General features: G+C 70.8%; 43 protein-coding genes and 4 pseudogenes. 22 read left to right on the top strand and 25 right to left on the bottom strand.

Going from position 1 to position 44,975, the window contains the following annotated elements; all coding sequences use genetic code 11:
* Window positions 1–221 precede the first annotated feature (221 nt).
* From NBZ85_RS01075 to NBZ85_RS01065, 3 genes are all read right to left on the bottom strand, one after another.
* Window positions 222–1,787 (bottom strand): FtsK/SpoIIIE domain-containing protein, encoded by a 1,566-nt coding sequence (locus NBZ85_RS01075; protein WP_261561378.1) that lies wholly within the window; start codon window positions 1,785–1,787, stop codon window positions 222–224.
* A gap of 133 nt (window positions 1,788–1,920) precedes the next feature.
* Window positions 1,921–2,220: a hypothetical protein gene (locus NBZ85_RS01070; RefSeq protein WP_261561377.1), complete on the bottom strand. Its 300-nt coding sequence runs from the start codon at window positions 2,218–2,220 to the stop codon at window positions 1,921–1,923.
* Complete coding sequence (locus NBZ85_RS01065) at window positions 2,217–2,621, bottom strand: plasmid replication, integration and excision activator (RefSeq protein ID WP_261561376.1); 405 nt, start codon at window positions 2,619–2,621, stop codon at window positions 2,217–2,219. The genes NBZ85_RS01070 and NBZ85_RS01065 overlap by 4 nt, the downstream gene beginning before the upstream one ends.
* 216 nt (window positions 2,622–2,837) lie before the next feature.
* On the opposite strand from NBZ85_RS01065, the gene NBZ85_RS01060 reads away from it, so the two are divergent.
* Entirely contained in the window at window positions 2,838–3,257 is a 420-nt protein-coding gene (locus tag NBZ85_RS01060) for a helix-turn-helix domain-containing protein (RefSeq protein ID WP_261561375.1), read from the top strand.
* Between the two features lie 182 nt (window positions 3,258–3,439).
* Here NBZ85_RS01060 and NBZ85_RS01055 read toward each other — a convergent pair whose 3' ends face one another.
* On the bottom strand, window positions 3,440–4,276 hold the full coding sequence (locus tag NBZ85_RS01055) for an SAM-dependent methyltransferase (protein WP_261561374.1): 837 nt from the start codon (window positions 4,274–4,276) through the stop codon (window positions 3,440–3,442).
* Entirely contained in the window at window positions 4,273–4,584 is a 312-nt protein-coding gene (locus tag NBZ85_RS01050; protein ID WP_261561373.1) for a hypothetical protein, read from the bottom strand. Before NBZ85_RS01050 ends, NBZ85_RS01055 begins: the two co-directional genes overlap by 4 nt.
* A gap of 330 nt (window positions 4,585–4,914) precedes the next feature.
* Between NBZ85_RS01050 and NBZ85_RS01045 the strand changes: the two genes are divergently transcribed.
* The 3 genes from NBZ85_RS01045 to NBZ85_RS01035 all read left to right on the top strand — a co-directional run bounded on the left by NBZ85_RS01045 (window position 4,915) and on the right by NBZ85_RS01035 (window position 8,551).
* On the top strand, window positions 4,915–5,901 hold the full coding sequence (locus NBZ85_RS01045) for a helix-turn-helix domain-containing protein (protein ID WP_261561372.1): 987 nt from the start codon (window positions 4,915–4,917) through the stop codon (window positions 5,899–5,901).
* Window positions 5,888–7,054, top strand: coding sequence for a hypothetical protein (locus NBZ85_RS01040; protein ID WP_261561371.1), 1,167 nt, complete (start codon window positions 5,888–5,890; stop codon window positions 7,052–7,054). Before NBZ85_RS01045 ends, NBZ85_RS01040 begins: the two co-directional genes overlap by 14 nt.
* A gap of 102 nt (window positions 7,055–7,156) precedes the next feature.
* Entirely contained in the window at window positions 7,157–8,551 is a 1,395-nt protein-coding gene (locus NBZ85_RS01035; RefSeq protein WP_261561370.1) for a hypothetical protein, read from the top strand.
* A gap of 280 nt (window positions 8,552–8,831) precedes the next feature.
* On the opposite strand, the pseudogene NBZ85_RS01030 reads toward NBZ85_RS01035, so the two are convergent.
* Window positions 8,832–9,102: pseudogene (locus NBZ85_RS01030) on the bottom strand (FtsK/SpoIIIE domain-containing protein); the annotation flags it as partial.
* 62 nt (window positions 9,103–9,164) lie between these two features.
* Between NBZ85_RS01030 and NBZ85_RS01025 the strand changes: the two are divergent.
* Window positions 9,165–9,602 (top strand): annotated as a pseudogene (locus NBZ85_RS01025) (anti-sigma factor); the annotation flags it as partial.
* Between the two features lie 417 nt (window positions 9,603–10,019).
* A complete protein-coding gene (locus tag NBZ85_RS01020) occupies window positions 10,020–10,376 on the top strand; it encodes a type II toxin-antitoxin system PemK/MazF family toxin (protein WP_261559451.1) in 357 nt (118 codons plus the stop codon).
* Between the two features lie 120 nt (window positions 10,377–10,496).
* Here NBZ85_RS01020 and NBZ85_RS01015 read toward each other — a convergent pair whose 3' ends face one another.
* Window positions 10,497–10,646: a hypothetical protein gene (locus NBZ85_RS01015; RefSeq protein ID WP_261561369.1), complete on the bottom strand. Its 150-nt coding sequence runs from the start codon at window positions 10,644–10,646 to the stop codon at window positions 10,497–10,499.
* Between the two features lie 6 nt (window positions 10,647–10,652).
* Entirely contained in the window at window positions 10,653–11,675 is a 1,023-nt protein-coding gene (locus tag NBZ85_RS01010; RefSeq protein WP_261561368.1) for an MFS transporter, read from the bottom strand.
* A 115-nt stretch (window positions 11,676–11,790) separates the two neighbouring features.
* Between NBZ85_RS01010 and NBZ85_RS01005 the strand changes: the two genes are divergently transcribed.
* A complete protein-coding gene (locus tag NBZ85_RS01005; protein ID WP_261561367.1) occupies window positions 11,791–12,420 on the top strand; it encodes a TetR/AcrR family transcriptional regulator in 630 nt (209 codons plus the stop codon).
* 146 nt (window positions 12,421–12,566) lie between these two features.
* Here NBZ85_RS01005 and NBZ85_RS01000 read toward each other — a convergent pair whose 3' ends face one another.
* Window positions 12,567–13,055, bottom strand: a complete 489-nt coding sequence (locus tag NBZ85_RS01000; RefSeq protein ID WP_261559447.1) for a universal stress protein — start codon at window positions 13,053–13,055, stop codon at window positions 12,567–12,569.
* Window position 13,056: 1 nt separating this feature from the next.
* Window positions 13,057–14,514, bottom strand: a complete 1,458-nt coding sequence (locus NBZ85_RS00995) for an MFS transporter (protein WP_261559446.1) — start codon at window positions 14,512–14,514, stop codon at window positions 13,057–13,059.
* Window positions 14,515–15,174: 660 nt separating this feature from the next.
* Between NBZ85_RS00995 and NBZ85_RS00990 the strand changes: the two are divergent.
* Window positions 15,175–15,339 (top strand): annotated as a pseudogene (locus tag NBZ85_RS00990) (transposase); the annotation flags it as partial.
* Between the two features lie 151 nt (window positions 15,340–15,490).
* Here the strand turns inward: NBZ85_RS00990 and NBZ85_RS00985 are convergent.
* Window positions 15,491–16,105, bottom strand: coding sequence for a class I SAM-dependent methyltransferase (locus NBZ85_RS00985; RefSeq protein WP_261556484.1), 615 nt, complete (start codon window positions 16,103–16,105; stop codon window positions 15,491–15,493).
* Window positions 16,105–16,743 carry a TetR/AcrR family transcriptional regulator gene (locus NBZ85_RS00980; RefSeq protein WP_261556483.1) on the bottom strand — a complete coding sequence of 213 codons (639 nt, stop codon included), beginning with the start codon at window positions 16,741–16,743 and terminating at the stop codon, window positions 16,105–16,107. The genes NBZ85_RS00985 and NBZ85_RS00980 overlap by 1 nt, the downstream gene beginning before the upstream one ends.
* 97 nt (window positions 16,744–16,840) lie before the next feature.
* On the opposite strand from NBZ85_RS00980, the gene NBZ85_RS00975 reads away from it, so the two are divergent.
* Together NBZ85_RS00975 and NBZ85_RS00970 are read left to right on the top strand one after the other, a co-directional pair.
* On the top strand, window positions 16,841–17,206 hold the full coding sequence (locus NBZ85_RS00975; protein ID WP_261561366.1) for a DsrE family protein: 366 nt from the start codon (window positions 16,841–16,843) through the stop codon (window positions 17,204–17,206).
* 114 nt (window positions 17,207–17,320) lie between these two features.
* A complete protein-coding gene (locus tag NBZ85_RS00970) occupies window positions 17,321–17,701 on the top strand; it encodes a nuclear transport factor 2 family protein (protein ID WP_261556481.1) in 381 nt (126 codons plus the stop codon).
* 125 nt (window positions 17,702–17,826) lie between these two features.
* Here NBZ85_RS00970 and NBZ85_RS32485 read toward each other — a convergent pair.
* The 3 genes and pseudogenes from NBZ85_RS32485 to NBZ85_RS00955 all read right to left on the bottom strand — a co-directional run.
* Window positions 17,827–18,103, bottom strand: a pseudogene (locus NBZ85_RS32485) (integrase core domain-containing protein); the annotation flags it as partial.
* Between the two features lie 336 nt (window positions 18,104–18,439).
* Window positions 18,440–18,730, bottom strand: coding sequence for a hypothetical protein (locus tag NBZ85_RS00960; protein WP_261556479.1), 291 nt, complete (start codon window positions 18,728–18,730; stop codon window positions 18,440–18,442).
* 340 nt (window positions 18,731–19,070) lie between these two features.
* Window positions 19,071–19,985: a hypothetical protein gene (locus NBZ85_RS00955; RefSeq protein ID WP_261556478.1), complete on the bottom strand. Its 915-nt coding sequence runs from the start codon at window positions 19,983–19,985 to the stop codon at window positions 19,071–19,073.
* Between the two features lie 160 nt (window positions 19,986–20,145).
* On the opposite strand from NBZ85_RS00955, the gene NBZ85_RS00950 reads away from it, so the two are divergent.
* From NBZ85_RS00950 to NBZ85_RS00940, 3 genes are all read left to right on the top strand, one after another.
* On the top strand, window positions 20,146–20,298 hold the full coding sequence (locus NBZ85_RS00950) for a hypothetical protein (protein WP_261556477.1): 153 nt from the start codon (window positions 20,146–20,148) through the stop codon (window positions 20,296–20,298).
* 160 nt (window positions 20,299–20,458) lie between these two features.
* The gene (locus NBZ85_RS33655; RefSeq protein ID WP_438803057.1) at window positions 20,459–20,953 is read left to right on the top strand and encodes a hypothetical protein; all 495 of its coding nucleotides are present in this window, start codon (window positions 20,459–20,461) and stop codon (window positions 20,951–20,953) included.
* Window positions 20,954–21,010: 57 nt separating this feature from the next.
* Entirely contained in the window at window positions 21,011–21,187 is a 177-nt protein-coding gene (locus NBZ85_RS00940; protein WP_261561379.1) for a hypothetical protein, read from the top strand.
* Window positions 21,188–21,344: 157 nt separating this feature from the next.
* Here NBZ85_RS00940 and prpB read toward each other — a convergent pair whose 3' ends face one another.
* The gene (gene prpB / locus NBZ85_RS00935; RefSeq protein WP_261561365.1) at window positions 21,345–22,259 is read right to left on the bottom strand and encodes a methylisocitrate lyase; all 915 of its coding nucleotides are present in this window, start codon (window positions 22,257–22,259) and stop codon (window positions 21,345–21,347) included.
* A complete protein-coding gene (locus NBZ85_RS00930; protein WP_261561364.1) occupies window positions 22,259–23,767 on the bottom strand; it encodes an MmgE/PrpD family protein in 1,509 nt (502 codons plus the stop codon). Before NBZ85_RS00930 ends, prpB begins: the two co-directional genes overlap by 1 nt.
* Window positions 23,768–23,947: 180 nt before the next feature.
* Between NBZ85_RS00930 and NBZ85_RS00925 the strand changes: the two genes are divergently transcribed.
* From NBZ85_RS00925 to NBZ85_RS00910, 4 genes are all read left to right on the top strand, one after another.
* Window positions 23,948–25,246: an acetyl-CoA hydrolase/transferase family protein gene (locus NBZ85_RS00925; RefSeq protein WP_261556474.1), complete on the top strand. Its 1,299-nt coding sequence runs from the start codon at window positions 23,948–23,950 to the stop codon at window positions 25,244–25,246.
* Between the two features lie 58 nt (window positions 25,247–25,304).
* Window positions 25,305–25,625 (top strand): hypothetical protein, encoded by a 321-nt coding sequence (locus tag NBZ85_RS00920; protein ID WP_261556473.1) that lies wholly within the window; start codon window positions 25,305–25,307, stop codon window positions 25,623–25,625.
* A 79-nt stretch (window positions 25,626–25,704) separates the two neighbouring features.
* Complete coding sequence (locus NBZ85_RS00915; RefSeq protein WP_261556472.1) at window positions 25,705–25,872, top strand: hypothetical protein; 168 nt, start codon at window positions 25,705–25,707, stop codon at window positions 25,870–25,872.
* 145 nt (window positions 25,873–26,017) lie between these two features.
* Window positions 26,018–26,806: an SAM-dependent methyltransferase gene (locus NBZ85_RS00910; RefSeq protein ID WP_261556471.1), complete on the top strand. Its 789-nt coding sequence runs from the start codon at window positions 26,018–26,020 to the stop codon at window positions 26,804–26,806.
* Between the two features lie 4 nt (window positions 26,807–26,810).
* Here NBZ85_RS00910 and NBZ85_RS00905 read toward each other — a convergent pair whose 3' ends face one another.
* The 3 genes from NBZ85_RS00905 to NBZ85_RS00895 form a co-directional block, all read right to left on the bottom strand.
* Window positions 26,811–28,643 (bottom strand): glycoside hydrolase family 3 protein, encoded by a 1,833-nt coding sequence (locus tag NBZ85_RS00905; RefSeq protein ID WP_261561363.1) that lies wholly within the window; start codon window positions 28,641–28,643, stop codon window positions 26,811–26,813.
* Between the two features lie 11 nt (window positions 28,644–28,654).
* Window positions 28,655–29,413: an SDR family NAD(P)-dependent oxidoreductase gene (locus NBZ85_RS00900; protein WP_261556469.1), complete on the bottom strand. Its 759-nt coding sequence runs from the start codon at window positions 29,411–29,413 to the stop codon at window positions 28,655–28,657.
* A gap of 93 nt (window positions 29,414–29,506) precedes the next feature.
* Entirely contained in the window at window positions 29,507–30,334 is an 828-nt protein-coding gene (locus NBZ85_RS00895; protein WP_261556468.1) for an enoyl-CoA hydratase-related protein, read from the bottom strand.
* Window positions 30,335–30,645: 311 nt separating this feature from the next.
* Between NBZ85_RS00895 and NBZ85_RS00890 the strand changes: the two genes are divergently transcribed.
* Window positions 30,646–32,277: a DMT family transporter gene (locus tag NBZ85_RS00890; protein ID WP_261561362.1), complete on the top strand. Its 1,632-nt coding sequence runs from the start codon at window positions 30,646–30,648 to the stop codon at window positions 32,275–32,277.
* Window positions 32,278–32,353: 76 nt separating this feature from the next.
* On the top strand, window positions 32,354–32,521 hold the full coding sequence (locus tag NBZ85_RS33925) for a hypothetical protein (RefSeq protein ID WP_261556485.1): 168 nt from the start codon (window positions 32,354–32,356) through the stop codon (window positions 32,519–32,521).
* Here the strand turns inward: NBZ85_RS33925 and NBZ85_RS33650 are convergent.
* Window positions 32,490–32,780, bottom strand: coding sequence for a metallophosphoesterase family protein (locus NBZ85_RS33650; RefSeq protein WP_261556466.1), 291 nt, complete (start codon window positions 32,778–32,780; stop codon window positions 32,490–32,492). The genes NBZ85_RS33925 and NBZ85_RS33650 overlap by 32 nt on opposite strands.
* A 44-nt stretch (window positions 32,781–32,824) precedes the next feature.
* On the opposite strand from NBZ85_RS33650, the gene NBZ85_RS00875 reads away from it, so the two are divergent.
* Window positions 32,825–34,168, top strand: a complete 1,344-nt coding sequence (locus NBZ85_RS00875; protein ID WP_261561361.1) for an MFS transporter — start codon at window positions 32,825–32,827, stop codon at window positions 34,166–34,168.
* 12 nt (window positions 34,169–34,180) lie between these two features.
* Here the strand turns inward: NBZ85_RS00875 and NBZ85_RS00870 are convergent, their stop codons facing one another.
* Complete coding sequence (locus tag NBZ85_RS00870; RefSeq protein WP_261561360.1) at window positions 34,181–38,611, bottom strand: LysM peptidoglycan-binding domain-containing protein; 4,431 nt, start codon at window positions 38,609–38,611, stop codon at window positions 34,181–34,183.
* 698 nt (window positions 38,612–39,309) lie between these two features.
* Between NBZ85_RS00870 and NBZ85_RS00865 the strand changes: the two genes are divergently transcribed.
* Both NBZ85_RS00865 and NBZ85_RS00860 read left to right on the top strand, forming a co-directional pair.
* Complete coding sequence (locus NBZ85_RS00865; RefSeq protein ID WP_261558333.1) at window positions 39,310–39,435, top strand: hypothetical protein; 126 nt, start codon at window positions 39,310–39,312, stop codon at window positions 39,433–39,435.
* Window positions 39,436–39,640: 205 nt separating this feature from the next.
* Window positions 39,641–40,267: a hypothetical protein gene (locus tag NBZ85_RS00860; protein ID WP_261558340.1), complete on the top strand. Its 627-nt coding sequence runs from the start codon at window positions 39,641–39,643 to the stop codon at window positions 40,265–40,267.
* A gap of 21 nt (window positions 40,268–40,288) precedes the next feature.
* Here NBZ85_RS00860 and NBZ85_RS00855 read toward each other — a convergent pair whose 3' ends face one another.
* The 3 genes from NBZ85_RS00855 to NBZ85_RS00845 all read right to left on the bottom strand — a co-directional run.
* Complete coding sequence (locus NBZ85_RS00855; RefSeq protein ID WP_261558342.1) at window positions 40,289–40,606, bottom strand: hypothetical protein; 318 nt, start codon at window positions 40,604–40,606, stop codon at window positions 40,289–40,291.
* Window positions 40,607–40,648: 42 nt separating this feature from the next.
* Window positions 40,649–40,918: a pyrophosphorylase gene (locus NBZ85_RS00850; protein ID WP_261558343.1), complete on the bottom strand. Its 270-nt coding sequence runs from the start codon at window positions 40,916–40,918 to the stop codon at window positions 40,649–40,651.
* A partial coding sequence (locus NBZ85_RS00845; RefSeq protein ID WP_261561358.1) for an FtsK/SpoIIIE domain-containing protein occupies window positions 40,915–44,975 on the bottom strand: 4,061 nt, incomplete at its 5' end. The genes NBZ85_RS00850 and NBZ85_RS00845, both read right to left, overlap by 4 nt.

Below are 44,975 nucleotides of genomic sequence, written 5' to 3'. Positions count from 1 at the left end.
GGGTGGGGGTGGAGGTGGGAGGAGTCATCGACAGGGGGATTCCTCCGAGGAGTCGGGGGTGATGGTGAAGCGGGTGCAGCCGCAGCGCAGACCGGCAACGTCGGCCCGGCAGCCCCGCCGGCCGTGCGCGATCCGCGGATGCCCGCAGGTCAGGCAGACCGGCAGGGAGGGCAGCGGTTGGCGGGGGTCCGGATCCGCCGGGGGCGATGGGTCCGGTCGGCTCACGCGGCCTGGTCGAGGCCGTCGAACGCGTCGGAGTCGCCGTCGAGGTAGTTGCTCACGTCCGGAGTCCAGCCGCCGGCCGCGGATGCGGGCCGGTAGTGGGCGACGACTCGGCCGATCTCGACGTCATCCACGTAGCCCGCGCGGACGCGGATCGGGTCGGGGTTGCCGTCGTGCAGCACGTAGCCGACCCCGGGCAGCGCGCGGGGGATTTCCTCGGCGCGGGCACCGCGTTCCCGGGCGCCGTTACCGAGCACAAGGTCGGCTTGGTCGGTTTCGGTCATCCGTAGCGCGACGCGGACGGGGAACAGGTCCCGGAACGGCAGGACCTCCTTGCGCGGGTCCTGCACCGCGGCCACGACCACCACCCCGGGTGCGCGGCCCTGGGACAGCAGCAGCGGCAGCGCCGCCCCGATCCGCTTCTTGAGTTCCCGATCGGTCACATAGGCGGTCAGTGAGGCGATTTCGTCGACCACGACGACGATCAGCGGCTCTTCCCGGGTCGGCAGGTGCAGGCGGGTAGTGCCCGCCAGCGCGGCCGTACGGTCCTGCATCCGGTGAACGGCGTCGTCGAGGAGATCGGCGATGGTGTCCGTGGTGGTGGCGAAGCGGGTGAACAGCGGACGGCCGAAGGCCAGTTCCATCCCGCCCTTCGGATCACACACCCACAGCTCCACCAGCCCCGCGGCGACCGCCGGTGCCAGGCCGCGCAGTAGCCCCCACAGCACCGAGCCCTTGCCCGCCCCGGTCGCCCCCGCGATCAGGACATGCGAACCACGCACAGGCAGCGTCCAGGGGGATCCGTCCTCGCAGCGGCCCACCGGCACCGCCGACAGGCCCGCCACCAACTCACCCACACGCGACGACCGGTCGGAACGTGGACCGTCACCGGCAGCGCCGGCCGGGTCAGGGCCGGCACCGTCGGAGTCATCGAGACCGGCCGGGGGAACCGGGCGGGTCAGCGAGTCATGCCGGTGGAACACGACCCGCACGAACCGGAACGCCTCCGCATGCACCTGGCAGCGGCGCGCCCGGAAGACGTGCCGCAGCGCTTCGGCCTGCTCCGCCCACGCCGCCGGGGTCTGACCGGGCAGCAGTTCCACCCGCAGCACGTCCACCGCCCGCGACGAGCGGATGGAGCGGATCCGGGGGAAATACTCGTCGAAGGTCACCTGGTCGCCGGTCGACGCGGGCATGCGGATGGCAAGGTCGGTGTGGACCATCGCCGGCTTCCACCGCCGCTGGTAGACGAACGTCAGCCGGGCGCGGCCCCACACCCACCAGGCCACCGGCCAGAACGACCGGCCATGCACCCGCCACCACAACACCCCGAGCACCACCAAGCCGCCGAGCAGGATGCCCAGGGCAGGCAGGCCGAAGCGGTGCACGAACAGCAGCACCCCGACCACAGAGCCGACCGCGACCCGGTGGCGCCAGCACGCGCGTACCGCCAGCACCAGCCCCTTGCCGGCCACGGCCAGGAGAAGCATCCACAGCGGCACCTGCACCTTCTCGGTACGGGTCGGTACCCGCGGGAAACGCTGGTCACCGTTGATTCTGGACATGGCAATACCACCCGCTTTTCGAGCGCACGAAATCAGGAGAGGGAAAAGAAGTGGTGAAAAGAAGGGGGTCCAGGCGGCCCGGAATCCGGAAACCGGAGGGTCCGGGCCGCCCAGGCGAACCGGCCGGTGCGGGCTACGCTGCCCGGGGTTCCGCCGGATCGGCGGCATCCTCGGAGGTGAATCGAATGCGTTCGCACTCCACCAGGTAGTCGTTCACCGCCGCGATCAACGCATAGGCGAAATCAACATGGTCCGAGGTGACCGCATTTGACAGCGCCGACACCGTCACCGATGCCAACCCGAGCCGGACCGTCAGAATCGGCGACCGGTCGGCGTAGGTGTGGCAGGCCACCGACCAGTCCGCACCCACGTGCAGGCCAAGGTGGGTTGCCGATCGAACCCCATCGATCGCCGGACCTCGCCGGCCCGTCATGCCGCCACCGCCGGGCGCCGGCCCGTGTTGGCCGGCCGCATGGCCGAGGCCCGCAGCGAGTACTCCTGGCGGGGACGAGCGCCGTTGGAGTCGACGTAGGGGACGACCAGCAGACCATCGAAGACCACCGGCCGGAACGGTGTCCCCGGCAGCATGTCCGGCAGATCGGGGGGAGTCTCGCCGGTCATCTTCACCTTCACCTCGGACTTGCGTGCCGCCGGGTCCGCGTCCAGGACGCGCACCGACCAGACCCGCTCGCCGTTGCCCTTGTCACGGGCCTGCACGTCCGCCAGGCCCGCCTTCACCTTCTCGAAGTCGTTCGCCGCCTCCACCGCGAGCACGTACGCCCCCTGCGGAAAGACGTCCTCGAATCGCACCGGAATACGTTGCGGAACCGCCACCGTGTTTTCCTCCACTCGCCGTGTTCCGTCGAGCCGGCCGGTGGTTCCGGCCGCCGGATACACAGTGCTCCGCTCGGCAAGCGCGCATCAACCGCCAACTTAGCGTTGGATGCAGCTTTGAGATGCTGCCCATGCGGTACGCATAGGGTCATGTCATGGTGATATGACGCGCAGGCGGTGCCGCTTCCCGTTTCGACCGGCCGCTAATATGCGCGCATGGCTGACCGGAAAACCCTGCGGGTGTATCGCACTCGTGGTCCGGCGGACGGTGAGGACTGGGCCGCGGTCGCCGTGGCGCTCAACGAGCGGATGGCCCGGCGCCGCATCGGTCAGCAGGACCTCGCGCGGGAGTCCGGGGTGTCGGTCTCGACGCTGCGCGAGCTTCAGCATGGCGCCGGCCGGCGGGTGCAGAACAAGACCCTCACCGCGATCGCCCGCGCCTTGGACTGGCCGGACAACCACCTCATCGACGTCCTGCTGGCCGGCACGCCCACCGGCAGCGAGCCGACCGGGGACCCTGGCCGGGAGATCCTCGCTGCACTCGCCCGTGTCGAGGACCGTCTTGGCGAGATCGCCCGCCGGCTTGCCGCGGTCGAGGAAACGATCAGCAGGTCCGGCGAGCCGGATCGGACCTGAACACGCCGATGGGCCGAACCCGTCATCAGGGTTCGGCCCATCGTGGCCGATGCGTGCGGTCAGCCCAGGACCGCAGCGGCCGGGGTGGAGCGATCACGGAGACCGGCCACGTTCATGGGGTGCGCTGTTTCGGATACTGATTCGTTCGGTATGGGAGAACCCGTCGCGTGCGGACGGGTGGATCAGGGCTTCCGTCCGACGCCGCCGTAGACCCAGACCTTGTCAATGCCTGTTGGCGGTTCGTCCGGCTTCCACAGCGGCAGCCGCACCACGCCCGGACCGAGGACCTCCGTGCCCGCGAAGAACCGGCACACGTCCCCCAGGCCCCGCAGCACCAGCGGCGCGGCCGTCGCGGTGTAGGTGTCGACGATCTGGCCGACGTTGCGGGGCGCGAGGTCGCCGGTGGCGTGCGAGACGACGAGGTAGCTGCCGGAGGGCAGGGCGTCGACCAGCGAGCGCACCAGGGCGTGCGCCCCGTCGTCGTCGGTCAGGAAGTGCAGCACCGCGACGAGGAACAGCGCGATGGGCCGGTGGAAGTCGAGTGCGTCGCGCAGTTCCGCGGCGCGGAGGATGAGCGCCGGGTCGCGCAGGTCGGCATCCAGGTAGGCCGTGCGACCTTCCGGCGAGCTGGTCAGCAGCGCGCGGGCGTGCGTCAGGACCACCGGATCGTTGTCGGTGTAGACGATCCGGGACGTCGGGTCGACGGCCTGTACCACCTCGTGCAGGTTCGGACTCGTGGGAATGCCAGTTCCGACGTCGAGGTATTGGCGGATCCCGCACTCGGCCGCGAGTAACCGCGCCGCCCGGGTCATGAAGTCACGGTTCGCCCGCGCGACGAGCGGAACGTCCGGCGACGCCGCCACCACCTGCTCCGCCGCCGCCCGGTCGGCCGGCAGATGATCCTTGCCGCCGAGGTAGTAGTCATACATCCGCGCCGGGTGCGCCACCGACAGGTCAAACGACGCGCCCGGTATCGGGTCCGTCGTGTCCTGCTCGACGGCCTGCTGATCGGCGGTCATCCGGTCAGCTCCGCCCCGGCAGGCATGGCCGGAAGTACCAGAGCGCCCGGGAAGTGTCGATCCCGTATGTAGGCCCAGGCCGCCGCCCGCGTCGCGAAGAACCCGATCACGCCCAGCAGGGCGCCGCGCGGCCCCCGCACGACAACCGCCCACAGCACCCGATGCACACCGCCCCCGCCAGGAGCCAGCGGCGGCCCACCGGACCCCGAGCCGCCGTCGCCGGCCACGCGGGCGCCCAGCAGCTCCCGCCGCGACGGCCCCCGCACAATCGACCCGCGTCCCGCGCCCGCGTCTGTCCGTCCCACCATGTTCCTCCCACCTGGGCCACACCGGGTTCGTTGTTCGCCGCCCCGCCCCGCGGAGGTCGGGACTCGACGCGGGGCGGGGGGCACATGAACAAGCCTCACGAACCGCCTGGCAGGCGCGGAAGGTCACGATGGCAAGGCACAGGACGCATGGGCGGTGAGCGGGCGAACCACCCGGCGAGCGCTTGGCCGGCGTTATCCGGGCGCGTGAGCGGCAGAAGAGCGGCGAACTGTCCATACCACCGTGGTATGACGGCGCTAGTCTCTGCGTAGCAGCCTGACCACACCACCGCTGACCGGGACAAGGTCGGCCCGGAGACGAGGAGACCGGCGATGGTCCAGCCCGCTCCTCCCTACACCGTCTCTCCCGAGCTGCTTGCCCGCGGCGAGTTCCGTGCCGCCTGCGAGGCCCGCGACTTCCAGGTGATCTTCCGGTTGATGCGGAAGTACGACGGCGCGAGCCAGGACCGGGTGTCCTCGCCGGTCCCGGGGCTCACGCAGAGCCGGGTCAGCCGGGTGATGAGCGGGGAAAGCCGCATCGCGTCGCTGACCCTGGTGGAGCGCATCGCCGACGCGCTGCGCATCCCGGGCGCCTACTTCCTGCTCGCGCCCCGCCCCTGGGAGACCAGCAGCCCGCCACCCGTTCCCGCCGGGTCGGGATCATCGACCAGCGCATCGCCCATCACACGGGTGGGAAGCCTGCCCAGCCAGGCGGCACCAGGAGAGGGAGGCGCTGCCGCCACCTCCGGCGCGTACGGCGCGAGGGAGACGCGGTTGGCCGTCACCATCGACATCGCCGCGGATGGCGCGGCCCATCTGACCTACGAACACGAACTGGTGAACGTCGGCTCGCTTCCGATCACCCGGCTTGCCCGTGAGCTGTGGTTCAAGCACACCGACGACATCCTCGACATCCAGGCCCAGCCGTCGCCGAACCACAATGTGATCATTCAGCGGGTGCATGACATTCCCGGTCTGTCGAAGTTCGCCTGTCAGATCTTCCCTGCGCTTCAGCCCGGCGAGTCGGCCACGATCGGCTACACCTGCGAGAAGGGCCGGTTCGTCGACGAGCTCTACTGGCGGCAGTCCATCGCCCGCCCTACTGATGCCTTTGTCCTGACTGTCCGCCAGGCCGGCGTGCGCCGCCTGCTCGGCTGTAACGCGGTAGAGGAACGCGCCGACGGCCTGGAACTCTCCGCGCTCGACGGACTGTCCTGGCGCAATGACGCTGATCGCGTCGTGATCGACCTGACCCGCAAGCATCTGACCGCCGGCCAGGCCGTGACACTGCGATGGGACGCCGACCATGACCTTGCGTGACGATATCGAGACCACGCTGCGGGCCTGGGACGCCTACGAGCGCGCCCGCGGCTGCCCGCCGGTCGTGGACTTCGACTGCGCGCCACCTGACACCGCTCCGGCTCCGGTCGCGCACCGCCTCGACGCCCACGAGAGACTGACCGACCTGCACCACCGCGCCGTCGCCGAAGGAGAGCAGCGGTTCGCCGACCGGATCGGCGCCCACCTCGCCTACCTGCAAGCCCTCCTCGGTGAACGCCAGCCCCTCGACGCCTACGTCCGCGCGACCCAGGGTTGCGGCGTGGCCGGATGGCCCGACAGTCACGTCACCGCCTGCCGAAACCGCGCCATTGCCGCCATCGAAAGCCTCGGCGTGTCCTGGGGACCGGACACCGCCCGCGACCTCGACCGGCTCGAAGGACGGGTGTCCGAGGACAAGGTCGCCGACCTGATGCGTGCCGCCGCCGCCGACCTGGAACCCGCTGTGCGCCGCATCACCGGCGCCACCACCGATTACGACCTGACCATCGAGAGCGTCGACATCGACGCCTACTGGTCCTACTGGCTCGACGGCGCCGGCACCAAGGTCCGCCTTCGTCTAAACCGCCGCCACGCCCACTTCACCGAGGTCCGCCTACGCCAGTTCGCCCTTCACGAAATCCTCGGCCACGCCCTGCAGACCGCGAACTGGGCCACCGTCGCGGCGACTCATGACGTCGACTGGATCCGGGTGACGGCGGTACACGCTCAACAACAGGTCCTGTTGGAAGGTCTGGCCCAGGCCCTACCCTTGTTCGCCACGCCTGACGACGAGGCCGTGGCCGCCCGCGTTCGTCTGGACCACTACCTTCAGCTCGTCCGCGCGGAACTCCACCAGGCCATCAACGTCGGTAGGTCCATCGCCGACTGCGTGGCCCATGCCCACGCTCGCGTCCCGTTCTGGACCGACGACACGATCGCCGACGCCCTAACCGACCGCGGAGCCGACCCCCTGTTGCGCTCCTACCTGTGGTCCTACGCCGCCGGCATCGACTGGTTCGTCACCCTCGCCGACACCGCCACCCCCGACACCATCACCACCGTCCTGCGCACCGCCTACCACCAGCCCCTCACCCCCGCCGACCTCGCCGAACTTTGGCCGGGTGGCCCGGTCCTGGGCGGCTCAGGCCCATGAACCGAATGACCGGGCGACGAAGCCGAAGGCCGTGCGTTGCCGAATCCCTCATTTTAGGATCAAGAGGGTCAGCGGGACAGCCGCGCCGCGCGGCGGCTGCGCGTGGCGCTGGCGCGCCATGCTCGCCGGCGTCGTCGCGCCTCGACAGCGAAGAATAGAAAGGGCGAAACTACAAGCGAAGGACTCTCCGAGGATTATCGTAGAATAAAAGCTGGACAGGCGGGGGCTCAAATGATCGACGCGAAAGCTTTCATGGAATTTGCATCAACCTTAATGGGAGGGTCGACAGAGTTTGTCGAATCCAAAAAAGAATGGCATACGAGGGGGCAGGATTACGAACTAAGAACATCCGATGACCATCTCCAGCTAATGCTGGAGTTCGCCGACGTCGCCACCGCCGGTCCGGGAGCGTCAGTTTCTTGGCACCAAAGTCTAGAAATACTTGTGCGCGAAGAAAGTGCCGGCATCCGTCCGCCTGCCATACGTCGTGGAAAATCTATAGAACTGCACGACAGCGCAAGCGGGTACTCTTACCGGCTCGGCGAACCTACGGATAAATTCCTGTCCTGGAGGATCTGCGAACTAGCGCAAGACGGCGCCCTCAATCAAGAAGAGTTGATGACATTGGGCGTAAGAACATATATGGGAGAAATTAAAGGATCGATATTTGATGGCCTGAGGGTCTACTTCAGATACATCTCCCTGCAAGTCGCAAGCAAAAATCCAGCTTCGGTTAAGAAAATGTCCGAACTTGGAGATGCGGCACTGTTTCAGCTCGCCTACAATATGAACATAGCCTGCGCTCCGATGGCAGAGTTCGACGATTTCCCAGCTCGGCGCACTCGGACAACAAGGCGTCGGAGGGTGGCGCTCGAAGACGTTGAACCCCCGCGCCTCGCCTATAGTCGCGATCTTGTCCATCACTACCTGCTAGCCGTTTCATCGAGGGAGCCGATGGTCAGCTTTTTAAGCTACTACCACATCGCGGAGCATTTCTTTGAGCAAATCTATAACGAAGAAGTTAGAAGTCAGATTCGAAAGAAAATACAGGCACCATCCTTCTCCGCAAATCGCGAACTTGATATTGCACAGCTCGTAAAGCTCGTATCGAAGCTAACTCGAGAGCAGCGCGATGACGCTACGCCGGTAAACGAACAAAAAGCACTAGAGCTTGTAGTTTCGAGGTATGTTGACATCGCGGAACTGACTGAATCAATATCGTCGCTAGATGGCTCTGCAATCGCCTACTATAAGTCGAACAAGATTGACTTTTCGGAAGGTGATGTCATTCCATTTGGCGAAGCAGAAAATACAAAAATCGTTACTTCTCTTGCGCGGCGGGTGTATAAAACTAGAAATGCAATTGTGCACTCAAAAAATAACGATCTGCCAAGATATCGCCCTTTCGATCATGCCAATAGATTGCGCCGAGAGTTGCCTCTGCTGAGGTCATTGTCAGAAGCGATTATCATTTCAAGCTCCGATCCAATTACCTGACGTACTTTCGGCTGCTCGTCGGCCTCGCCGGACACGGACCGTTACCCCTACTCGGAAGGCGCCGTACTGCCTTTGTACTGCAACCGAGGTGGACACCAGTGGACGAGGGTGGACGTCGTCGGGTACCCAAGCTGCGTCGATGAACGGCGGCGGACGGCCATGGACAGCGCTCTGATGACTACGGATCAGAAGGTTGGGGGTTCGATTCCCTCCGAGCGCACGCACGGTTGAGACAGGCCAGAGCCCCGCACCCCCATCCAAGGCGCGGGGCTCTGCCGCTTCCTGACGACCGGCCGTGCGCCCGCCACTCGACCGTGACCAGCGCCAGGCCGCTGAGCAGCAGGCCGAGGCCGAGTAGGCCGAACCGGTGCACGAACAGCAGCACACCGACGGCCGCGGCGACCGCGACCCGATGCCGCCAGCAGCCCCGCACGGCCAGCCACAGCCCCTTACCGGCTACTGCCGCCAACAGCATCCACCTCGGCACGCGCACCTTCTCGGGCCCGTGTCGGCACCCGTGGGAAACACTGGTCACCGTTGATTCTGGGCATGCCGATACCAAATGCCGGCGACGAGTCCCGGAGCCGGAACGACCCAGCACTGGGGGTAGAACGTGGATCCGACGCCGTCAGCCGATGGCATGGGCAACTCCGGCGATGTCCGCGGTGGCGGCCCACGCGACGTGGTGCAGCTCACCATCCCTGCCGCCGGCGCTTACCTGGTCGTCCTGCGCACCGCGACCGCGTCTTTGGCCGCGCGGGCGGACTTCACCCTTGACGACATCGAGGACCTGCGGATCGCCGTGGACGAGGCCTCCGCCCTGCTGCTGGTCTCCGCGGTCCCGGGATCGGCCCTGGAGTGCGTCTTCACGTTGTCGCCAGGCCTCATACGGGTGACCGTCTCGGTCGACAGCCTCGACGGCGAGTCGCCGTCGAAGGACACGTTCGCCTGGACCGTGCTGAGCGCGCTGGCCGGCGAGGTCGGCAGCTCCACCGGGCCGGGCCAGCGAGTCACGATCGAGCTGGCGAAACGGCGCGGCGACCGTGGCGAGTAACTGATCCCCGCGCCTGCCGTCCAGCTTCCCGGCCGCCGTCGCGGCCTCGCTCGCGCGGGCCCGGCGACCTGACGGCGTCGAGCTGCGAATGCAGCAGCGGCGTCCAATTATTGTGGCGGCATGGGATTGCTGGGGGATCTGGTCAAGATTGTGTCCGACCTGGTGACGGGCGGCCGCCGCCAGGGTGAGGCACCCTTGCGGGAGGCGGGACGGGAAGGTCGGCGGCGGTCGGCACCAACACCGAAGGCCCCTTCGCCCTCTTCGTCCTCCTCTTCGCCCTCGGGGGCAGCCGCGCGCCCTCGCCCGGCCCGGGAGCGGGCGCGGTCGTCCGGCGCGAATGCGGAGGTCTCGCCGGGCGAGTCCGGGCCGGACGCCACCAGGGAGGTCGATCCGGGTCGCATCGGGCCGGTGCGGATGAGCTACGCGCCGCAGTCGGACGGGGCCCCGGATCCCGGCGAGATCGTCTGGACGTGGGTGCCGTTCGAGGAGAACGACGGGCGGGGCAAGGATCGGCCGGTGCTCGTGGTGGCCGTCGAATCCGCGGGCACCTACCTGGCCGTGCAGCTCACCAGTAAGGACCATGACGGCGAGGGCGACTTTGTGCCCGTCGGCGCGGGCGGGTGGGACAGCGAGCACCGACCGTCCTGGGTCAACCTGGATCGGGTGATCCGGGTGCACGAGGGCGGGATGCGCCGAGAGTCGACGGCCCTGCCGCGCGAGCCGTTCGAGCAGGTCACGGACCGGCTGCATCAGCGCTACGGCTGGCGTTAGGTGCTGGTCGGGTTCGGCGAGGTCCGCCAGCAGCTCCGCGGCCCGAGCGGTCCGAGCGGTCCGAGCGGTCAGGGTGGTTCGGTGATGAATCCACGCATCGAGCTTTCTCCCAGTTTCGAGTCAGGCGACTGCTTCGGACGGCTCCGGCGCGGTTGCCGGTTCGGGCGTCGGCTCCTGCTCCGGCTCCCGGGCCTGAGACTTCGCGGCGGGCTCCGGCCGGCGGATGGGAATGGCCAGCATCAGCGCCGCGAGCCCAAGCAGCAGGCCCATCCCGATTCACATCACGACCGCGGCGGCGGAGGCGTAGCCGTCGGCGCTGGTGTGGTTGCCCAGCACCGCGAAGAAGACGGCACCCATCACGGCCAGGCCGAGCGCGCCGGAGAACTGCTGCGTGGTCGTGAGCAGGCTGGATGCCGACCCGGCTTCGGCCGGCTTGACGTCGGACATCGTCACGCCGACGAACAACGGCAGCATGAGCCCGTTGCCCAGGCCGATCACGCACAGCGGCAGCTGCATCCAGGCTGCGGTGATGTCGCCGTGCAGGACGACCATCTCCAGGCCGAGGCCGAACATGCCCAGGCTGCTCAGCAGCGCGCCGACGGTCAGCGCCCGCTGGCCGAGCCGCGCGGTGATCTTCTCGCTCAGCAGCGCGGCCACCATCGCCAGCAGCGCGAACGGCGCGAACGTGAGGCCACCGGCGAGCGGGCTGAGGCCGAGACCGGACTGCAGCAGCAGTGACAGCGCGAACGTCATGCTGACGAAGAAGGACATGAACGCCACGTACATGAGCAGGCCGATGCCGAGCGAACGCCGCTGGAACAGCGCCAGGTTCACCAGCGGCGCGGCCTGCCGACGCTCCCACCCGAGTGCCAGCGCCAGCGTCGGAACGGCGGCGATCAGGCAGGCCCAGGCCCAGACCGGCCAGCCCTTCTGCCGGCCGATCGACAGCGGAACCATCGCGGCGGCCGTCGCGCCCTGCAGCAGCCGGGCCACCACGAGCTGTGTCGGTGACTGGGCGAGACCGCACAGCAGCGACGTCACGGCGAAGCCCGCCATGCCTGTCATGAACAGCCGGCGGTGGCCGAAGATGTCGCCGAGCCGCCCGCTGGTGATCAGGAACGATGCGTAGGTGAACAGGTAGCCGCCGATGACCAGCTCCAGCGCGGCGGATCCCGCGCCCAGTTCCCGGTGCAGCGATGGTAGGGCGACGTTGACGGCGTTCGCGTCGAATCCCGGCATGAAGGTCGCGGAGAGCAGGGTCGCGAGCATCGGCCAGCGCCGGGGGTCGTTTTCGTCCATCGCCGGGCTCCGAAGGGCCGGCTGGGTATCCGGATGAGGTTCCGGTCGAGGCTAACCGGAAGGCATTCCGGATGCAAGGACTATCCGGAAGCCGTTCCGGTAAGTTGGGATCACTATGGCTGAGCAGGTAGGGCCGCCCAGGCCGCGGCCCGGAACCGAACTGCCGCTGCTGGGGGACCTCGTCGTGGAGCGCGCCGATGCCGCGCGCAACCGGGCGGCGATCCTCGAGGCGGCCCGCTGCCTGGTCGCGACCGAGGGCGTGTTCTCGGTGGAGGACGTGGCGAGGGCGGCCGGCGTCGGTGTGGGCACCATCTACCGGCGCTTCGGCGACCGCGCCGGCCTCGTGTACGCGGTGGTCGGCCTGTTCGAGCTGGAGCTGCAGAAACGGTTCGTCTACGGCCCGCCGCCGCTCGGCCCCGGCGCGCCGCCCGCCGAGCGGCTGCGCGCCTTCCTCCACGCCCGGGTGGACGCGGTCGAGACCCAGCGGGCGTTGCTCGTCAGCGCCGAGACGAGCTCGCCGACGGTCAGGTACGAGACCGGTGCCTACACGTTCCACCGCGTCCATCTGGTTTACCTGATCGGCCAGATCAAGCCGCGCGCCAACGCCGCCTACGTCGCGGACGCCCTGCTCGCGGCGGTCGCCGCCACGCTGATCACCTACCAGCGGACCTACCGCGGCTACAGCGTCGCCGGCATCAAGGCCGGCATCGACGACCTGCTGGACCTGGTCCTCTGCGGCCGGTAGCCGGGCCCGGCACCTCGCGGGCCTGGCGCGGCTACTCGGCCCGACGGGTCGCGAGCTTCTGGTTGAGACAGGCCAGAGCCCCGCACCCCCATCCAGGGTGCGGGGCTCTGCCGCTCTCTGCGACTGCCTGCGCTGACCGGCTCGGATCAGTCGCGCTGGTGGACGACCAGGACGGCGCCGGCGGCATGGGCGACGACGGAGGTGGCCACGCTGCCGAGCAGGTGGCCGGCCAGCCGGGAGTGCCGATGGGCGCCGAGAACGATGAGCTCCGCCTGGTGCTCGGCGGCGGTGGCGATGATGCCCTTCCAGGTCGGTGCGGCCTGAACGGTGGTGCTCTGGGCGCGGAATCCGGCTTCGTTCGCGAGGTCGGCACCGTGCGCGGCGATGCCGGCCGCGGCCTTCTCGACCTCGGCGGCATTGTTCGCGTCGAAATGCTGCGAGCCGACCGGGGTGAATCCGACATCGGCCGGCTGCCAGGCGCACACGACGAGCGCCTCGCGTCCGGGCGGAAGCTGCGTTGCGGCGTACTGGATGGCGTGACCGGCGACGTCACTGCCGTCATAGGCGAACAGCACCGGGCCGGTGCGGCCGGCTCGGTCACCGGGCTGAACGGCGTCCGTGTGGGGTGAGGTCATGTCAGTCGACGCTTTCCGGGACGGGGAGGGCGATGTCCAGATCATCGATGTGGGGGGTTCGGCGGACTCTGGCCAGCAGCGGGGGAGAGTACCAGGCCGGACGCAGGGCACCCAGGAACGTGTCGACGTCGGGGGTCTGCGCGCGGGCACCGCTCAGGGCGTAGATCGCGACGCCGATGGCACCGCCGGCGAGGGCCAGGCCAAGGCCGATCCACAGGGCGATGTTCGTTCCCTCGTTGAGGTCGCCGGTCACCGTGGCCGCGAAATGGGCGAAGATCGGCGCGATCATGAAGGCCGCGACGGCACGGAGCAGTTCGACCAGGGCGAACACGCGCTGAAGGTTGGCGGACGGCAGGGAGAAACCGGCCACGAACAACGCCGGGGCGACCGTGGCGCCGAGGGCGAGCCCGGTCAGTCCCGAGCCGACCAGCGCCAGCGGCTGGCTCGCCGGCATCGCGAACCAGAAGACCAGAATTCCGGCGGCGAGCAGGACCATGCCCACGAGCGGCATGTAGTGCACGGAACGCCGGGTGACGACGAAGCCGAACGCGACCGCGGCGATCACCGCGCCGCCGAGTTCGGGCAGGTAGAGCAGCCCGACGCGCACCGGGCCGTAGGTCTCCGCGAGCACCGAGGCGGTCAGCCCCGTCGCGGACACCGACGCCGCCGCGGCGAACAGCGCGATCACCACGCCCGCGACCGGAATCGAGCTGGTGAGCATCTCCCGGACCATCAGCAGCGGCTGCGAGGCCCGGTACTGGTAGACGACGAGGACGACGATCAGTGCCAGCCCGCCGAGCAGCGGTGCGATCACCTCGACGTCCAGGATGCTGTGGCTGGTCAGTTCGGACGCGCCCAGGAAGGCCGCCAGGCTGCCGACCGCGGACAGCGCGATCGCCGGCAGGTCGCGCGGGGCATCGGGGTTCGCCGGTGGTGAGTCCTCGAAGGTGAGCACGACCAGCAGCAGCGCCAGCACCGAGACCCCGGTGACGATCCAGAACAGCGGTCGCCAGGCATCGGCGTCAGCCTGCAGACCACCGATGAACGGGCCGAGCGCGACCGCGCCGAAGATACCCATATTCATGATCATGACGGTGGTGCGCAGCTTCTCGCGCGGGTAGCCGATCGCCAGCGCAGGGGCCGCGGCGATCAGCAGCATGCTGGTGGCCAGGCCCTGCATCAGGTGGCCGACGATGAACATGGCCGCGTCCTGCGCCGCCGCCGTCAGCACTGATCCGACGACGAGCACGACCGCGTAGACGAGCAGCATCCGCCGTTGCGGCAGGTGCAGACCCAGCTGGACGGCGAGCACCGTCCCCAGCGCGTAGGCCGCGTTGCCCAGGCCCGAGCTGATGCTCATCGTCTGCGCGCTCATGTGCAGTTGCTTGGCGACGATCGGCGCCAACGGCTCCAGCGCGGCCGACAGAGCCAGGTAGGGAATAAGCGCGAATATCACCATGGCTGCGGAAGCAGCGTATCTGCCAGCAAGAGGACCTTGACGCATCAATACCTTCTGATTTAGACGTACGGAATCCGTGGGAGGGATCGGGGTGTGAAGATGCGGAGTTTCCCCCAATACCCTTACTCGTCCCCTGCCGGACGAACAGAGGGGCGGGCGGACTGTGAGAATCGTTACCATCGGCTAAAGACCGGCTTTGCCAGGAATACCAGACGCGTCTCCGGCATTGGCCTCCCGCCGCCGGCCCGGGCCTCGGCTTCGGTCCTTGCTCTGGTCGGTCCGGGCTTCGGTCCATGGCCCGGCTCTGGTCTCGGCTCGGAATCGGGCTGCGACCTCGGCCTTCGCTCGGCCTTCGCTCGGCCGTGTCGTCGCTTGGCGGGACGGGGGCCGTTCGGCTGGGCGGTTGGCGGGCGGGGTGGATGCCGTGTGCGTCCGCCAGCGCGGTGGTGGCGGACCGAGCGGTCCCCGCCAGCCGGGCCGTTGTAGCCCGGAGTGCACTCCAGGTACGTGGCGCACGGATAGTGGTGATCTAGTGACTCAATGAGACGGCGGTCCGTGATGTAGAGCGACCACCGCGTGATCCTCGTTCGAGAACGGCCAAGGACTCGGTGAGGAGGAAACGCGATGGCCGCGCGTCCGACTGCGATCAACCCTGACGGGCCGGATCGAACGAACCGCCGTAACGGTTACCGGATGCGGGAGTGGGATACCTGAGCCGGAACCATTGATCTCGCAATTCCGAAGTCGCGGGCCGGCTCCTACTTCCCGGAATGGTCGCTGGCGCTGCGGGGCTCCAAAAATCGGATTTTGGCCTGTGAGCTGGCCTTTTACTTTGCTGTACCCAGGCTCCCCACGCCTGGTAGGAGCGCCGGGTATTGCTGGGCTTAATGCCGAGGCTGACGTTCTGCAATTTTGGGGTCTCGACCATTGTTCTTGCGCCCGTAGGCGGCGTCTCCCTACCTGCGCGCTTGGGGCATCAGGTCGGTTTCGACGCGATGCCCTCGTAGGCGAAGCCGAGCTGGGCTGTCCCGCGCATCGGATGGGTGCTGGCCGACTCCAGGGCCAGTCCGGACTTCTCGACCAGGTCGTCGATCTGGCGGTTGAGGCGGCAGCCTCCGGCGATCCTGCTCCAGGTGGGGGTGAGCCGGTCCTGCCAGCGGGCGACGGTGGGCCGGGGCGAGCGGCCGTGCTCGGTGAAGTGCAGTGTGCCGCCGGGGCGCAGTACGCGATGGATCTCGCGCAGTGCCCGTTCGGTGTCAGGGATGGTGCACAGTGTCCAGGTGGTGAGGACGTGGTCGACCGACGCGTCCGGAAGGTGCAGCGCCTGACCGTCGTCGCCGATGAACTCGACCGTGACGGGTGCGGCGGCGATGCGGGGTGCGGCGAGCGTGCGTCCGACGGCGGCGGGATCGACCGCGAGCAGGCGGGTGACTCCCGTTGGAAGGTGCGCGAGGTTGCGTCCCGACCCGAAGCCGATCTCCAGGACCTCGCCGGACAGCCCGGCCGCGACGCGCGCCCTGGCCTCCTCTACCGGCCGGCCGAGGACGAGATCGACGATGCGGGGCAGCACCTGGTCGTCATAGAAACTCATCACGACTCCTCATCGGGGGCCTGGGCGAGGCCCAGGCGACGGCGCACCACCCGGCGGCCCAGGTCCAGTACCGAGGGATCGTCGTACATCACGAAGTTCGTGTCGGCTGCCAGGAGCGTGCCGTTGAGCTCCAGGGCGAGCGCTGCCGGGTCCTCATCAAACGGCAGTTGCCGGAGTCCGATCGCTGTTCGCGCGAAGTCGCGGATGAGCTGGACGAAGCCGGAGTGGAACTCGGCGACCTTCTCCTGCACCGGTCCGCGGTGCGTCCCCATCTCCAGCGCGGCGCCGGCGAAGAAGCACCCGCCGGGGAAGACCCGCCGCTCGAGATGATCGAAGTAGGCATCGCAGAACGCGAGGAGCTGGGGCACACCGGGGTCGGCCTTCAGCGCGGGCTCGATGACCTCCGACCGGAAGACTGCGCCAGCCGCCTCGACGGTGGCGAGCTGCAGGTCCTGCTTGGAATCGAAGTGGGCGTAGACGCCGCCCTTGCTCATGCCCAGGTCCTTGGCGAGATTGCCGATGCTCAGGCCCTCGAGGCCGTCGACGGTCGACAGCCTCACCGCCGCGTCGAGGATCGCGGCGCGGGTGCGCTCCCCGTCGGCTCGTCGCTGGCGCGTGTGCGCTGCCCTCTCCGCCATGACCCCGCATCCTAGTTGACGCACAAGACGATCGTTCGTACTCTGACACAGTAAACACGAACGTTCGTTCTCAAACTTGCTGAAGGAGGGTTCGCCGATGGCGAGCAAGGCGGTCATCAGCCTGACCACGGGTCTCGAGGACCTCGAGAAGGTCACCGTCGCGTTTCTCGTGGCGGTCGGTGCCGCGGAGACCGGTAAGGAGACGCTCATGTTCCTGACCCAGGAGGCGGTCCGGCTCGCACTGCCCGGTAACGCGAAGGGTGAGGGTTGTGCCGGCTGCCCACCGCTGGAGTCGCTTGTCGAGCGATACAGGATCGCCGGTGGCCGCTACTTCGTGTGTCCGATCTGCGTCGACGCACGCAAGATCGACGCCGGCATGCTGATCGACGGCGCGGAGCTGAACGGCACGATCCCGATGTGGAACTGGATTGGCGACGACGGCGCGACGACCTTCAGCTACTGACAGCTACTGACAGCTACTGAGTTGGCATCATCTCCGCCGAGCGCCTCTCGATTCCGCCGACGGTGGACCCGGGGGCGTGGTGTTCGCCGTTGCGGGAGGCTCAGAATCATGACGATGGCACAGTCTGCGGATCTCGCCGGTCTTGAACGGGCCGAGGACCTGCTGCAGTCCGTGGTAGCCGCCAACGACGCCGTGGGGCTCGGCGACGTGCTGCACGACGATCTCGTCGCCCGCGGGCACGACGGTCTGCTCCACGGCAAGGCCGAGGACGTCGCGGGCTACGCGTCGGGTGCCTTCGCCGTGATCTCGTACGCCGAGCTGCGCCGGCACTCCCTGCTCCACGGCGCGACCGGAGTCACCTTCGTCCGTGCCGCGATCACTGCCCGCATCGGCGGAGAAGATGTCTCCGTCGTCATGGACTACACCCGTACCTGGGTACACGACGACGGCCGCTGGCAGGTCATCGCGGCCCACCTCTCTCCCGCGCCGGAATGACCCAGGGCAGCATCGGCAGGGTTGGTTGGGAGTGTTCTGCGCGCGTTGGCGAGCGCACGTCTGGGGTGGGATCCTGATGGCGGTGATGTCGGCATCGGCGATGCCCGCGTGCGCAGGAACTGCCGCCACGTCGTGTTCTCGGTCGCGAGCCGCTCGATCAGCGCGGCGATCTCCGTGCTGGTCGGTGGTTGTCCTGTCCGCTGCGGGCAGGAGTCGGATGAATGCGGCGAGGACCGCCCGGTCTGCCCAGTCTCACCAGGGCCTGGGCTGGGTACGGCGCAGCACCGCGACCTCGTGCCACAGCACGAGCAACTCGACGTTTTCGGAGGTCGACGAACGGTCGAGGAGGACCAGCCAGCCGCACACCCGCACGAAGATCAGGTAGAGCAGGCGGATGGACATAGCTGACCATCATGTCGCCAGCCCCATACCGCCGCATCGCCCCAGCTCACGGGCCCAGGTCGACTTCTTGCACCCCGGGGTCGCCGTCGCGCAGATGATTGCCATGGCGGATTCCGGTCATATTCCGGTCGCCCCGCGCCTGTTCTCCCAGCTCGTGACCCAGCTCCGGCGGCTCGTGTGGCCACGGACTGCGTAAGCCGGGCTCAACACGCCGGAGCTTTGAGTACCCCCTTGGGGGAAGGGGCGGTACAGGCCCGGGAGTGGCGACGGCCTGCCCCGAGGCAGGCCGCTGACCGGGAGAGTGATTTAACCCTTCCCGGAGGCATCTCGGTACACCTAATCATTACTCCCTTCTCCTCCGTTGTCCCAGTCGTGGTCAAAAATTGCCAACTCCGAGTGGACAAGCCCGTCCGTAGCGGGACCGACGGCGGTGACAACGACCTTTAGGCGCTGCCCGTCGAAGCTCTCCGAGCCGCCGGCAATGATCCGTACCGCCCGGCTGGTGTTGGCGTGACGGAACACGCCGACCCCGCCGCTGGCCAGGACAAGCTCGCCGACTGCCCCTGCCCCAGGAAGCGCCCCCGCTGATTCGACGATGAGTGTCTGGCCTTCCAACCCGTCTGCCATGGCTCTCCCAGCTCTCGCATACCGAAAAGATGCGTCTCACCCTAGGGAAACCAGCGTGATTCTAGACTTTTTGGCAGGGGGGCGTCGTGATTGCGTGGTGGGGCAGGGCGCCGGGCACGCGAGCCTGCCCGATGGCGTAGTGGGAGCAACGACACGGCAAGGGTGGGCGCGCGCTCCTGTAGCGGGCTCGCTAGGCTCGGTGGGACCTACCAGTAGCCTCACCCCACGTTGTCTTCAAGGACAGGGACCTTTCGATGACGAACATGATCGAAGCTGATCGCGCCGTGGCTCTCGGCTGCCATTTCCACGTCGAGGGGGGTGAGGGCGGCCAGCGGCTGTCCTAGCCTCCACCACCGGTGGGGCGGCTGGTGACGATATCCCATGTATAGCGGAAAGCAGTGGGGTGTGGGTCGGTCCAGTCGATCTTCCACTGTCCCGTCGGGAGCCGTTCGGGATCCGACCCGACACCTCGATTACCCAGTACACCCACGCGGAAATGTTCCTCCGGAAAGATGAACGACACGGAGAATCTGGAAATATATCTTTCGTTCACCCCGTGCGGGGCGCGCCCATCCCAGGCTAGATAGTCGGATCCATTCTCTCGGAGTGGGTCCCATAATCCTTTCGGCCGGTACGACAAGATCCACTCAAATGTCTCGCCGAGCCCAGGATAGAAAATCAGCAGTATCTTTGTCTTTCCGGAAACCTCAACAATCGGAAGTACGTCCATATTGACCGCCCGGTCCACGCAATTCCACGTGAGATCGAGATCGTGGACTTTGTGGACTTTGTTCTGTCCCGTGGGGACGATAAGACCTAGCGTCCGATGTGATAGAAATGGACGCGGAGTTGTGGTCCGCCTCTCCGTGATCCGGTCTTCGGCGGCATCTCTTCCAATTTCGACAGTGAGATGCACCTCTTCATTGTAGAGGAATTTCTCGCGGTCGGCGATACGGGCGATAGAACGCGTATAGGTCGCCATCTGGCGTTCGTGTTCTTCGCGCTCGTGATCCATCTGGGTGCGAAGGCCGGTAATCTCCCGGCGCAGCTTACGGATACGATCGATCGTTGTTGCTTCGAGGAGGCTGCCGGTAAGAACCAGCGCGGCCATCGCCCCGATCACACGTAGCCACGTCCCGCTCGAGCCCGAGGATTCCAGACCGTAGTAGCCGCTGACAGCAGCCAAGACGAACGAGGTAAAGGCGACCGTGCGCTGGACTGGCCGACCGATCAGACGCACGCTGGCACGCAGCACTCAACCACCCCCGCACCTGAGTTCAGGGCCCACTGCCCTGAACTGGGCTTCTCGCTGACCTTCCCTCCTTCGAGAACAGAGCGGGCTGTCGCGAGGACAACGTCGAGGCGACACTCCGGCCAGATATATCCTGGCACGATGCGCCTACCGGGAGAGCGGAATGCCTGACACCGGCCAGGGACTGCACCGGGTCCTGAACATCAAGAGTGCTGAACGCTGGCATCCAGCGCCTGGCACCACAGCCAGTAACGCGCTGTTTGCGGTAGCAACCCTGCTCGCGGCAACGCTCTTCCTCATCCTCGTCGTCGCCTAACCGAACGATCTGGTCTCGGCCGTCATGGCACCGTGGCTGGCCGCTGCGGTGGAACATGTGAGACTGGGACAAATCGTGGGAGACTACGCCGCGCTCATGATCGGTTCGGGGTGGTGACTCTCGGGCTGGTGCGGCGTCGTCGCCAGGCGGGGATGTCGGCGTGGAGCAACTGGAACCGGCGGCCGTGCTCCTCGAGACCCATCAGCAGGCTCCGCGCCCGCCGGGTGACCCAGGCTGCGGTCGGATGGTTCGTGACGCTGAGGACATCGACGTGGCGGGTGGCGCGCTCGACGACGAGGAACACGTAGACCCGCTGCAGGAACACGGTGTCGACGGTGAAGAAATTGCAGGCCAGCAGGCCGGATGCCTGCGCGGACAGGAACGTCCGCCAAGAGCCGTCTGCCCGCCGCGGTGCAGGGCCGACGCCGGCGCGGTGCAGGATCCTCCAGATGGTGGCAATCCCGACCGAACAACCCAGCCCGACAAGCTCGCCATGGATCCGGCGGTCTGGCCGGTGTTGGCGTTGTTGTACATGTGGGCGGACACGATCAGCGCGTGTGCGGGAGCCGCGGCCCGCGCGGCCTCCAGCGTCTCTGCCCGCACCGACATGCTCATACTCGGCATGGGATGGACCATAGGATCCAGCCTCACATGAGCAACAGACCGACCCCCGCGCCGGCCAGGCTGTCCGCGACCGAGTGGTGCGATCACGGTGCGACTGGCGCCGGAGACCGCGCGCAAGCAGCGCAGCGGGTTGGACCTTCCCGGGCAGATCAGCGGCATCATCGTGCTGGCCGTGCTGGCCGTGCTGGCCGTGCTGGCCGTGCTGGCCGTGCTGGCCGTGCTGGCCGCCGGCGTGGCCAGCACAGTCCCCGCCCAGGGGCACTGAACCGGATCGGACCGCATTTCTTCCGCCCGGTCAGAGTCGCAGCGCGGTACGAGCCGCCGTCCCGACGGGGGACGCCGATGTCACCCCGCCGGGACGGGACAGTCCGCCGCGACGGCCGGAGTTGTCCTCCGGTGGCTCGACGGTCAACGCCACCTTGTCACCCGGCACCGGGGGTGCCTGGGATGTGGAAGGTGAACACGCCGTCGTCGAAGGTGTTGTAGGCGGCGTAGTCGAGGAGTTCGTAGAGCCGGGACCGGTGCTGCATCCGGTCGACGAGTCCGGCCTGGGTGCCGTCGGCGGCGAGGCGGCGCAGGCCGTCCTCGACGGCGCCCATGGCAAGGCGCAGCAGTGTCACCGGGTAGATGACGACGTTCACGCCGACCGATGCGAGCGTCGCGGTGGTCAGCAGCTCGCTTGTGCCGAACTCGGTCATGTTGGCGAGGATCGGCACGTCCACGGCCGCGCGGGCGGCGGCGAACTCGGCGGCGTCCGCCAGTCCCTCCGGGAAGATCATGTCGGCGCCGGCGTCGACGTAGGCTCGGGCCCGGTCGAGCGCCGCGTCGAGCCCCTCGACCCCACGGGCGTCGGTGCGGGCGCAGAGGACGAAATTGGTGTCCCGGCGGGCGGTGACGGCCGCGCGGATCCGGCGGGCCATCTCCTCGGCGGGCACGACCGTCTTGCCGTCGAGATGGCCGCAGCGCTTCGGGTTGACCTGGTCCTCGAGATGACAGCCGGCGAGGCCGGCGTCCTCCAGGATCTGGACGCTGCGGGCGACGTTCATCGGCTCACCGAAGCCGGTGTCGGCGTCGGCGAGCGTCGGCAGGTCGGTGACCCGGGCGATCTGCCCGGCCCGGCCGGCGACCTCGGTGAGCGTGGTCAGGCCGATGTCGGGCAGGGCGAGGTCCGCGGACAGCGCCGCGCCGGAGACGTACACCCCCTCGAAGCCCAGCTCGGTGATGAGCACGGCGGACAGTGGGTTGAACGCCCCCGGGAAACGCAGCAGCCGACCCGAGGCGAGCTGCTCACGCAGCACTGCCCGGCGGACGTGGGCGGGAGTACGGGCATGCAGCATCAGAACAGCCCCGCCGTCTCGCCGGTGCCCAGCGGCCACTCGGGTACCAGGGTGAGCCCGCCGAGTTCGTCCGGGGCCAGTTCGGGGAGCCGGACGGCGACGTGGAGGAAGCGGTCCTGCTCCTCGGTGGAGATCACGCCCGCGGCCAGCCGGCGGAACTTCGCGATGTACTCGGGCCGGCCGAACGGCCGGGCGCCGAGCGGGTGGGCGTCGGCGAGCGCGATCTCGTCGACGACGGTCTCGCCGTCGTCCAGCTCGACGACGACCCGGCCGCCGAACGCCTTCTCCGCCGGGTCGGTCGAATGGTAGCGGCGCGTCCACTCCTCGTCCTCGACCGTGACGATCTTCTGCCACAGCTCGACGGTGTCGGGCCGGGCTGCCCGCTGCGGGGCGTAGGATCGCTCGTGATGCCAGGCGCCGTCCTGCAGCGCCACGGCGACGATGTAGGGGATCGAGTGGTCGAGCGTCTCCCGGCTGGCCGTCGGCGAGTACTTCTGCGGGTCGCCCGCGCCGGAACCGATCACATGGTGGGTGTGGTGGCTGGTGTGGAGGGTGATCCGGCGGATCCTCGTCAGGTCGCCGAGGCGGGGGCCGAGCCGGCGGGCCAGGTCGATGAACGCCTGGCTCTGGTACTCGGCGGAATGTTCCTTGGGGTAGGTGTCGAGGATGCCCCGCCTGGCCTCGCCCGGTCCGGGCAGCGACACCACGTACCGGGCGTCCGGCCCGTCGAGCAGCCAGGCCATGAAGCCGTCCTCGCCCTCGTAGGCCGGTGACGGCGCACCCTGCCCGCGCATCGCCCGGTCGACCGCCTCGATCGCGACCTTCCCGGCGAACGCCGGGGCGTACGCCTTCCAGCTCGAGATCTGCCCCTTGCGGGACTGCCGGGTCGTCGTCGTCGTGTGCAGCGCCTGCTGCACCGCCTGGTAGACAACCTCGGTGGGCAGGCCGATCAGCGTGCCGAGGCCGGCGGCGGCCGACGGGCCGAGGTGCGCGATGTGGTCGATCCTGTGCTGGTGCAGGCAGATGCCGCGGACCAGGGCTACCTGGATCTCGTAACCGGTGACGATCCCACGGATCAGCTCCCGGCCGCCGAGGCCGAGGTGCTGCGCGGCGGCGACGATCGGCGGGATGTTGTCGCCGGGATGGGAGTACTCGGCGGCGAGGAACGTGTCGTGGAAGTCCAGCTCCCGCACGGCCACGCCATTCGCCCACGCTGCCCACTCCGGTGACACCCGGACCTGCCCTGCCAGGCCGAACACCGTCGAGCCGGCGCGGCCTGGCGGGGCCGGATGGCGCACCGCCTGGTCACGGGCCGCGGTGACCGGCGCGCGGCGCAGCGACGCCACCGCGACCCCGGCGTTGTCGATCACCCGGTTGACCGTCATCTCCGCGACCTCGGGCAGCACCTCGACCGGGTCGCTCGCCACCGCGGCGATCTTCCAGGCGAGCTGGTCCGGCCGCTCCAACCGCTCCGAACTGCGATGCACCCGCACCCTGTGGTCGATCATCTGTCGGCATCCTCCCCAAGCCGACTCTGGCACGCAGCCCGGGGGCGGTCGAGACGGCGAACGTGCCAACGCCGGCGAATCTGACGGGACGATCCCGCTGGCAGCGGCGGGGGTCTCGGCTACGGGCGGCTGAAGCTGGGTGCCTGCCTCGTCGCGAACGCGTTTCGAGACGATGGGGTTATGCGAGTCGTCAGCACATCGGTGCTCGGAGGGTTGGTAGCGGGGCATCTCGCGGGTCGCGGTGATGGGGCCGGGGGGCGGCGGCCGGTGGTGGTGGCGTCGGGGAACTTCGCGAGCCCGGCGGTGGCCCTGCGGGTCGTCGACGAGGCGGTGGAGTCCTATCGGCTGTTCGTGCTCAACCCGCAGCCGGGTCTGCCGGTGCGGCCGGGGGTGGCGCACGTGACGCCGTTCGTCGGCCCCGGGATGCGGGGGCTGGCGACGCTGGAGTACGTGCCCTGCCGGTTGAGCCTGGTTCCTCGCCTGCTCGCCGGCCCGTACCGTCCCGACGTCGTCGTGGTGCACACCAGCCCGCCGGTGAACGGGCGGGTGTCACTCGGCACCGAGGTCAACATCCTGCCGGCGGCGGTGGAGGCGGCGCGGGCCGGTGGCGGGCTGGTTGTCGCCCAGCTCAATCCGGCGATGCCCTACACGTTCGGGGACGGGGAGCTGCCCCTGGACCTCGTCGACCTGGCCGTGGAGGCGCACCAGCCGCTGCCGCACCCGGCGGTCCGGCCCGTCGACGAGGTGGGACGGGCGATCGGGGAGCGGGTCGCCGCGTTGGTCAGCGACGGGGCGACCCTGCAACTTGGGATCGGTGGGGTGCCGAACGCGACGCTCGCCGCGTTGAGCGGCCGCCGCGGGCTGCGGGTGTGGACCGAGACGTTCTCCGACGGTGTGCTGGCCCTCGACCGGACCGGTGCTCTCGACACCGGCGCCGATCTGGTCACGAGCTTCCTGTTCGGCTCGGCGGAGCTGTACGGCTGGGTGGACCGCAACCCGCGGGTGCGGCTGCTGCGCACGGAGACCGTCAACGATCCGGGCACGATCGCCCGCCAGCCGGCGATGACGTCGATCAACACCGCGTTGCAGGTGGATCTGCACGCGCAGGTGAACGCCGCACACATCCGGGGCCGGGCGTGGTCGGGCTTCGGTGGGCAGCCCGATTTCGTCGCCGGCGCCCTGCATGCACCAGGCGGGCACGCCGTGATCGCGCTGCCGAGTTGGCACGCGAAGTCGGGCACGTCGACGGTTGTGGCGGCGCTGGGCGAGCCGACGACGAGCTTCCAGCACAGTTACATCGTCAGCGAGCATGGCACCGCGTCGCTGTGGGGGGAGAGCGTGCAGGAGCAGGCCCGGAAGATCATCGCCCACGTCGCCGACCCTCGCGCCCGCGACGGGCTCACCCGGCACGTCGAGGCATGGTCCGCGGTGCCGCCTGGAGAACGGGGAAACGGGCCGTCCGAGCGGGCCGAGGACTGAGCCGCAAGGGGGCCGATCGGCCCGTTTGCCCGGGCGGCAACAGCGGAATGTTCACCCCATGAATCTCCCCGCCATGCATCGGTCCGAGTCGGCCGCGGTGTCCAGGCCGGAGGCCGCCAACCGCGCGGTTGGCGCGGACCCGCGGCCGCCACACCGGGCGATCGAGCCCGGCAGCCGGTCCTGCTGCTGCCCCTCCGAGCCGGTCGCGCAGGTGGTGCTCGCCCCGGTCGGGCCGCGCGCCCACGAGATCGACCTCCTGCTGTGCGCTCACCACCTGCGGCGCAGCGTCCCGACGCTGAAATCACCGGGGGTCGCGATCTACGACCGGCACGGCAGACTCATCGAAGCCCCGGCCAGGGTGTTCGGCCGGGACCGCTGACCGCGAGCACACGGTGACCCCCGCCAAGGCTAGGAGAGGGTCAGGAGAGGGTCAGGAGAGGCGGTGACCCATGAAGTGGATGACACCACAGGGTTATCTGATCGAGGAAGCAGTCGTGCGGACCGTTCCCGACCGCCCGGCCAGGGTCCTTCGGGTGACCCGGGACGGGCGCGACGTCGACCACTACGCGTCCTGGGCTGACCTGATCGTCGCTTTCGATGTCCACCGGATGGTCGAGGTCGAGTGACGGGCTGGCCGCCACCTGCGATGGCGTCGTCGTTTCCCGACGAGGCACCGGGCGGGTGGCGGTTCGGCCCTCTCTCGTATTCTCGTAGCGGCACGGGGGGTTGTTCGCGCCGGTATGGGCCGACATGTGACAGTGAGGGGTAGTCGTGGACCTGCGGGTGGACCTGCCTCACCCGGCTCGGATGTACGACTACTACCTGGGCGGGAAGGACAACTTCCCCGCCGATCGGAAGGCCGCCGAGCAGGCTCGGGCCGTCGCGCCGAACGCGAGCACCGCCGCCCGGGCCAACCGGGCGTTCATGGCCCGGGCGGTGCGCTACCTGGCCGGCGAGGTCGGCATCGACCAGTTCCTCGACATCGGCACGGGGATCCCGACCAGCCCGAACCTGCACGAGATCGCCCAGGAGGCCGTCGAGGGCGCCCGGGTCGTCTATGTGGACAACGACCCGATCGTGCTCACCCACGCCCGGGCGCTGCTCACCGGCACCCCGACGGGGCGGACCGCCTACCTCGACGCCGACGTGCGGGACGTCAGGCGGATCCTGGCCGCCCCGGAGGTCGTGGACACCCTCGACCTGGCCCGGCCGGTGGCGCTGTCGCTGCTCGCGGTGGGCCACTTCCTGCCCGACTCCGACGACCCGGGTGGCATCGTCCGCCGGCTCGTCGACGCCCTGCCCGCCGGCAGCCACCTTGTCCTGTCTCATCTCACCCCCGACCACGACCCGTCGATCGAGGCCGGCGCCAGGGCCTACCGTGCGCAGGGGATTGCGCTGCGGCCTCGGACGCGCGCCGAGGTCGAGGCGCTGTTCGGCGGGCTGGAGCTGATCGACCCGGGGCTCGTGTCGGTGCACCGCTGGCGGCCCGACGCCGCCGTGCCGGCCGACCTGACCGACGCGCAGGTCAGCGCCTACGGCGCCATCGGCCGCAAGCCGTAACTCCTCAGCAGGGGCGCAGGGCGGTCAGGCCGGAGCCGCGGGAGAGGGGACGGCCCGCGGGGGCGGTCGTGGCGACCGGGAGACGGCCGAGCGGTGGGGCGGCGCCGGTGAGCACGGCGGCCAGGGCCGTGAGAGAGGCCGGGTCGGTGGAGTAGGTGGCCAGCCACGCGGCGGCGCCGGTCGGCGGGTGGTAGGGCGTGGCGGTGGAGACGACGACCGTGCCGGGTGCGGCGCGGGCGGGCGGGCCGGCGTTTCCCGCAAGGATGATCGTCACCGGAGTGGTCCCGGTGGCCGAGGCGGAGGTGCCGCCGGCGGCACTCGGTGGTGCGGCGACGATCCCCCGGGCGGCCAGCGCCGCGCGCAGGCGGTCGGCCGCCGTCGACGAGCCGGCGACCGTGACCGGGCTACCCGCGCGCAGGGGGAGGACCCCGCAGTCCTGGGCCAGGACAGTGACCGACCGGGAGGCGACGCGGGCGGCCACGGCGGGACCGTCGCCGGCCGGCGCCTGGGTGGCATGCGCGAGGCGCCATTTCAGGTGCAGGACGCGGCGCGCCGAATCGTCGATCCGGCTGGCCGGGACCCGGCCGGTGCGCATCGCCGTGAGCAGGCCGTCGCGGGCCTCGACGAGCCGGGGCGGCATCAGCAACAGGTCGTTGCCGGCGAGGACGGCGCGCACGGCGGCCTCGGCCGGCGAGTTCTGCTTGGTGATCGCCGCCATGTTCAGCGCGTCGGTGACGACGACGCCGTCGAAGCCGAGCTGGCGGCGCAGCAGCGAGGTCACCACCGCCGGGGACAGCGACGCCGGGGACGCGCCGTCCAACGCGGTGGCGAGCAGGTGCCCCACCATCACCATCGGCACGCCCGCGGCGATGGCGGCCCGAAACGGTGCCAGGTCGACGGCGTCGAGCCGTGCGCGGGAGGACGCGACGACCGGCAGGTCGAGGTGGCTGTCCACCGAGGTCGAGCCGTGCCCGGGGAAGTGCTTCGCGGCGGCGGCCACCCCGGCCGAGGCGAACCCGCCCACGGCGGCCGCGGTGAGGCGGGCGACCGCGGCCGGGTCGTCGCCGAACGACCGCTCGCCGATCACCGGGTTGGCGGGGTTGGTGTTGACGTCCGCGTCGGGGGCGAAGTCGACGTTGACGCCGAGCGCGCGCAGGTCCGCGCCGGTCACCCGGGCGGCGTCGCGGGCGTCCTCGACGCGGCCGCTCGCGCCCTGCGCCAGCTGGTCGGGCAGCAGGGTCACCCCGTCGCGGATCCGCATCACCGGCCCCTGCTCCTGGTCGACGGCGACGAGCAGGGGGATCGCGGCGGCGCCCTGCAGCCCGGCGGTGAGGCCGAGGACCTGGCCGGGGGCGACGATGTTGTCGGGTAACGCGCCGGGGCCCGTGCCGCCGGCGTCGAACAGGACGACACCGCCGAGCCCGAGGTCGCGCACCGCGGCGGCGGCCGTGTCGGTGCCCGCGACCGTCCGGTTGCCGGCGAGCGCGGTCGGGCCACGGTCGTCCGCCGACGTCCCGAACACGTATCCCATGAGCAGTTGGCCGATCCGCTGCTCGGGAGTCATCCGGGTGAGCGTCGACTCCACCCACGCCGTCTCCGCGTCACTGGCCGTCGCCGTCGGGGAGGGGCTCGACGCCGGGGAGGGCGCGGGCGACGAGGTCGGCCCGGCCGACCCGACGGCCGCGCCCAGCGCCTCCCTGGCCGGGGGCGTCGCGCTGCGGGCGCCGTCCCCGCCGGCGGTGTCCGGATCATGCCCGAGGCAGCCCGCGACCAGCAGGAGACAAGCCAGCAGAACGATGACGGCACGCGGCGGCCGGCGCCGCCGTCCGCTCAGCACAGATCGGCGGCTCAGGTGCTGGGCCGCAGGCCGCCGTCGACCTCGATGACGGTGCCGTTGACGAACGACGAACCCGGCGCGGCGAGGTCGCGGACCACGGTGGCTATCTCGGCGGGCTCCCCGCCGCGGCCCACCGAGATGCCCGCGACGATCCGCTCGTGCCACTCGGCCGGGATCGCCCCGGAGTACAGCTCGGTGTCCGGCACGTAGCCCGGGGCGACGGCGTTGACCGTCACCCCGTCGGGGCCGTAGTCGTTGGCGAGGCCGACGACGAGCCGGTTGAGCGCCGCCTTGGTGGCGGCGTAGCCGGGATCGCCGCCGGCACTGCGCGCCGACCTGGAGCTGATCATGATGATGCGCCCGCCCGGCCGCCGGATCGCGGGGCCGAGCGCCTGCGTGACCAGCAGGGCGCTGACGACGTTCTGCAGGTAGAGCGCCGTGTGCCTCGTCGCCAGGTCGTGCAGCGAGGTCACCGGCGCGGAGTGGGTGCCGCCCGCGTTGTTGACCAGCACATCCAGGGTGCCGAACTCGCCGGTGACGAACCCGGCGAGGCGTTCGACCTGGTCGGGGTCGGTGATGTCGGCGGCGAAGGGTAGGACCGGCGGGCCGCCGACCTCGGCGTTGATGTCCTTGGCCGCGGATTCCAACCGATCGGGGCGGCGCCCGACGATGACGACCCGGTCGCCGCGTTCGGCCAGCGCCCGCGCGATCGCCCGGCCGATCCCCGTCCCGCCGCCGGTCACCACGGCTGTCCCCGTTTGCTCACTCACCGTAAACGCCTCCTCGCGCCGGTTCGATGTTGCAATGCGTCGGCTTGTACCCAGACGTCCCTAGTCTGATCGATGCCCCACGCCGGGTCCCCGTCACCCCCCGCCGGGAATGCGCTCGCGGAACTTCGGGGCGCGCTTGTCCCGGCGGGCGGCGACGCCCTCGTCGAAGTCGAACGCGCGCAGGCCGGCGCGCATCACCGGCACGGTCGCCGCGTAGTGCTCGGCGAGCGGCGAGACGGCGGCGTCGTCGATCATGCTGCGGATCATCGCCAGCGAGTCCGGCGAACAGTTCAGAGCCAGGTCGCGGGCATAGTCCAAGGCGGCCGGCAGCACCTCGGCGGCGGGCAGGACCCGCTGGGCAAGCCCCAGCTCGCCCGACTCGGCGCCGAGGAAGACCCGGCCGGACAGCAGCAGGTCCGCGGCGGCGCCGGCACCGACCAGCCGGGACAGCAGCCAGGCCGACCCGTACTCCGAGTACAGGCCCAGCCGGGAGAACGGCAACGACAGCTTCGCGTCCGCGGCGACGAAACGGATGTCGGCCGCCAGGCTGACCGCGAACGCCAGCCCGGCCGCCGGCCCGTTGATCGCCGCGATCACCGGCAGGCGTAGCGAGCGGATCATCGCGGGGCCGTTCTCCGGCGCGACGATCAGCGAGTCCCGCTCGTCGACCGGGGTGTGCGCCAGCATGGCGAGGTCCGCGCCGGCGGAGAAGGCCCGTCCCGCGCCGGTGATCACTACGGCCCGGACCTGCCGGTCGGCGTCGGCCCGCCGCAGCAGCGCAAACAGCCGGTCACCCATCGCCACGGTCAGCGCGTTCAGCTTGTCCGGACGATCGAAGGTGATCGTCGCGACCTGGTCGGCCACGTCGTACCGGACCGGGGCGTCGTCATGCTCCGGGGTCGTCCGGGTGTCCACCGGCATCTTCCACCTCTGCCTCTGTCGCTCCGGTCACATCGGGGTGCCGTCCCTTCATACCGCCGGAGATGTTCGCGTGCGCGCCGCCCCGGCATGCCTGTGGAGCGGTTGCGGTCGGCGCCCGGTGTGAGATGTAGCGCCCGCGGCGCCCGAACGGGGACGGATGAACGACCAGCGACCGTTATCCGGCCACCGGCATGACACCCTGTGGGGACCGGCCGCTGAACGGGCCGGGCAACGCCGGGGGCCGGCGTCACGCGGCGACGGACGGACCGTCGCCAGCGGGCGCGACGGGAGCACGGCGGGATCGAGGAGGCGTGGCGACCTATCTGCTCGGCCTGGGAGCCGCCGTGTGCTTCGGGGTGGCCGCTGTCATCCAGCAGCGGGTGGCCTTCCGCGCGCCACCGGGCGACGTCCTGCGACTGCGGCTGCTGCTCTGGCTGGTGCGCCGACCGCTGTGGGACTTCGGCGTCGCCATCGGCGCCCTGGGCAGCCTGCTGGCCGGGGCCGCGCTGACCCACGGCGCCGTCGCGCTCGTCGAACCGTTGCAGATCTGCCAGCTGCTGTTCGCCCTGCCGCTCGCCGCGTTGCTCGCACGCAGAGTGGTGCCGCGGCGGGACTGGCTGGCCGCCGCGGCAACCGCCGCCGGGCTCGCCCTGTTCGTGTTCGCCGGCAAGCCGGAATCGGGCGATTCCGAGGCCGCGACCTCAGGTGGCTGGGTGCTGACGGGCATCCTCGTCGGGCTGGTCGTGTTCGGCGCGGTCTGGGGGACACGGCGGCTGGCGGCCGTGCGCCGCGCGCCGCTGCTGGCGGGCGCCGCGGGTCTGCTGTCCGCGCTGCAGGCCGCGCTCGTCAGTGCCGCCGGTCACCTGCTGACCGCTGACGGCGTCGACGCCATCGCCCGGTCCTGGCTCCCCTGGGCCGTCGCGGCCGTGGCGGTGATCAGCGCACTGCTCGCGCAGAGCGCCTACGAGATGGCCCCGCTGCCCGCGTCGCTGCCCGCGTCGGTCAGCGTCGAGCCGCTCGCCGGTGTCGCGATCGGCGTGGGGCTGCTCGGCGGCGAGCTGCGGCTGACTCCGCTCGCGCTCGCCGGCGAGCTGCTCGGCCTGATCGTGATGACGGTCGGCGTCCGGGCGCTGGCGCGTTCGCCGCTGATCACCGGGCAGCTCTCGCGGCTGGCGGCGCGCCAGGCCCAGGGCCGGCTGTCCCGGCTGGAGGAGCAGGTGCACCACGACCTGGAGCGGCTGCGTCACGACCTGCGGCGCAGCCGGCAGGCTGGGCCGAGCGGGCCGGCGGTTCGGCGCCTGCGCCGCCGCCTGCAGCGCGATCTGGACCGGATCGGCGAGGAACTCGCGTGCCTCGCCGACGAACGGGACCGCTTCGAGGAGCAACTGCGCCCGCCCCGGCCGGCGCGGGCAGTCGCCGCGGTCCTGGCCGCGCGCCCCGATTCCCACCGGCGGCGCCCGACGTCGCGCGCCGCCGGTGCTGCCGCTCCTGCCTCCGCTGCCGCTCCTGCCGCTGCCGCTTCTGCCTTCGCTGATCGTGCCGCCGCCGGGGTTGCCCGGGTCGGCACCGCCGCCATCCGGACGGAACTCGACGGCCGAACCGTGGCCGGGACCCACGCGCCGATGCCAGGGGCCGCCGGGTCGGCGGCCGGGTCGGGCGCTGGCCGCGCGGTCCGCCACGTCGGCCGCCCGACCGGATCGACGGCGGCCGCCATCGGGCCAGGTGCGTCCGCGTCCGGGCCAGGCGTTCCCAAGGCGAGATCAGGCGCGCACACGCCCGGAGCGGGGACTGCCCGGGACGTGCTCGGCAGCGACGTGGTGCCCGTGGAGGGTCTGATCGCGGCACGGCGCGAGCTGGACGCACGGGCCGAGGAGCTTCGGCGGCAGGCCGACCGGCTGCGCCGCCACACCCGCCGGATCCTCGCCGCCGACGGAGTGGCCTGAGCCTCGGCCGTCCGCATCCGCGTCCTCGTCCTCAGGAGGCGCGTCGCTACAAAGCGCCGGTAACGCGGTGGTGCAGGTGGCATTCGTCGACCAGGCCGGCCCTGATGGCATGGCCGGCGAGGGTGGGGCCGGCGAGGGTGGGGCCGCCGATGGAGACGTCGCCCTCGGCTGCGGCGACCAGCCGGCGGACCTCGTCCGCTCCCAGGCCGCCATCACCTCGTACAGGCGGCGTCCGTACAGGTAGGTGCCGATCGTCCGTTCCGGGTCGTTGACGAAGGCGTGCACCTGCTCGTCGGGCGCCGCCCAGTCGAACGTCCGTCGGCGTTGCCGTAGCAGCCGATCAGCCGCTCCGCTCGCGCCGCCAGTTTGTCGACGGCGTCCCGGCCGACCCAGTCGCCGGCGTGCAGCACCACGTCCGCTTCCTCGACCGGGGTCCACAGCTCGGCGGGCAACGCCCGCGCCCGCGTCGGAAGATGCGTATCGGACAGCAGGATCAGCCGCATCCGGCCAGTATGCGGTGCAGTGCCGCTGGGGATCGGGTGACGACATGGGGCGTGCGGCCGTGACCGGCGGGAACGGCCCGCTGCGGCGTCGGCGCCTCGCCCATGCGCGGACCGCGACCATGATTGCGCTGTTCGTCCTGGCTCTGGTGCTCGCGAGCTGGGCGCCGCGGGTGCCGCAGATCAAGGCCGACCTGCGCCTCGGCGACGGGCAGCTGGGGCTGGCCCTGCTCGGCGCACCGGTCGGTGCCGTCCTGACCCTGTGGCTCGCCGGCATCGCGGTGGCCCGTTTCGGCAGCGTCCCGGTGGTGCGCGCCACCCTCCCCGGCTACTGCGCCGTCGGATCGTTGTTTCCGTCCGTGGACGGTCAGTGGTCGCTGTTCGCCCTGCTCGCCCTGTGGGGCGTTACCAGCAGTGGCCTCGACATCGCCGCGAACGCCCAGGCCGTCGAGGTCGAACGCGGCTACGGTCGGCCGATCATGGCCACTGCGCACGCGGCCTGGACGGCCGGCGCGCTGACCGGCGCCGGGATCGGTACCGCCGCCGCGGCGCTGGCGGTACCCGTCGGCGCCCAGCTCGTTGCGCTCGGCGCGATTGGCCTGGTCATCGCCCTACCTGCCACCTGGTGGATGCTTGCGGATCCGGCGGCGCCGATGGCGGAGTCGGCCGGCGGGAAATCGAGCCCGGAACTCGCCGTCGGGCGGTCGGAGGCGGAGGCGACGGCGGCGACGGCGGCGGCTGAGCGGGTGCGCAGGCGGCGCGGCCGCCGGCTGTCGGGGCAGTTCGCGGCGCTGTGCGCCGTCGCGTTCGGGAGCTTCCTGTGTGAGGGGGTGGCCGCGGACTGGAGCGCCGTGTACCTCGCCGAGGTGACGGGGGCGGCTGCCGGGGTCGCCGGGGCGGGCTTCGTGGCGTTCACGGTGTGCATGCTCGCCGTGCGCCTGGTCGGCGATCGCGTGATGGTGCGGTACAGCCCGACGCGGACGGTGCGAGGCCTCACGGCGGTCGCGGGCGTGGGGTTCGCCGGCGCGCTCGCGGTCGGCGCCCTACCGTTCGGGTCCGCCGCCGGCGTGATCGGTTTCGGCGCCCTCGGTGTCGGCACCGCCTGCGTGGTGCCGGCCGTGTTCTCCACGGCGGGCGGGCTCGACGCGTCAACGGGAACCTCGATCGCCGTGGTCAGCACGGTCGGCTACGCCGGTTGGCTGACCGGACCGCCGGTCGTGGGTGGGCTCGCCGAACTCATCGGCCTCCACCGTGCCCTGACGGTCGTGCTTGTCCTGCTCGCGACGATCGCCGCCTTCGCGCCCGCGCTGCGCGCCCCTCGCCCGGATCACGCAGCGGGCGAACAATGCCCCGTCCGGCCGGCGGCCGGCGGCGGGCCGGCGTCCTCGTGATCCACCCCTGTCTCATTTCCGCGCCCGCCGAAACCCCGGCAGCAACGTCTGGACCAGCGCGTCCGTCTCGGCTTCAGCCCGGCCACCCCGCCGGGTCCCGCCGGCACCGATGGTCCGGTACATCTCCGTGGTCACCGCCTCGAGCGTGTGGCGATCGCCCCGGGCCGACACGGTGCGCAGCAGGTCACGCCACAACGCCTCGGATGCCGGCACCGCCCGCAACCCGGTGCGGCAGGCGGCCATGGCCGTCATCGTGTCTCCGAAGCCCAGCGTGAGCTCGGCGAGGCGGTGGGCCACATCGACGACACCGGCCCGGGTGCTCCGCGCGATGGGGCCGGTGGTCGCCCACCGGTACCGACCGGTGGGCAGGTTCGTCCACAGCGGGCCGCTGACCATCCGCAGGGCCGTTGTCAGATCCGCCTCGGTGTCGCCCCCGGGCATGCCGGCCCGATGGGTGTAGGCGACGAACAGCTCCCAGTCGCAGCGCACGTCCGGGCTCAGCCGCCACCGCCCCTGCGGGTCGAGGGACAGCCGGGGCCGCCCCTCGGCGTCGACTCCGAGCCAGTGGCGGGCCTCGCCCAGCGCGGCGTCGACGGCGTCGTCGCCGGCCGCGGCGTCCGGAAGCCAGATCTCCTCGGCGAGCAGCCGACGGTGCGCGCCCTCGCGGTGCAGGGCAAGGTACACGGCAATCTCGGTCAGGAGATCGAGGTCGTCCGTCGGTTGCCGGCCCGGTCCTTCAACGGTGGGCAGCCCCAGGACGCGGACCTGGGCTTCGCCCGTGGCCATCGGCTCGGCGGACCGCGGCTCGCGCACCGCCGCCGGCGTGGCTGTCACGGCCGGCGGTGGCGCTGCCGCTGTCGTTGGCGAGGGCAGAACTGGGCCGGCCGGCCAACCCCGGCCGCTCGGAATGGTTGTCTCCCCGTCGGAGTAGTTTCCCGACCCCTGGGTGCGTGCGGTCTGCGCGGGTTGTGGCCCGCCGGGTTCCGGTGCTGCTGGTTCCGGTGCTGCTGGTGCTGGCTCTGCTGGTGCTGGCTCTGCCGGTGCTGCGCCGGGGATCTCGTTGGGTGGCGGAATCGGCGGACGTGGTGGGAATGCTGGGCGCGGCGGAGTCGGCACCCGCTCGGGAGGCACCGGGAACGGCATGGGCGTCGGCTGCGAGGCCGGTATCGCGGCCGGAGAGGCATCCGCCATCTGCTCCGCTGTGCCCGCTGGTGTCCGGGCCTGACGGTTGTCCCGCATGCGCGGGGTCTCGAAGTAGAGCACCGCAGGCACGTGGGGAATGTCAGTTGGCCGGATGAGCGGACTGCTCGGATGGGACAGCAGCGTGGAGCCGGTGTCGTCCGGGTCGGTCTCACCGAGTGCTGCCAGGCGCGGCGTGGGAGTCGGGGCAGATGCCGGTGTCGTCCGGGGCGCTGGCTCGGCGCCAGGAGGCACGGAGATCGGGGACGCTGTCGGTCCGGGTGGCGCTGTCGGTCCGGGTGGCGCCGGACCACTCGGGGAGGCGAGCGGGGCGGGCGGCGGTCCGAGCGGAGCCCGGCGGCCGTTCGCCGGCGGCCGGGTGGAATCCTCGTCTGCCGCGGGGGGACCGGAGGCCCGCGGGCCGGGCGCGGGTGGGATCGCCGAGAGCTGCGGCGTCCATGGCAGAACGCCGGGAACGGAGTCGGGCCGGGCCGGCGGTCGGGTGATCTCGTCGCCCGGCATGGGGTGCTCCATTGCGGGGTGCGCCGTCGCGGGCACCGTCCCGCCGGGGGCCGCCTGCGACGCCCCGCCGACGCGCGCGGGTCCCGTCGCCGCCGGCGGTGGCTGGGGCGGCGGCGACAGCGGGGCGACGACGAGTGGGGGAGACGCCGGACCCGGTTGCGGCGGCGTGTTGTCATCGGCCGGCCCGGCGGGAGCCGGATAGGCTGCGGCGTCTGCCTCGCGGAACAGGGCCGCGATCGCCTGGTACTCCGGTCCCGTGATGGACTGGGCCCATACCTCGACGCCCAGCACGCCCAGCGACATCCGACGGTCCGGCCCGACCGTGAACCGCCACCGGGCGGCCGGGGAGTCGCCGACGGCGAGGACGCCGACGGCGTGCCGGCGTCCCCGCGCCATTCTCGTCAGCCGAGCGATGTCGGCCTCGTGCGGCGGCGCCGCGAGGACGAGCAGGTCGGGGGCCAGCGCGCCAGGGTTGCCGGCTATCCGCTGACCCGCTTCGAGTGGAAAGTCGTCAGCGGTTCCGCCGTCGAAGTCCGCATCTTCGTCGTCGGGCCCGGACAGCTCGTCGAGGGCCTCCGCAACGCTGACCGCGGTCCACAGCCGTTGCGGGGCGATCGTCAGCAGCTCGTCGAGGTCGTCGTCGGCGAAGCCGATCAGACAGACTCGCAGGTCGTCCGACCAGACATTGGTCGCTAGCTCGAGGGCGACGGCGATCACGATCTGCGTCGCGATCGCGCGGTCACCGAGGAGGCCGATCACACCGGGGGCGCCCTCGAGGTCGACGAGAATGCGCGAGCCGGCGTCGTCATGTCCGAAGCTGACCAGCGCCGGGAACGGAGCGGGCACCGCGGGGCTTGGCGGGATCGCGGCGTCACCGCCCGCCCCCGCCTGCAGCGCGGGCGTGCGCTCGATCCACCAGGATCCGGGAACCTCCCCGACCGTCCAGGGCGGCGGTGGCGGCTCGTCCTGTGCCGGCGCCATGTGCAGGATCAGCGCCTCCTCGGTGAGGATGGCGGCGTAGACCGCGGGAAGCAGCCGACCCTGACCGGTGAGTGAGGCAGAAAGTACTCGCAGTGACCGGTCGATGAATCGGGCTGCCTCGGTATCCGCGGCGAGCAGCAGCGCTCGTTCCGCAGCGTCCTGTGGTGGTTGCGCCGGACCGCTGCGGCGCCCGGCCAGCGCCACCATCACTCCGGCCGCGAGCAGGCCGGCAGCCGCGACTCCCAGGAAATCCGGTGGCGGCGCGAGGGAGGCGGCCACCAGCTGCCCCGCCGCCGGTTCCGGCGCGTCTGGCACGGCCGGAAGGTGCGCTGCCTCGTACCGGTTCTCGATTTCACCGGACCCGGCGTCGAGGACGGCATCGGCGTCCGCGGCATCGCCGAAGTCGTCGTGATCGAAAAAATCGCCCAGATCATCATCGCCGTCGGAGTCAACCGAGGGTTGCGGGGGGCCGGCGGTGCCCTCGGGCATCTGCAGCACGCGCAGGCCGTCGCCCTGGGCGTCGGCGGGCAGGAGCAGGATCCACCCGGCGTGGATGAGGGATGGCTTTGACAACACCCGGCCATCCGGCTGGGTGCGGCCCTCGTTCAGATCGAAGATCTCCCGGTACCGCAACCCGTCACCGAGAAAGCGTTCGGCGATGCCCCAGAGGGTGTCGTGATGGCGTCCCTCCGCCGGGCGTACCTCGTACAGTTTCACTACTCGCTCGCTGGGGACGAGGCGGCCGTGCCGGTCCGCAGCCGGGCTGATCAGCTCCGGGCGGTCCGCGTGCCAGGGCGGCAACAGCTCGTCCTGGCCGAAGACGGGCTTCCGCGCAGGGGGGACCGGCGCGGCGAATCCCGCTGTCCACGCCCCGTCCGAGTCGTCGAAGTCATTCGAGCCGTCGAAGCCGTTCGAGTCGTCGAAGTCGCCTGAGCCGTCGAAGTCGCCTGAGCCGTCGAAGCCATCCAGGTCATCCAGGTCATCCGGGTCGTCGAAGCCGTCGCGCCGATCACCGCGATAGGGAGCGTCCTCATACCCGCCGTCGCCCGCAGGCACCTCAGGCGCCGAGCGACCGCCGCCGCGCGACGTGGCTCGATCGGCGGGCCTGGCGGGTCGGCCGGTGGACGAGACGGGTAGGGCGGCCCACCCACGGGGGGCCGGGACCGGTAGGTCCGTGTCGTCGGGTGTGACCCTGGTGCCGAGGCCAGTCCCGCGGTTCGTGGCCGCACGCGGAGGGTCGTCGCCATCCGCTACCCGAGGTGGCGTCAGTTCCGGGCGCGGAGCCGCCGCCGGCATGGCCCGCAGCGCCCCGGCCGCCCCGGGCCGCGTACCGCGGGCCGTCTCCTGCCCGTAGGTCACCGGAACCACGAGAGCTGTGGTGCCCGAGAGCAACAGTGTGGTGACGACGAGACGGCGGGCAAACGTCTGGGGGGCGCCGCCGAAGGGGATTCGCGGGGCGAGGCCGCTGCCGCGAACCTCCGCGCGCCACTCCGCAGCGAGACAGGCGATGAAGTGCGCCCACGCCGCCCAGAACAGCAGGGCCAGAATCGCCCGGGCGACTCCGCCCGCCCCACTGCCGCCTTGGATCGGCGGGCCGAGCACCAGCGCGAGGATCGCGGGGATGCCGAGAACGGCCACGGCGATCGCCGCGATCGCCCCGGCTGCCTGCAGCCGCTCCCGCGCGCGCTGCTCGGCCGGAACCGGCGGCACCGCCTGCCGGGTCGGCACGGCTGCGGGGCCGGCGGCCCGACCGCCGCCCACCGCTCCTGCGGCCGGGCCGCGCCGCCACTTCGCAGCTGGCTGCGGTGGGCCTGGCTGCAGCGGGGGTTCCGGTGCGGCCGGGGTTCCCGCCGGGGCGGGCGGATGCGAGGGCGACGGTGCCGAGGGGAACGGCGTGGTCGACATGGTTCGTCCCCGATCAGGCGCAGGGTCGGGCGGACGTGCGTGCCGGGCGAGGGGCGGCGTCGGTCCGCAGGGCACGTCGCGTGGCGCTCATGCTAGGTCCACTGCCGCGGGAATCCGGGGCGAAGTAAGAGTTCTCTGGCCTTCTTGTGACGATTAACCCGATCCCGGAGCCGGACGCCCGGATCGCTGAACGCGGACATGCTCGGAAGCAGTCGGTGGGGGATGCGGCGAGGCCGGAACCGCCAGTCGGCGTCGTCCGGAGCTCCCTTTGCGGGCAGCGCGCAGTGGGCATCCGGCCTCCTCACGCTGCTGCGCCGAGACGGCGACAGCGGGACGAACCAGGTGTAACCGTACCAGTGCGGTCGCGGAGCGGGAACGCGGGGATGACGGATACGGGATCTCTCACGCACGATGAGCATTCGGTACCCGATCCAAGGCTAATTGTCCGGATTCAACCTTGCACTGAGTAATCTCGTGCTTCGTGAGCCCGTGGTGTTGGTCGGCGCGCGCCGAGTACAGGAGAGCCCCAGCCGTCGACGCTGGGCGCGCCACGCGTGGCCCAGGTCGAGCGCCGGAGCCCGAACGTCATGGTGATCAACGCGCTGCACAGCGTGTTCGGCGCGGTGACCGCGACGTTCCGCTTCGTTCCTGACGGCCCCGGCTTTCGGGCGCCTGTCTGACGGGCGTCGACGGGACAGGTCGGTGGGGACGCGACCAGTTTCGGTTCCTCCTGGGTCGCCGGTTCGCGGGACCGGACCGCCCCGTCCGTGCGGGACTCGGCCTGGTGGCGTCTCGGCGTGGCCACCAGGCTGTGGCGCATCATCGCCTCCTCTATTAAGTTAGGCGAACCTAAGTATTGCTCGCGGTTCGATGTGGAGGCATGGGATGACGGACCAGCGGCGACGCGTCGACAGCGCACCGGTCACGGCGGGGCGTTCCCTGATCAGGGCCGCCCCGTACGGGAGCCTCGCGCTGTGGGGTGGTCCGGTCGCACACGGCCTGCGTTTCGCGACGGCGGTGACCGCGGATGTGCCATCGAACGCGCAGACCGGCCCCGTCGCGGTGCCCTGGCCGCCGCCCGTGGTGTCCTCGGCGCACCCGGTCTATGGATCGATGTCACCCGCGGAGGAGCCGTCGACCGAGGCGACGGCAAGCGGTTCGGCTGTTTCTCGGCTGCTGCTGCTCGCCCCGACACCGTTTGCCGCTGGCCTCGGCGACCAGGATGTCGCGACCCGGCTGAACCTGTGCGGGTCGGCACCCCGCTCTGGGCAGTGGGTCTCGGTCGCGTTCGGTGGATGGGTCGCCCCGCTTCCTGCGGATGCCTGGTCGGCGGCCGCCGCCCGTTTCGCGGAGCGGCATCCGACTGCCGATCTGTTCGATCTCGGCTCTGGCCGGTCGCTGCTGCAGATGGAGATTGCCGAGGCCGTCGTCCGGACCGCCCGGGCCTGCCTCCTGCTTGGCGCCGAGGCGGCGGTCGGTCTGCTGAGGGGTGCGGCTGGGTCTCGTCACTGACACAGCAGGGCACAGCACCGGTCAACCGGCGCTTTGGATCTCGCTCTGGATGTCGGCGAGCCGGATGCGTAGCTGGTCGAGCTGGGCATGCAGCTCGGTGAGGGTGCGCTCGTAGCCGGGCCAGACGGTGGTGCGGAACTCGGTCGCGCCGCGCCCATCCCAGTTCTCCGGGTCGGTGAGGGTTCTCGCGGTGGACCGCAGCTCGTCGAAGCGGGAGAGCAGCGGACCGTTGACGATCGAGGCGAGGTCCGAGACCGCGGCTATGGCCTGCGGGGTGCTGCGAACGGTGATGTCGGACGGTGAGGTCACGGTGTCCTCCAGGATGATTTCGGCCGGCATGGGAACAGGCGGTCGAGGGCGACGTGGGTGAAGCGACGACGATCAGCTTCCTGCTGCGGCGGTCCGCCTGTTGATCTCGGTGATGCCCTGGGCCAGTTCGGTGAGATCGGCGTGCAGGTTCGTGAGCGCATGCTGCACCTCCGGCCAGACCTGCCCGCGGAAGACCTGCGCCTTCGGGCCCTCCCAGTTGTGCGGGTCGGCGAGGGTGTTGCCGTGGTCGATGAGGTTCCCGGCCGTCGTCTGCAGACTGGGCAGCAACTGGCTCATTCGGGCGGCGGCCTGCATCGCCGCCGGGGTCGTGACAGTTCTCATGCGATTCCCTTCGTGGTGGATCGGGGACGGAGCGGGCCGGGGAGGGCGGCCGGCGGGCAGGTGACCTGGACGGGGAGCAGGACTCCACGCTGGATGAGCAGGCCTCGGCCCGCTGGGACGGGTCCGGGGTCGGCCCGAGGGAGCCGGAGACCGAGAAGCTCTCCGTCGACGGGCCGTCTCGGGGCGAGCAGCAGGCCGTGTCCCGCACGGCGGACGTCGACGACGAAGCCGCGGTACTGAAGCACCAGCTCCTCCGTCGAACCTGCGAGGACGAGGGCGCCCCCGGCGTCGCGGGCCTGCTGCCAGAAGCTCGCCAGCTCGGTGGCCGCCGGCTCGCCGATCAGCTCGGCGTCGTCGACGAGGACGACCGGCGGGCGTTCCCCCGGGATGACGACCCAGGGTGGGACCGCTTCGGCGGTGGGACGGGCCGTTCCACGGGGCGGGAACGGCAGGGCCGCGCCGACCATGTCGCCGGACCCGACCATGTCGCCGGACCCGGCGACGTGGTCAAGACCGGCGTCCACCACGGCCAGCACGCGCGGATGGCCCGCGAGCGCGCGCAGGGGCGAGGGGCGCGGTGTCACCGCGACGACATCGGCACCGCCGGCCAGCAGCGACAGTGCGATGGTGAGCAGCGTCGAGCTGCGCCCCGAGCGCGGCGGCCCGCCCACGACGAAGCCGGGCTCCGCACCGAGGTCGATGTCGACCACGTCCAGTTCGTCTCCGCCGAGTCCGAGGACGGCTCGTAGCCGGGGTATGGGTGGGAGACGGGACGAGGCGGCCTGGCGGACCTGCACGGCGGCGGCCATCCGGGCGGGGGTGACGCAGTCCGGCAGCGCCTCGACGCGGAAGGGGCGGTCATCGGCCCCGACCGATCCCACCGCGGCAGCGGCCTGGACCTGTGCGCCCACGGTTCGTAACGCCGCCACCTGAGCGCGGCCGGTCGGTTCCGCATCGAGCAGGGCGACCTGGACTTCGACGGGGGTCGGGAAGCGACCTCCGATCACGACCCCCCGCCCGGGGGGCAGCCGCTCGGGCATGTTCGCGGCCGAGATGCCGGCCAGGGCGTAGTCGCCGGAATCGGCCATCCTCAGGATCAGCCGCTCGTCGATGAGGGAGGCCAACCGGCCGGTCAGCCCGCGCCGATCCGTGGACAGGATCACCCTCAGCCCAGCCGCCGGACCCTCTCGTAACAGCCGAAGGAGGCTGTCGACGAGTTCCCCACTGTCGGAGTCCTCGGACGCGGCGAGCAGACCCTCGAAGCCGTCGAGGAGGAGCACCAGGTAAGGCGGGCGGACAGCGGGGTCGCCTCTGGTGACGGCGCGCGCCTCCCGCAGATCCGCCACCCCGTCCGCGGTGAGGCGCCGATGCCGCTGCTCGACGGCGACGGTCAGGCGGGCGAGCATCCGCCCGACCCGCTCGGGATCGTCCCGGCCGACGAGCGCGCCGGTGTGCGGCAGGCTGGTCAGGGCGGCCAGTGCGCCGCCGCCGTAGTCCAGCCCGTAGAGGTGGACGTCTCGGGGGGACAGCGCGCCGGCGATCGCCCCCGCCGCGGTCCGCAGGGCCGTGGAACGACCGGACCGTGGCGCGCCGACGACCATCAGATGGCCGCCGCCCTCCAGGTCCAACGTGAGGGACTGTTGCAACTGGCGATCACAACGGTCGGACAGGCCGATGGCGACCGGGGCGAGCACCGCGCGGGTGCGGCCGGGTCCGGAACGGCGCCGCCCGGGCGGACCCGCGTGGCGTGCATGCCGCTCGTCGGAACCGGCGGCTGCCGGCAGCGAGGAGAGAGGAATCCGCTCCGGTAGCGGCGGAAGCCAGGGACTGGGAAGGGTAGGAAGCCTCAGGACGGTCGCGGCTTCGCGGACCGCCCGCACCAGAACGGTCAGCTCGGTATCGCTGGCCGCGCAGTCCCGAGACGCGACGCTAGGCCGCTGCCCCGGCCCCGGCCCCGGTGCACCGGGCTTGGGCCACGCCAACAGGGTCACGCGCGCAGTGGCCGCGCCGGTGGTCTCGTCGCCTTCCGGCCGAACCGGACTGCCCACCCAGGCGGTCTGCACGGTGGTGAGCCGGTCGGGCCCGGTGCGTACGACTGCCCTGCCGGGGGTCGTGGGCACGATCGCGGCGGCGTCCGAACAGCCGACGACGTCCTCGCTTTCGGCCCCGTCGGTCACCCGCAGGGCGATGCGCAGATTCGTGTTCGCCCGGATCTCCGGGGAGACGACGCCGCTTGGACGCTGGGTGGCCAGGAGCAGGTGGATGCCGAGGGAGCGCCCGCGCTGGGCGAGGCTGACCAGCCCGGTGACGAAGTCGGGCAGCTCCCGGGCCAGGGTGGCGAACTCGTCGACGACGAGAACCAACCGCGGCGGGATCGCCAGCTCGCCGGGACCGGCACCCGGCGCCGCGCGGCGTAGAGCGTCGAGATCCTTGGCGCCGAACCGGGCGAGGAGCGCCTCGCGGCGGTGTAGCTCGGCGGACAGCGAGGTCAGGGCTCTGCGGACCAGATGCGGGTCGAGATCCGTGACGAGACCCACGGTGTGCGGCAGCGCGGCGCATTCGGCGAACGCGCTACCACCCTTGTAGTCGACGAGCACGAACACCAGCTCGTCGGGCCGGTAGGTCACGGCATGCGCGGCGATGATCGTCTGAAGTAGTTCCGATTTGCCCGATCCGGTCGTACCTGCGATCAGTCCGTGTGGGCCGTCGCGGGAGAGGTCGAGAGTGAACGTCCCGCCGCCGGCGACTCCGACCGGAACGGGGCGGCTTCCCGGCGGGGCCCCGGTGGCCGGTGCGGACGACCATCTCCGCAGGATCGTCGACGCGGCCGGTCGGCCCCCGCCGATGATGTCCGACAGCCGCACGGCCATGGGGAGCGCGGCGTCGTCGTCGGCCGCGACGCGAAGCGGCGCGAGTGCCCGAGCCACCGACTCGTGCCAACGGGCCGCCCCGGGCGGTGCGTGACCGCCGTCCCCGGCCGGACCGATGAGGTCGGCATGAACATTCCTGATCATCCCTGCCCGGTCCTGGCGCACCGTGAGATGCCCGCCGTCGGGTTCCACCACAGCCCGGCACTCGACCGGAAGATCATGGGCGTCGGCCTCCAGACAGAGCACGTGAATGCCCACCGGCGGGCCGGCGCGTAGCACCTGGATCATTCCGGTGACCGACCGCAGCGAGCGTGCGCCGTCCAGCACGAGCAGGACGTCGGGGCCGGCGGGGCGGCGGTCGGGCGGCAAACCCGCGCGGCGTTGCATCAGCGAGCGGAGTTCGGCGACGCACGCGACCCGGTCTGCCTCGTTCGTCGCGAACCGCACCGCTGCGTCCTCGGCGGCGGGACGACAGTGCGGCAGCCAGCGAATCCAGCGCCACCCGGCGGCACGGTCGGCCTCGGCCGTCATCACGCGGATCGTCAGTTCCTCGGGGCTGTGCAGAACGGCGGCCTGCGCGACGAGCCAACAGCCGAGTTCCTGGGACCGGGCGCCCGGCGCCGCGACCCCGACGACGCCGTTCTCGCTCAGGGAGACCACGGCGGGCAGATCGGCGCGCATCGGGTCGGCCGGGTGATCGGGGGTGTCGGTGATCCGGACGGTGCTTGGCTGGTGCGCGATGCCAAGGCGAAGCCGCAGGTAGTCGGCGTCGCCCCGGCGTCGCACCCACAGCCCGGAATCTCGTTGCCAGGCCGTGGCGAACAGGCTCGCCGGGTCGGGCTGCTCGGCGTGGCGCTCGGCGCACTCCACTTCGAGCGCCGCCTGCGCCGCGTGTTCCACCTCGTCGCGCAGTCGGCGATGGCGCGCGGTGGCCTCGCGGAACTCGCGGCGGTCCCGCCGGCGCCCGCTCACCACGGACAGGATCAGGTTCAACGGTCCGAGGACGGCGAACAGCAGGACATAGAGCGTGTGCAGCACCGCGGCCATCGCCACAGCGGCGAGCAGGGGAAGGAACGTGGCCAGCACGGGGACAGGCGCTCGGCGGGGCTCTTCCGGCGCCGCGGGCAGTGCGAAGGTGGACGCCCGCTGGGGTGGGCGTAGCCGTGGCGGGCGGTTGACGTCGAGCC

Origin of the sequence: Frankia tisae, assembly GCF_025403405.1 — a bacterium.
Classification (GTDB): Bacteria; Actinomycetota; Actinomycetes; order Frankiales; family Frankiaceae; genus Frankia; species Frankia tisai.
The sequence above is the reverse complement of the archived record's forward strand: the minus strand, read 5'-3'. Positions and strand labels throughout refer to the sequence as shown.

Excerpts from the sequence above, each read along its gene's own strand:
- NBZ85_RS00970 (WP_261556481.1), top strand. The coding sequence starts at position 17,321 with ATGGCACAGTCTGCGGATCTCGCCGGTCTTGAACGGGCCGAGGACCTG.
- NBZ85_RS00895 (WP_261556468.1), bottom strand. The coding sequence starts at position 30,334 with ATGCCGGTGGACACCCGGACGACCCCGGAGCATGACGACGCCCCGGTC.
- NBZ85_RS00855 (WP_261558342.1), bottom strand. The coding sequence starts at position 40,606 with ATGCCGGCCGAAATCATCCTGGAGGACACCGTGACCTCACCGTCCGAC.
- NBZ85_RS01055 (WP_261561374.1), bottom strand. The coding sequence starts at position 4,276 with ATGACCGCCGATCAGCAGGCCGTCGAGCAGGACACGACGGACCCGATA.
- NBZ85_RS00850 (WP_261558343.1), bottom strand. The coding sequence starts at position 40,918 with ATGAGAACTGTCACGACCCCGGCGGCGATGCAGGCCGCCGCCCGAATG.
- NBZ85_RS01000 (WP_261559447.1), bottom strand. The coding sequence starts at position 13,055 with ATGACCTCACCCCACACGGACGCCGTTCAGCCCGGTGACCGAGCCGGC.
- NBZ85_RS01005 (WP_261561367.1), top strand. The coding sequence starts at position 11,791 with ATGGCTGAGCAGGTAGGGCCGCCCAGGCCGCGGCCCGGAACCGAACTG.
- NBZ85_RS00915 (WP_261556472.1), top strand. The coding sequence starts at position 25,705 with ATGACACCACAGGGTTATCTGATCGAGGAAGCAGTCGTGCGGACCGTT.
- NBZ85_RS01040 (WP_261561371.1), top strand. The coding sequence starts at position 5,888 with ATGACCTTGCGTGACGATATCGAGACCACGCTGCGGGCCTGGGACGCC.
- prpB (WP_261561365.1), bottom strand. The coding sequence starts at position 22,259 with ATGCTGCATGCCCGTACTCCCGCCCACGTCCGCCGGGCAGTGCTGCGT.
- NBZ85_RS00985 (WP_261556484.1), bottom strand. The coding sequence starts at position 16,105 with ATGAGTTTCTATGACGACCAGGTGCTGCCCCGCATCGTCGATCTCGTC.
- NBZ85_RS00860 (WP_261558340.1), top strand. The coding sequence starts at position 39,641 with ATGACGGACCAGCGGCGACGCGTCGACAGCGCACCGGTCACGGCGGGG.
- NBZ85_RS00975 (WP_261561366.1), top strand. The coding sequence starts at position 16,841 with ATGGCGAGCAAGGCGGTCATCAGCCTGACCACGGGTCTCGAGGACCTC.
- NBZ85_RS00995 (WP_261559446.1), bottom strand. The coding sequence starts at position 14,514 with ATGGTGATATTCGCGCTTATTCCCTACCTGGCTCTGTCGGCCGCGCTG.
- NBZ85_RS01075 (WP_261561378.1), bottom strand. The coding sequence starts at position 1,787 with ATGTCCAGAATCAACGGTGACCAGCGTTTCCCGCGGGTACCGACCCGT.
- NBZ85_RS00875 (WP_261561361.1), top strand. The coding sequence starts at position 32,825 with ATGGGGCGTGCGGCCGTGACCGGCGGGAACGGCCCGCTGCGGCGTCGG.
- NBZ85_RS01010 (WP_261561368.1), bottom strand. The coding sequence starts at position 11,675 with ATGGACGAAAACGACCCCCGGCGCTGGCCGATGCTCGCGACCCTGCTC.
- NBZ85_RS33650 (WP_261556466.1), bottom strand. The coding sequence starts at position 32,780 with ATGCGGCTGATCCTGCTGTCCGATACGCATCTTCCGACGCGGGCGCGG.
- NBZ85_RS01070 (WP_261561377.1), bottom strand. The coding sequence starts at position 2,220 with ATGACGGGCCGGCGAGGTCCGGCGATCGATGGGGTTCGATCGGCAACC.
- NBZ85_RS00960 (WP_261556479.1), bottom strand. The coding sequence starts at position 18,730 with ATGGCAGACGGGTTGGAAGGCCAGACACTCATCGTCGAATCAGCGGGG.
- NBZ85_RS00930 (WP_261561364.1), bottom strand. The coding sequence starts at position 23,767 with ATGATCGACCACAGGGTGCGGGTGCATCGCAGTTCGGAGCGGTTGGAG.
- NBZ85_RS00980 (WP_261556483.1), bottom strand. The coding sequence starts at position 16,743 with ATGGCGGAGAGGGCAGCGCACACGCGCCAGCGACGAGCCGACGGGGAG.
- NBZ85_RS01060 (WP_261561375.1), top strand. The coding sequence starts at position 2,838 with ATGGCTGACCGGAAAACCCTGCGGGTGTATCGCACTCGTGGTCCGGCG.
- NBZ85_RS01050 (WP_261561373.1), bottom strand. The coding sequence starts at position 4,584 with ATGGTGGGACGGACAGACGCGGGCGCGGGACGCGGGTCGATTGTGCGG.
- NBZ85_RS00920 (WP_261556473.1), top strand. The coding sequence starts at position 25,305 with ATGAATCTCCCCGCCATGCATCGGTCCGAGTCGGCCGCGGTGTCCAGG.
- NBZ85_RS01020 (WP_261559451.1), top strand. The coding sequence starts at position 10,020 with ATGAGCTACGCGCCGCAGTCGGACGGGGCCCCGGATCCCGGCGAGATC.
- NBZ85_RS00950 (WP_261556477.1), top strand. The coding sequence starts at position 20,146 with ATGCCTGACACCGGCCAGGGACTGCACCGGGTCCTGAACATCAAGAGT.
- NBZ85_RS01015 (WP_261561369.1), bottom strand. The coding sequence starts at position 10,646 with ATGGGCCTGCTGCTTGGGCTCGCGGCGCTGATGCTGGCCATTCCCATC.
- NBZ85_RS01045 (WP_261561372.1), top strand. The coding sequence starts at position 4,915 with ATGGTCCAGCCCGCTCCTCCCTACACCGTCTCTCCCGAGCTGCTTGCC.
- NBZ85_RS00925 (WP_261556474.1), top strand. The coding sequence starts at position 23,948 with ATGCGAGTCGTCAGCACATCGGTGCTCGGAGGGTTGGTAGCGGGGCAT.